We start from the raw sequence: 52,331 nt of genomic DNA, 5'->3' as shown, positions 1-52,331 counted from the left end.
CAGAAAAGCCTCATGCGCAAGCATGGGGCTTTTTTGTTTGTCTGAAATCACCCGGGGGAGTCGGAACGGGTCCGTGACCATGGTCTGCCGGAGCAGAGAGACAGGGAAGGTTCATGCGCAGGCACGGGACTTCTCTGTTGTCTGGCCGCGGTCCGGCAGAGGCTCCCTGCCGGCCGGACGGTGGATGAAAACACAGGGAGGAACTGTTCCCGGGACTCTCCCTGTCACCCCGGGTTATTCCCATCGCTGCTTTTTAACCACTCAATAATAAACCGGCAAATTTCTTCAGGGTTATTAAGATCGAACTGAGGAACCGGAAGAGCTAAATCGACATCGCTGGCTACAGCAATCACATATTCATCCAGCTCAGGATGGGGTGGCTGATGCCGGGTTGCGGAGCGGTAAAGTAAAATTTTCGGAACAGCTTCATGTTTAAAGCCTTCTACCAGGATGATATCAATCAGCGAACAGTCCATCTGGCTGGCAAGATAGTATAAATCTAAATTTTCCTGCTCCGGGGTTTCGGTCATTAGCGCCCAGCGTTGATTGCTGGCAAGTAATGTTTGTACAGCGCCAGCTTTGCGTAATTCGTAGCTGTCTTTCCCGGGAGAATCGATGTCCATATGGTGATGAGTATGTTTTATCAGTCCGGGTCTGATATCTGCGGCGGTAAGTAAAGGAATAAGCGCTTTTAACAACGTGGTCTTGCCCGTACCGCTTCGGGCTGCAATAGCCAGTAATGGCGTCATACATCCTCCCGGCGTCGTGTCAGCTCTTGAGGGGTATTCATATTAGTAAACTCATGGTGCAGTACGACCGGGTGGCCGCCAGCCTGACGCAGAAAAACCATCACACGCCTTTCTCCTGCGCTCAGGTAATCACGCAGGGGTATTGATAGGCTGCGGTGCAGCAAAGAAATCGTCGGGTGATCGCGTTCTGAATCATGAACCCAGACTGCAGGATATTCGTTTTTAGCCTGCCAGAGCGATTGGGCGAGATTTTGCGGAATGTAGGGAACGTCGCATGGACAGAATAAAAACCACTCGCTATTAAGCTGTTCCATGGCACTCAGCATCCCGGCCAGAGGGCCGGGATAATCCGGTAGGGTATCTTCGATCACCGGTTGTCCACTACGTTGGTAAACAGGAATGTTACGGTTTGCGCTGATAGCCACCGCGCCGACTTGTGGCGCCAGGCGCTGGAAAACGTGTTGCCACAAAGGAATACCATTCAGAGGGAGCAACCCTTTGTCCTGGCCACCCATCCTGGTCGCCCTTCCCCCAGCAAGAATAACACCGGTAATTTCGGTCAGCTTCATGACCAGTATCGCCTCTTTTAATGTGGGTTTGAGCCTGCTAACGTGTCCCTCTCAAGAGAAAGGAGTACAGATACCATGAAATGCAAACGCCTTAACGAAGTGATCGAGCTGCTTCAGCCGGCCTGGCAGAAAGAACCCGATCTGAATTTATTGCAATTTTTGCAGAAACTGGCGAAAGAGTCAGGCTTTAACGGCGATCTGACTGATTTAACAGATGATATTCTTATCTATCAGTTAAAAATGCGTGATTCGGCAAAAGACGCGGTAATTCCAGGTATTCAGAAAGATTATGAAGAAGATTTTAAAACCGCGCTGCTGCGGGCGCGGGGTGTTATTAAAGAGTAAAAGCTTGTAAGACACGTCACCGAAATGGCTGTGAAATGTTATCCTGAAGTATACATGTACTGCAGCGGATTGCGGGATGACAGACAACGCATTTAATTTCCGGACACTCCACCCGGATACCATCCTTGACGCCCTGTTTGAGCATGGCATCAGGGTGGATTCGGGGCTGACGCCCCTCAATAGTTATGAGAATCGCGTTTACCAGTTTATGGATGAGGACCGGCAGCGCTTCGTGGTGAAGTTTTATCGTCCGCAGCGTTGGTCAGCCGAGCAAATTAACGAAGAGCACCAGTTTGCGCTGGAACTGTTTGAACATGAGATCCCTGTTGCCACACCGATAGCTTACCAGGGCGCTACCGTTCTGGAATATCAGGGGTTTATGTTTGCCGTATTTCCCAGTCTCGGCGGGCGTCAGTTCGAGCCGGATAATATTGATCAAATGGAGTGGGTTGGCCGCTATCTGGGGCGCATCCATCAGGCAGGAAAGCGCCAACGCTTTGCATATCGGCCGGATATTGGGCTGAACGAATATTTGCTGGAGCCCCGTCGGGTGTATGAGTCCTCAGCGTTAGTTCCTGTGGCGTTAAAAGATGGTTTCCTGCGGGCGGCCGATGCCTTAATCCATGCGGTGACGGAACAGTGGCATAGCCGCTTCGCACAGATTAGGTTACACGGCGACTGCCATCCGGGAAATATTCTCTGGCGTGATGGTCCGCTGTTTGTCGATCTGGACGATGCCCGTAACGGTCCGGCGATTCAGGATCTCTGGATGTTGCTCAACGGCGATCGTCATGAGCAGCGTATTCAACTGGAAACCATTATTGAAGCTTACGAAGAATTCAACCCCTTTGATGTTAATGAAATTGCCCTCATTGAACCTTTACGGGCCATGCGTCAGGTGTATTATCTGGCATGGTTGATGAGACGCTGGGACGATCCCGCATTTCCTGTTAGTTTTCCCTGGTTACGGGAAGAAGACTTCTGGAGACAACAGACCGCCCTGTTTACTGAGCAGGTCAGGGTTCTGCGTGAACCTCCGCTACAATTAACGCCAATGTATTAATCTGACACATTCAGGAGAAGTTAGTATGAAAAAAATCTGGCTGGCAATGGCTGGAATGATCCTTGCGTTTAGTGCCTCTGCTGCTCAGTTTACGGACGGCAAGCAGTACACCACGCTTGAAAAACCCATTGCAGGGGAACCGCAGGTTCTGGAGTTCTTCTCTTTCTACTGCCCTCACTGCTACCAGTTCGAGCATGTTCTTCATGTGTCTGATAATGTGAAGAAAAAACTTCCTGAAGGCGTGAAAATGACCAAGTATCACGTTGAGTTTCTTGGTCCGTTGGGTAAAGATCTGACCCAGGCGTGGGCAGTGGCTATGGCGCTGGGCGTGGAAGATAAAATCACTGAGCCGATGTTCGATGCTGTGCAGAAAACCCAGACTTTGCAATCTGTTGCAGATATCCGCAAAGTCTTTGTCGACGCAGGCGTTAAACCAGAAGAATACGACGCGGCCTGGAATAGCTTCGTTGTGAAGTCACTGGTTGTACAGCAGGAAAAAGCGGCAGCAGATCTTCAGTTGCAGGGTGTTCCGGCGATGTTTGTTAACGGTAAATATATGTTGAATCCGCAGGGGATGGACACCAGCACCATGGATGCTTTTGTTCAGCAGTATGCGGATACCGTTAAATTTCTGGTCGAGAAAAAATAACGGTCAGCCCGTAATATGAAGAAAGCCGGTCAATGACCGGCTTTTTTATACTGCTGTTGTATGGCGTCAAGCTCACGGTCTTTCTCGTTCCAGAGCGTATTGAGCCATTGCTGAAAGTGGCGCTTGAAACCTTTATCGTTAACGTAATCACCATGTAATTCATCGTCTATTGGTAACAAATCCACGCGCACGACGATGCGGGTTAATTTGCCGCTGAGCATATCGTAAAACGGCGTCCGGTTATTTTCCGGGTAGCAAAGCGTAACGTTAAGCAACTTATCGAACTGTTTCCCCAATACGTTCAGTGCCATAGCGATGCCGGCTGCTTTTGGCGGCAATAAATGCCGGAATGGAGAGCGCGTTTGCTGGTGCTTTTCCTGAGTAAAACGTGAGCCTTCGACGAAATTCACAATTGTTGTCGGATGGCGGCGAAATTTTTCACAAGAGCGGCGAGTCGTCTCCACATCTTTTCCGCGGCGTTCCGGGTGACGAATCAGGTAACTGCGCGAGTAACGCTTCATAAAAGGCATATCCAGCGCCCAACAGGCAAGTCCCATAAAAGGAACCCAGGCCAACTGTTGCTTGAGAAAATATTTATTCATCGGGATGTGCTTGCGGAACAGTACGCACAGAATAACGATATCCGCCCAGCTATGGTGGTTACAGATAAGCAAGTACCAGTTTTTTTTGCTTAGCCCGCTCATTCCCTGAACATCCCATTTCAGATGGGGATTCAGATGCAGAAGAAGCGCCAGCCCTTCACACCAGCCGTACATCATTAAATTGCAAAATGCCGAAATTGACCGCCAGATCGGCGGGAATGGCAGCAATAGCTTAATGATTCCCGCGATAATTATCGGGATAGAAAAAAGCACTGTGACCAGGATAGCCAACAGGATGCTTAACAGTAAAGTTATTGCGGCGAGCAACTTCGACATAATTATATTTTTCAGAGAGTTATAAAATAACCAGTCACCGATAATGGGTAATAAGGCGCTGATTTTATCAGAAAACCCATCGGAATGAGGACTCTAAACGTAACCGGGGATAAAAACGGCGGTTGATATAGGGTGGTCTGGGTGAAGGAACCATCCACTATATTTTATATCCACATTCCAGGATTAGGCGAGATCACGAAAGTGATTAAAAAACTTATTTCTAACAAATTGAATTTAAATATTATTTTTTGTTTTTGTATAACAAAATCAGCCGCCAGATAAACAAGGATCACGTTTTGCTCACAAACTTATCCACAGGAAGATCCTGCGAGCGATCTCGCGGATCGTAATTTCTTGTTCTGTTTTCCGGTGTAAAAGTTCATGTTTTAAGCCTGCCTGTGGCATCCTTGGTGGCATGTATTGATTATCAGGCACGGAACATTATGGTTCAGATCGCAGAAAACCCGCTCATCCTGGTGGATGGCTCCTCTTATCTTTACCGCGCGTATCATGCATTTCCACCGTTAACCAACAGCGCCGGAGAACCTACCGGAGCAATGTATGGCGTATTGAATATGCTACGTAGTCTGATCATGCAGTATCAGCCGACGCATGCCGCCGTGGTGTTTGATGCAAAGGGAAAAACATTCCGCGATGAACTGTTCGAACACTATAAATCTCATCGTCCGCCGATGCCGGATGATTTACGCGCCCAGATTGAGCCGCTGCATGCCATGGTAAAAGCCATGGGGCTGCCGTTACTTTCGGTTAGCGGCGTGGAAGCTGACGATGTTATTGGCACGCTGGCCAGAGAGGCGGATAAAGCCGGTCGGCCGGTATTAATCAGTACCGGTGATAAAGATATGGCGCAGCTGGTGACGTCTGGCGTGACGTTGATTAATACCATGACAAACACCATCCTCGGGCCGGAGGAAGTGGTCACGAAATATGGCGTGCCGCCGGAGCTGATTATTGATTTTCTGGCGCTGATGGGCGACTCATCGGATAACATTCCCGGAGTGCCGGGAGTCGGTGAAAAGACTGCCCAGGCGTTGCTTCAGGGTCTGGGTGGGCTGGATACGTTGTATGCGGAGCCGGAAAAGATCGCCGATCTGAGCTTCCGTGGCGCAAAAACCATGGCGGCGAAGCTGGAGCAGAATAAGGATGTCGCTTATCTCTCTTATCAACTGGCCACCATCAAAACCGATGTCGAGCTGGAATTGTCCTGCGAGCAGCTTGAGGTTCAGCAACCGGTCGCTGATGAGCTACTGGCGCTGTTCAGGAAATATGAATTTAAGCGCTGGACAGCGGATGTGGAGTCCGGGAAGTGGCTGCAGGGCAAAGGGGCAAAACCCGCGCCAAAACCTCAGGAAACCACTGCCGTTGAAGAACCGTCGGTCAGTATCCTCTCCAGTGAAAACTATGTCACCATTCTGGAAGAGAGCGAACTTCAGACGTGGATTGAACGCCTGAAGAAAGCGCCGGTTGTCGCCTTTGATACGGAAACAGATAGTCTGGACAACCTGACGGCGAATCTGGTGGGGCTTTCTTTTGCCGTTGAGCCCGGTATTGCCGCCTATGTTCCGGTAGCCCATGATTACCTGGATGCGCCGGATCAAATTCCCCGGGATACGGTACTGGCGTTACTGAAACCGCTGCTTGAGGATGACAGCATGCTGAAGGTCGGCCAGAATCTCAAATACGATCGCGGTATATTGCAGAATTACGGGATTGAGCTGCGCGGTATTGCGTTCGATACCATGCTGGAGTCGTACATTCTCGACAGCGTGGCTGGCCGCCATGATATGGACAGCCTGGCGGACCGCTGGCTGAAGCATAAAACCATTACCTTTGAGCAGATTGCCGGCAAGGGTAAAAATCAACTGACTTTCAATCAAATAGCCCTTGAAGAGGCTGGTCGTTATGCGGCAGAAGATGCGGATGTAACGCTGCAGTTGCATCTCAAAATGTGGTCCAGTCTCCAGCAGTACGAAGGACCGCTGAATGTCTTTAAAAACATCGAAATGCCTTTAGTGCCGGTGCTATCCCGGGTCGAACGCAATGGCGTGAAGATCGATCCTGCCGTACTGCATAAACACTCTGAGGAGCTCACTAAGCGCCTGGCGGAGCTGGAACAGAAGGCTCACGATATCGCCGGGGAGCCGTTCAATCTCTCCTCAACCAAGCAGCTACAGACCATCCTTTTTGAAAAACAGGGTATTAAGCCGCTGAAAAAGACGCCTGGCGGCGCGCCGTCCACCTCTGAAGAGGTGCTGGAAGAACTGGCGCTGGACTATCCTCTGCCGAAAGTGATTCTGGAATACCGTGGGCTGGCAAAGCTGAAATCAACCTATACCGATAAGCTGCCGCTGATGATCAATCCACTGACCGGGCGGGTTCATACCTCCTATCATCAGGCTGTTACTGCGACGGGGCGTCTGTCATCGACCGATCCCAACCTGCAGAATATACCGGTTCGTAATGACGAAGGGCGGCGGATTCGCCAGGCGTTTATTGCGCCTGCGGAATACCGCATTATGTCCGCGGACTATTCGCAAATCGAGCTGCGCATTATGGCTCATCTTTCGCGGGATGCCGGGTTGTTAAAGGCGTTTGCGGAAGGGAAAGATATTCACCGGGCAACGGCGGCGGAAGTCTTTGGCCTGCCGCTGGAGAGCGTGACCGGAGAGCAGCGCCGCAGCGCCAAAGCGATCAACTTCGGACTGATCTATGGTATGAGCGCTTTTGGTCTTTCCCGGCAGCTCAATATCCCCCGTAAAGAAGCGCAGCGTTATATGGACCTCTATTTTGAACGCTACCCGGGCGTGCTGGAGTATATGGAGCGCACGCGCCAGCAGGCGAAAGACCAGGGGTATGTCGAGACGCTGGAAGGACGCCGTCTCTACCTGCCGGACATTAAGTCCAGTAATGCCGCGCGTCGCGCCGGGGCTGAAAGGGCGGCGATTAACGCGCCAATGCAGGGCACCGCAGCCGATATTATTAAGAAAGCAATGATCGCGGTAGACGACTGGCTGCAGCGGGAACGGCCGCGGGTCAAAATGATCATGCAGGTACACGATGAACTGGTATTTGAAGTTCATCAGGACGAGATTGAACAAGTCGCCAAGAAAGTCCATGAGTTGATGGAAAGCAGCATGAAGCTGGATGTTCCGCTGCTGGTGGAAGTGGGCGTCGGGGAAAACTGGGATCTGGCTCACTAACCACCCGGTGCAAAAGGTGATTTTATGTAAATAAGCAACATAACCAGGCATTTTTTGTGATGGTGTTTAAAGTTAATTGTGTAAATAATGAAAAAAAACTACAAAAAATGCTTTTTCCGACGTTAAAAAAAGAGTAGAGTTATCTGCGTAGGGTACAGAGGTAAGATGTTCTATCTTTCAGACCTTTTACTTCACGTAATCGGATTTGGCTGAATATTTTAGCCGCCCCGGTCAGAAATGGCCGGGGCGTTTTTTATTGCGTGAAATCCGGGAGTCAGCGTACGGAGCTGGCCGTACGCTATATCTTATTCCGGCTGTTGGCTGGGCTGCTCCGTTACCGGGGTGAGCTCGCTGAACCAGCTGTCCAGCTTCTGGCGCAGCTTGTCGACGCCGATTTTTTTCAGTGATGAGAAAGCCTCTACCTGAACATCGCCGTTAAAGGCGATGGCGGCCTCGCGCACCATATTCAATTGTGATTTGCGCGCGCCGCTGGCCAGTTTATCCGCTTTGGTAAGCAGTACCAGCACCGGGATGTGGCAATCAACGGCCCATTCAATCATCTGCTGATCGAGATCTTTAAGCGGGTGGCGAATGTCCATCAACACCACCAGCCCCTGCAGGCATTCACGCTTCTGAAGATATTCTCCCAGCGCTCGCTGCCATTTCCGCTTCATCTCTTCAGGTACCTCGGCGTATCCATAACCAGGCAGATCCACCAGGCGCTTTCCTTCCGCGACTTCAAACAAATTGATTAATTGTGTCCGGCCTGGCGTTTTACTGGTTCTCGCCAGGCTTTTCTGGTTGGTCAGGGTATTAAGCGCACTTGATTTACCTGCGTTGGAGCGGCCCGCAAATGCCACTTCGATGCCGGTATCAGAAGGCAGGTGGCGAATATCCGGCGCGCTGGTTACAAAGCGCGTCAGTTGATAGTTCCAGTTAGTCAAAATGGTCGTCTCCATAGAGGATGTGCCTTGGCGAGGGATTATACCTTAACGTGCAGAAAAGGCGCGGTTATCCATAAGGAAACCAGACTGGCGGAAATGCCTGGCAGCGGTGTGAGACATTTGCCATTAGTCGTTTAAGACTTTACATAAATGATTATTGTGCTACCCATAAAAAATCATTTAAAAATAATGGGGTAACATAAATTAAACAATATAGGATATTTCCAGTAACCGGATAATACCTTGTGAGAATCAGGGATAAAGGTAAAGTAGTTATCAAAGGCAGGGTAGCCTGAAAGGAATAACCACTCAGGATGAGTGTTCAGGGGTATCAGGAAGATACAGAAAGGAAGTAGCCAGGATGGCGAGCGTCTGGAAGACGTATCTGAAGGGAAATGGAACACAACGCGGAACGTTGGTTGCTAAAGGAAAGACAGGGGTTGTCGGCAGCAAACAGGGAAAGTGTGGCCCGTAAATGGGTAAAGAAGGCGACAGGTTATCCTGCCGCCTTTTTTCTTTGCTTGCTTTCTGATAGATTCCGCCGCAATTCTATACTGAAAGAAATAACCTGAGACGACATATCATGAAGCAACAAACCTCCGCACCGCGTGGCAAAGGGCCGGGTAAACAGCGTCGCAAAACGCGTGAAGAGCTGAACCAGGAAGCGCGTGACCGCAAACGTCAGAAAAAACACAGCGGTCATCCTGCGGGGAGCCGGGCAAACGGCGGGCCTAAATCGTCTCACGTAAAAGGCGGCGCATCACAAAAAGATCCGCGCGTTGGCAGTAAAAAACCGATTCCACTGGGCGTTAGCGAGCCCGTTACGAAACCGCAGCATCAACCGAAGAGTGAAAAACCTATGTTAACACCTCAGGCTGAACTGGAACTGCTGGAAAACGACGAGCGTCTGGATGCACTGCTGGAGCGTCTGGAAGAGGGGGAAAACCTGAGTGCGGAAGAGCGTGCCTGGGTTGATGAAAAGTTGGATCGTATTGATGCGTTAATGCAGCAGCTTGGTCTCTCTTATGACGATGAAGAAGACGAAGAAAGTGAAGAAGATATGATGCGCCTTCTCAAAGGTGGCAGCTAATTATCGCGTCGTGGGCTTACCGGTTCTGCTGCTGATCCTGCCGATTGTATGTTATCTGGTGTGGTTATTCGTTAAACTACAGCGGCTGTCGCGGCGCCAGAGGTGGTTGCGCAGCCGGCTCATCTCCCGGGAGATGGGCAGGCCGGAGCGCCGTTCGCGCGCACGACATCGTCGGAAGGAGTGAGTATGTCTGAGCAGTTAATCGACTGGGATCTGGCCCTAATCCAGAAATATAACTATTCCGGGCCACGCTATACCTCTTATCCCACGGCCCTTGAGTTTTCAGAAAATTTCGCCGCCGCTGATTTTCAACAGGCAGTGGCGCGCTATCCTGAGCGGCCTTTGTCGCTGTACGTGCATATCCCGTTTTGCCATAAACTTTGCTATTTCTGCGGCTGCAATAAAATCGTTACCCGCCAGCAGCATAAAGCCGATCAGTATCTGGATGCGCTGGAGCAGGAGATTGCACACCGCGCGCCGCTGTTCGATGGCCGACGGGTCAGCCAGCTTCACTGGGGCGGCGGTACCCCAACGTACCTGAGCAAGGCGCAAATCAGCCGTCTGATGGGTTTACTCAGAAGCCATTTCCACTTTAACGACGATGCGGAGATCTCCATCGAGGTGGATCCGCGGGAAATCGAACTGGATGTGCTGGATCACCTGCGTCAGGAAGGCTTTAATCGCCTGAGTATGGGCGTTCAGGATTTCAATAAAGAGGTTCAGCGCCTGGTGAACCGCGAGCAGGATGAGGCATTCATCTTTGCGCTGATTAACCGCGCCCGGGAAATTGGCTTTACCTCAACCAACATCGATCTGATCTACGGCCTGCCGAAGCAGACGCCGGAAAGCTTTGCCTTTACGCTGGCGCGGGTTGCGGAGCTGAAACCCGATCGGCTCAGCGTGTTTAATTACGCCCATCTGCCGACCCTGTTTGCCGCGCAGCGCAAGATCAAGGACGCTGATTTACCGACGCCCCAGCAAAAGCTGGATATCCTGCAGGAGACGATTATGTCTCTGACGCAGTCAGGCTATCAGTTTATCGGTATGGATCACTTTGCCCGCCCGGATGATGAACTGGCAGTAGCGCAGCGTAATGGCCTTTTGCATCGCAACTTCCAGGGGTACACCACCCAGGGCGACACCGATCTGCTGGGGATGGGAGTTTCCGCGATCAGTATGATCGGCGATTGTTATGCCCAGAACCAGAAAGAGCTCAAGCGTTATTATCAGCAGATTGATGAGCGGGGCGACGCCCTGTGGCGTGGTCTGGCGCTGACCCGTGATGACTGCATTCGTCGCGATGTGATCAAATCGCTGATTTGTAACTTCCGGCTCGATTTTGCCGATATTGAACGGCAGTGGGATGTGGTGTTTGCCGATTATTTCGCAGAAGACCTGGCGCTGTTGGCGCCGCTGGCTAAGGACGGGCTGGTGGATGTCGATGAACGCCATATTCGCGTGACAGGTAAGGGACGGCTGCTGATACGTAACATTTGCATGTGCTTTGACAGCTATCTGCGCCAGAAAGCGCGGATGCAGCAGTTCTCACGAGTGATATAAAAAAAAGCGGGAGAAACCTCCCGCTTTTTTCATCAACTGAAGAAGTTGAACAGCGCCGCGCACAGTAGCGCCGCAACCGCCGTTTGCGGCGTCTGGGCCGCAGCGGCGCTGATTTCCGCGCTCTGCGACACCATATGTATTAATGATTCCAGCATGTTACCCCTCCCGCGTGAACGCGCTCGATCATACTGAACTTGCCGCCACAGTAAAGCGCAAAATAACAGCAGTTTGGGCTCGCTAAGCAATTTTTACAAAGTGGCATTGCTATTCCATTCCCAGCTCTTTCAGTTTACGCGTCAGGGTATTACGGCCCCATCCTAACAGACGCGCCGCTTCCTGCTTATGGCCCTGGGTGTGGCGCAAAGCCGTGGTAAGCAACGTACGCTCCATTTCCGGCTGTGCTTCGGACAGCAGATTTTGATGACCGGAGCGCAGCGCCCGATCGGCCCACTGGGCCAGCAATGTCGCCCAGTGATCGGCGGCCGGCTGGGAAGGGCTATCCGGTACCGTCGATTCAAACAGCTCGGTGGGCAGATCCTGAATCAGAACCTCCTGACCGGCGGCCATCACGGTCAGCCAGCGGCAGGTATTTTCCAGCTGGCGAACGTTGCCAGGCCAGGCCATACGGGTCAGGGCGGCTTCCGTTTCCGGGTGCAGCTGTTTGGCTTCCACGCCCAGCTCCCTGGCGGCTACCTGCAGAAAATGGCGCGCCAGGCGCGGAATATCTTCCCGGCGTTCGCGTAGCGGCGGCAGATGGACGCGAATGACATTCAGGCGATGGAATAAATCTTCTCGAAATTTACCTTCCAGTACCCGCTGTTCCAGATTCTGGTGCGTGGCGGCAATAATACGAACATCGACTTTTACCGGCGCATAGCCGCCGACCCGGTAAAATTGCCCATCGGCCAGTACGCGCAGCAGGCGGGTCTGGACATCCAGCGGCATATCGCCAATCTCGTCGAGGAATAGTGTACCGCCATCGGCCTGTTCAAAACGTCCCTGGCGGATCTGGTTGGCGCCGGTAAAGGCGCCTTTCTCATGGCCGAACAGTTCTGACTCGATTAAGTCTTTGGGAATCGCCGCCATATTCAGGGCGATAAAAGGCGCTTTTACCCGCGGGCTGTGGCGGTGCAGGGCGTGTGCCACCAGCTCTTTACCGGAACCGGACTCGCCGTTGATCAGCACGCTGATGGAAGAACGCGACAGGCGGCCTATGATGCGAAAGACGTCCTGCATCGCGGGAGCTTCGCCGATAATATCGGTGGTGGGCCCGCTGTCGGGCGTATTGCGCGGCTGTTGTTGCTCCTGGTAGTGGCTGATAGCGCGCTCTACCAGCGCAACGGCTTCATCGATATCAAAGGGTTTCGGTAAATAGTCGAAAGCTCCCTGCTGATAGGCGCTGACGGCGGCGTCGAGATCGGAATGGGCGGTCATTATGATGACCGGAAGCATCGGGTGACGCTGCTTAATCTGCTTCAGCAGCGCCAGGCCATCCATACCGGGCATGCGGATATCAGAGAGTAAAACGTCAGGGGTTTTGCTTGCCAGCGCATCCAGCACCTGATTACTGCTCTCAAACGCCGTACAGTGCAGTCCCGCTCCGGTGAGCGCCCGCTCCAGCACCCAACGAATGGAGCTATCGTCATCAACGATCCAGACTATCCCTCGTTGCATAAACACCTCTATTTCCGAATAGGCAGGTAAACCGAAAACTCGGTATGGCCTGGCCAACTGGTAAATTCAATTTTTCCCGAATGCTGGTCGATCAGGCTACGGGCGATGGATAGTCCCAGTCCGGTGCCGCCTTCGCGTCCACTGACCATGGGGTAAAACAGCGTGTCCTGCAGGTGCGCCGGAATGCCCGGGCCGTTATCTTCAATATCGATTCTCGCCGCCAGGCGATAACGCACGCCGTGCAGGGTCAACTGAAAAGCGGTGCGGGTACGCAGAATAATCTCGCCGCCCTGACCGCCGAGCGCCTGTAGCGCATTGCGGACGATATTTAAAAGAACCTGTTCAATCTGGTCAGGATCGTGAGCGAACTCCGGCAAACTTGGATCATAATCGCGTATCAGTACCACGCCGGGTGGAAGTTCCATCGACACCAGCTTCACCACCCGTTCCGCCACCTTATGGATGCTGTCCGTGACATGCATACCCGGCTGTTGCGGCCCCAGCAGACGATCCACCAGATTACGCAGGCGGTCGGCTTGTTCGATGATCACCTTCGTGTATTCCGTCAGCGCCGGGTCAGGCAGCGCCTTACTGAGCAACTGCGCCGCGCCGCGCAGGCCGCCGAGAGGATTTTTGATCTCATGCGCCAGACCGCGCACCAGATCCCGGGCGGCGATTTGCTGGGCGTGTTGAAGCTGCTCCTGGCTAAGACGGCGCTGGTTATCCATGGGCGCCATTTCCAGCAGCGTATACCCTTCCGCCAGCCGTTGGGCGGTCAGAGAGAGAATGTGCGATCGGTTATCGATAACCAGCGTGACTTCGTTATCGGTAAAACCCTGACCGGCGCTGAGGCTTTCGCGCATCAGCGCGACATTCAGCGAAAAATAGCTCAGCAGATCGGGTAACGGAGTACCGTAGAGTTTACGCGAGCTCTGCGCCAGCAATTGCTGAGCGGCAGGATTAGCATAGTGAACGGCCAAATCATCATCGACCAACAAGATGCTGGTAATTAAAGAATTCAGGATCTGCCCAGCATCGGGCAGCTCGCCTGTTGCCATTTGCAGCCTCCGGGACGTTGCACTATTTTAGTGCATTATAGGCGCTCACTTGATTAAGGCTATGTCTTTGCCGGTAAATGCCGGATATTGCTCACGCTTTTGGCCGCCAGCTCGGGCTCTAATCAAATGTTGCCTGGCAGCGATACGCTGCAGGTGGAGAAAAAAGCCCATCCGGAGATGGGCTAAAAGTTTCCACGGCAACAAAAAAACTTAAACGCTGTAGTACAGCTCGAACTCTACCGGGTGCGGCGTCATGCGCACACGGTCATCTTCTTCACGGCGCAGCGCAATATAGGCATCGATAGCTTCGTTGGTGAAAACGCCGCCCGCGGTCAGGAACTCACGGTCTGCGTCCAGCGCGCTGAGCGCTTCTTCCAGAGAGCCGGCAACCTGCGGGATCTCTTTAGCCTCTTCCGGCGGCAGGTCGTAGAGGTTTTTGTCCATCGCTTCGCCCGGGTGGATTTTGTTCTTGATACCGTCAAGACCGGCCATCAGCAGCGCCGCGAAACACAGGTACGGGTTCGCCGCCGGATCCGGGAAGCGCACTTCAATACGGCGCGCTTTCGGCGAAGAGACCACCGGAATGCGGATAGAAGCAGAACGGTTACGGGCAGAGTAAGCCAGCATTACCGGCGCTTCATAACCCGGCACCAGACGTTTGTAGGAGTTAGTGGTCGGGTTCGCCAGAGCGTTGATGGCTTTGGCGTGCTTGATAACGCCGCCGATGTAGTACAGCGCCTGCTCGGACAGACCAGCATATTTGTCGCCGGAGAACAGGTTCACGCCGTTTTTCGACAGCGACATGTGGCAGTGCATACCGGAACCGTTATCGCCGAACATCGGTTTCGGCATAAAGGTCGCGGTTTTGCCGAAGCGGTGAGCGACGTTGTGTACGACGTATTTGTAGATCTGAATTTCGTCCGCTTTTTTGGTCATGGTGTTGAAGCGGGTTGCCACTTCGTTCTGGCCGGCAGTCGCTACTTCGTGGTGATGCGCTTCAACCACCAGGCCCATTTCTTCCATGGTCAGACACATGACAGAACGGATGTCCTGCGCGGAATCAACCGGCGGAACCGGGAAATAACCGCCCTTCACGCCCGGACGGTGGCCTTTGTTACCGCCTTCGTATTTGGTGGAAGAGTTCCAGGCGCCTTCGATATCGTCGATAGCGACGTGAGAGCCGGAGATGGAGCTGCCGAAGCGGATGTCGTCAAACAGGAAGAATTCCGGCTCCGGCCCGAACAGCACGGTGTCCGCGATGCCGGTGGAACGCAGGTAGTCTTCGGCGCGTTTGGCGATAGAGCGCGGGTCGCGATCGTAGCCCTGCAGTGTGCCGGGTTCCAGGATGTCGCAGCGGATGATCAGCGTGGATTCTTCATAAAACGGGTCAATGACAGCGGTAGACGCGTCCGGCATCAGCACCATGTCTGATTCGTTGATGCCTTTCCAGCCGCCGATCGAAGAACCATCGAACATTTTGCCTTCTTCGAAAAATTCGGCGTTCACCTGGTGAGCGGGGATAGTGACATGCTGTTCTTTACCTTTGGTGTCAGTGAAGCGCAGGTCAACAAATTTCACTTCATGCTCATTCAGCATCGTCAAAACGTGTTCAGCGGACATACTTACAATCTCCCGGATTTGTCATTGTCGTCGTGGTAACGAGTTCTTTAAAGTGGCGTGGCGCCCTGTTTTTGTTAAAGCGAAAAGCGTGCCAACTTTAAAAACACCCTAAAAAGGCGTTATCATGCGCGCCATAGTGCAAAAGGGCTGCACCATAATGGCAGTATTGCACCAATATAGTGCTTTTATGTAAAAAAAGAGCACTCTGTTGGTGCAATTTGCGTTAGGGAGCCCTCTTTCCGCTCCGTGAAAGCGATCACAAAGCCACCCTGCAATACTTGTTTACGGGGGATGTTTGTGATCCTGTTCAGTCCTTCGATTAATACGTGTACAATAACGCGCTATTTCTAATGCCTGAGGCAAAGTTGTGATCGAAAATCTGCGTAACATCGCCATCATTGCGCACGTTGACCACGGTAAAACCACCCTGGTTGACAAGCTGCTGCAACAATCTGGCACCTTTGGTGAGCGTTCTGAGCTTACCGAACGTGTCATGGACTCCAATGACCTGGAGAAAGAACGCGGGATCACCATCCTCGCGAAGAACACCGCCATTAAATGGCGCGACTACCGTATCAATATCGTGGACACCCCCGGGCACGCCGACTTCGGCGGCGAGGTGGAGCGTGTAATGTCAATGGTTGACTGCGTACTGCTGTTGGTTGACGCAATGGATGGCCCGATGCCGCAGACTCGCTTTGTGACCCAGAAGGCATTCGCCAACGGTCTGAAGCCGATTGTCGTTATCAACAAAGTCGACCGCCCCGGCGCGCGCCCGGACTGGGTTGTCGATCAGGTCTTCGACCTGTTCGTTAACCTTGGCGCTACCGACGAACAGCTGGATTTCCCGATCGTTTACGCCTCCGCGCTGAACGGGATTGCCGGTCTGGACCATGAAGATATGGCCGACGATATGACCCCGCTGTTTGAAACTATTGTCAAATACGTCGAATCGCCGAAAGTGGATGTCAACGGCCCGTTCCAGATGCAGATCTCGCAGCTGGACTACAACAACTACGTTGGCGTTATCGGCATTGGCCGTATCAAGCGCGGCGTGGTTAAGCCGAACCAGCAGGTCACAATCATCGATGCTGAAGGCAAACGCCGTAACGGTAAAATCGGCCAGGTTCTTGGCCATCTCGGCCTGCAGCGTATTGAGTCCGAATCCGCTGAAGCAGGGGATATCGTGGCGATCACTGGTCTTGGCGAGCTGAATATCTCCGATACTCTGTGCGATCCCGCGAATGTGGAAGCGCTGCCGCCGCTGTCAGTGGATGAGCCGACCGTAACCATGTTCTTCTGCGTTAATACCTCGCCGTTCTGCGGCAAAGAGGGTAAATACGTCACTTCCCGGCAGATCCTCGATCGCCTGAATAAAGAGCTGGTGCATAACGTCGCGCTGCGCGTCGACGAGACCGAAGACCCGGACGCCTTCCGCGTTTCTGGCCGTGGCGAACTGCATCTGTCTGTTCTGATCGAGAACATGCGTCGTGAAGGTTTCGAAATGGCGGTATCGCGCCCGAAAGTTATCTTCCGCGAAATCGATGGCCGCCGTCAGGAGCCGTTCGAGCAGGTTACGCTGGATATCGAAGAGCAGCATCAGGGTTCCGTCATGGAAGCGCTGGGTCTGCGTAAAGGTGAACTGCGCGATATGATGCCGGACGGCAAAGGCCGCGTGCGTCTTGATTACATCATCCCGAGCCGTGGTTTAATCGGTTTCCGTACCGAGTTTATGACCATGACCTCCGGTACCGGTCTGCTGTATTCCACCTTCAGCCACTACGACGATGTGCGTCCGGGTGAAATCGGCCAGCGCCAGAACGGTGTGTTGATCTCCAATGGCCAGGGTAAAGCCGTCGCTTACGCCCTGTACAGTCTGCAGGATCGCGGTAAGCTGTTCCTCGGCCACGGCGCGGAAGTGTATGAAGGCCAGATTATCGGTATTCACAGCCGCTCTAACGACCTGACTGTAAACTGCCTGACCGGTAAGAAGCTCACTAACATGCGCGCCTCCGGTACTGATGAAGCCACCACCCTGTCTCCGCCAGTGAAAATGTCCCTGGAGCAGGCGCTGGAGTTTATCGACGATGACGAGCTGGTGGAAGTCACCCCAACCTCGATTCGCCTGCGTAAGCGCCATCTGACCGAGAACGATCGCCGTCGCGCGAACCGTACTAAAGAGGCGTAAGTCGCCTTCAGAAAAAGCCGCGGAGATAAATTCATCCGCGGCTTTTTTATGTCCGGCGATCTGCCTGTCATGGGGATGTAACACGGGTGCTGAATAATTGATATCGTCAATAAAAGAGAAGCGCATCTCATATTTTACAGTAAAATCTACGCGCGTAGATTTCTGTGAACTATAGTAGCGCCGTTGTTCTACATGCGTAGATGATGTCAATAAGCGAACAGGGAAACATAACACTTTTACTGACGTATGATTAATTAACCGCACCGATGCTAGGCAGCAGACCGGGCCGCTGGTGCCGAATCTCAATTCAGGGTAACCGCATGACTTCTACATCTTCACAGACTGAGACTATACAGGTAGCGACTTCGGCAGCGGACGAACGGTTGTCGACTCAGGAAGGACGTAATGACTTCTGGCGCGCCACTTTCTCCTGCTGGCTGGGAACGGCGATGGAGTACGCCGATTTTGCGCTGTATGGCCTTGCCGCCGGGATTATCTTTGGCGATGTCTTTTTTCCGGAAATGACGCCCGCAGTGGCGTTGCTGTCCAGTTTCGCCACCTGGTCGGTGGGATTTATCGCCCGGCCAATCGGCGCGCTATTCTTTGGCTGGCTGGGGGATCGCAAGGGCCGTAAAGTGGTTCTGGTGTCGACTATCGTATTGATGGGGCTCTCTACCACATTGATTGGGCTGATACCCAGCTATGCATCGATCGGTTTCTGGGCGCCGGCCTGCCTGGTGGTACTGCGTTTTACCCAGGGATTCGGCGCCGGAGCGGAGCTTTCCGGCGGCACCGTGACGCTGGGGGAATATGCGCCCGCTGAACGGCGCGGCCTGGTCTCCTCGGTGATTGCGCTGGGCTCGAACAGCGGCACCCTGCTGGCATCGCTGGTCTGGCTGGCGGTGGTGCAGATGGATCAGGAGACTCTGCTGGCATGGGGCTGGCGGGTACCCTTTTTATGCAGCTTCCTGATTGCGATCGTCGCGCTGTGGATACGCCGCAATCTGCGGGAAACCCCGGTATTTGAACGTAAAAAAGCGCAGTTGCAGGCTCAGCGCGAGGATATTCTGTCCAGCCAGTCAGCCCGGGTCGATACCCGCTCTTTCTGGCAGCGCAGTAAATCCTTCTGGGTCATGGTGGGGCTGCGTATCGGCGAAAACGGCCCGTCTTATCTGGCGCAGGGGTTTATCGTCGGCTATGTGGCGAAAGTTTTAATGATGGATAAATCTGTGCCGACCACAGCGGTCTTTATCGCTTCGCTACTGGGATTTTTGGTGATTCCTCTGGCCGGCTGGCTTTCCGATCGTTTTGGCCGACGCATTGTCTATCGCTGGTTTTGCGTGCTGTTGATGCTCTACGCATGGCCGGCGTTCACTCTGCTTGACAGCCACGAACCGATGATTGTTATTCCAACCATCGTCGTCGGCATGGCGCTGGCGTCGCTGGGGATTTTTGGCGTCCAGGCGGCGTGGGGCGTGGAGTTATTCGGCGTTACCCACCGCTATACCAAAATGGCCACCGCCAAAGAGCTGGGGTCTATTTTGTCCGGCGGCACAGCTCCGCTGGTGGCCGCTGCGCTGCTGTCCTTTACCGGTCACTGGTGGCCGATTGCGGTCTATTTTTCCGCTATGGCGACCATCGGCTTTTTGACCACCTTTGTGGCGCCGGAAACCCGCGGGCGTGATTTAAATATTCCGGAAGACGCCATTTAAGCCAATATGTTAAAAGAGGGCAGGCATTTTTTTATCAGGAGTTGATGTGGCAAAACAGCACCCGAATCGCGTAACGCGCAATGATGTGGCCAGACATGCCGGGACGTCGGTCGCGGTGGTGAGTTATGTTATCAACAACGGTCCGCGGCCAGTGGCGCAGGCTACCCGCCAGCGGGTGCTGGACGCCATCAAAGCCACCGGTTATCGCCCGAACGCCGTCGCCCGCGCGCTGGCGTCGGGCAGTACCAAAACATTCGGTCTGATTGTCCCGAACATCAGCAACCCGTTTGTCGCCGCAATGGCCCACGCTTTGTTGCAGGAGTCTTTTAACTGTGGTCACGTTATGCTGCTGGGTGATTCCGGTGACGATCAGCAGCGCGAACGCGAACTGGTACAGAGTTTACTCAGTCGCCAGGTTGACGGGCTGTTTTATACCAGCGTCAACCGCCAGCCGTTTATTGACCAGATCAAATCCAGCGGTACACCGTTTATTTTGCTGGATAGCGTCGATGAGGGGCAGCAGGTCAGCATGTTGCGCATTGATGAACGTGATGCGGCGTATCGGGTGACGCGCCATCTGCTCAGCCACGGTTACCGCAAGGTTGGGATCATTAGCGGGCCGCCGGAGATGAACAACGCCAGGGATCGTTATCGCGGCTGGCAGGACGCGCTGGTGGAGCAATCGGTTGTGGTGCATGACGCATGGGTGTTTCCGGCGGAATATACCCGCGAAGGCGGCTACCAGGCCGCTCTGCGTATGCTCAGCCTGGGTGACTTACCGGAGGCGCTGTTTGCCAGCAACGAGGCGCAGGCGATTGGGTTTATCCGTGCGCTCTCTGAGCGGCAAATGCGCGTGCCGGATGATATTGCGCTGGTCTGTTTTAATGGCACCGTGCAAAGCGCGTATCATGTGCCGGCGTTGACCACCACGCGCCAGCCGGTGCGGGAGATGGCCCGCGGCGCTATTGAAATGATCAAGGCCTGGAATGGCGATGTGATGCTGCGCGAGTTCTCTCACTATCTGGAAATCGGCGAATCCTGCGGCTGCCAGCGGAATACGCTCCACGTCTGAAGAAATGAATAACCAACAATGAAAAGAGTAATTATTGACTGCGATCCCGGTAATGGGATCGTCGGCGCTAATGTTGATGACGGACTGGCGCTGGCGCTGGCGCTGGCGTCTGCGCAGATCTCTCTGGAGATGATAACCACGGTTGCCGGCAATACGCCCAGCGAAACCGGGTGGCGGGTGGCCCAGGATCTTATCAACCAGTTGGGGCTGACGATACCGGTGCTGCGCGGTGAAACCCAGGCGCTGCGGGAGCCGCCAGAGCCCTGGCGCGCCGCTCTCGATAAGCGGGTATATGATGTGCGCCTCGCCGCGCTGTGGGACGGCGTACGCCAGCCTGAGCCGCTGGCGATTCCGCCATCGGACGCCGTTGAGGCGATGGGGCAGTTGATTTGCGCCCATCCCGGAGAGATTACTCTGGTGGCTATCGGCCCGCTGACCAATGTCGCGCGGGCGATCGAACAGTTTCCGGCGCTGGCGTCGTCGGTCGCGGAAATTGCCGTGATGGGCGGGGTGTTTGCGCTGGATGACTATATCAAGGATACCAACTTCGGGCTGGATCCTGAGGCGGCGCACATTGTGATAAACAGTGGCGCGCCGGTGACCCTGGTGCCGATGGACGTGACCACGCAGACCATGATGACCCACGCCGATCTCGACAGGCTGGCGGCTATTGATAAGCCGCTGGCGCGTTTTGTGGTGGAAACCCTGCGCCCGTGGATGAATTACTCAATGCAGACCCGGCGTCTGCCCGGTAGCTGGATTCATGATGTGCTGGTGGTGGCCTGGCTGCTGGATAAGCGAGTCGCCAGCGCCGCGGACTATTTTGCCGATGTCGAAATTCGCCCCGGCGCGACGCGCGGCAAATCCTGGCGCTACCGGCCGCCGCTGCGGGTGGATGTCGGGATCCCTGATGCCGTGGGCGGTAAGGTACAGATATTACAGTCTGTGGACAACGGGCGCCTGCTGGCGCTACTGGAATCGGCGCTGCGGGACTCGCCTTACTGAATAACAACTGGCGTTTCAGCGCGCTGTAACCTCACCCCTTAATACCTGTCACGCCTGACTCAGTGTCAGAGGCCGTCTACCGGCGGCCTGCAGCGCCAATACATAATAACTTTGCCTGACTTATGGAGACGTCGATAGTCAAATCATATCTTTCCCGCTACAGTTATTTTTCCACGTCGCAAAAGGAGAGAGACATGCTGTATATCTTTGACTTAGGGAATGTCATTGTCGATATCGACTTTAACCGGGTGCTGGGGGTATGGAGTGATTACAGTCGCGTACCGCTGGCGCGGTTACAGAAAGATTTCACAATGGGGGAGGCGTTTCATCAGCATGAGCGTGGAGAGATAACCGACGAGGCGTTCGCCGAAGCCGTTTGCCACGAGTTGAATATGGCGCTCAGTTTCGAGCAGTTCGCCGCCGGATGGCAGGCGGTATTTGTGGCGCTGCGCCCGGAGGTGGTGGAAATTATGCAGCGGCTGCGCGACGAAGGTCATCGCGTGGTGGTGCTGTCCAACACCAATAATCTGCATACCACCCACTGGCCGGGTATCTACCCGGAAATTATCGCGGCGGCGGACAAGATTTATCTTTCTCAGGAACTGGGAGCCCGCAAGCCGGAGGCGGCCATCTATCAGAAGGTGCTGGCCAGCGAAGGGGTGAGCGCGGCGGATGCGGTCTTCTTCGACGATAATGTTGAAAATATTCGCGGCGCGCAGCATCTGGGCATGACCAGTATTCTGGTGGTTGATAATCAGACCGTCCCTGAATATTTTGCGAAATAATTATGTTCAGAACCGTTCATCAAAAAGCCAGGCATGGCACCCGACCGATTATTGCCTGGCTGAAACTGCTGTGGCGGCGTATTGATGAAGATAATATGACCACTCTGGCGGGGAACCTGGCTTATGTGTCCCTGCTCTCTCTGGTGCCGCTGGTTACCGTGGTGTTTGCGCTGTTCGCCGCGTTCCCGATGTTTTCTGACATCAGTGTCCAGTTGCGCCATTTTATCTTCGCTAATTTTATTCCCGCCACCGGGGATGTTATTCAGCGCTATATCGAACAGTTTGTCGCTAATTCCAGCAAGATGACGGCGGTGGGGGCCTGTGGGCTGATTGTCACCTCGCTGCTGTTGATGTACTCCATTGATAGCGCCCTGAATACCATTTGGCGCAGTACCCGCAAACGCTCTCCGGTTTACTCCTTTGCCGTTTACTGGATGATTCTGACGCTTGGGCCGCTACTGGCGGGGGCGAGTCTGGCGATCAGCTCTTATTTGCTGTCGCTACGCTGGGCCAGCGATTTTAACAGTGTCATTGACTACGTCCTGCGTATCTTCCCGCTATTGCTTTCCTGGGTGGCGTTCTGGCTACTCTACAGTGTGGTGCCAACCACGCAGGTCGCCAACCGCGATGCGATTGTTGGCGCGCTGGTGGCGGCGCTGCTCTTTGAACTGGGCAAGAAAGGTTTTGCCATCTATATCACCATGTTTCCCTCTTACCAGTTGATTTACGGCGTGCTGGCGGTGATCCCGATACTCTTTGTCTGGGTGTACTGGACATGGTGTATTGTATTGCTCGGCGCGGAAATTACTGTCACTCTCGGGGAATACCGCAAACTCAGACAACTCGCCAGGCAGGCGGAAAAAGAACCATCATGATTGCATTAATTCAACGCGTATCCCGGGCCAGCGTGGCCGTGGGAGGGGACGTCACCGGAGAAATCGGCCCGGGGCTGCTGGTGCTGCTGGGGGTTGAGAAAGACGACGACGAGCAAAAGGCCAATCGCCTGTGCGAACGGGTGCTCGGTTATCGCATTTTCAGCGATGCCGACGGCAAGATGAACCTCAACGTGCAACAGGCCGGGGGAAGTGTGCTGGTGGTATCGCAGTTTACCCTGGCGGCGGATACCGAACGGGGTATGCGGCCTGGCTTTTCGAAAGGCGCCGCGCCGCAGCAGGCTCAGGCGCTATATGACTATTTTGTTGGCCGCTGTCGCGCGCAGGGAGCGACAACCGCAACGGGCCGTTTTGCTGCAGACATGCAGGTGTCGCTGGTCAACGATGGACCGGTCACCTTTTGGCTGCAGGTGTGAGCAAAAGAGAGCGTAAAGATGTATCACTTACGAGTACCGCAAAGCGAAGAAGAGCTTGAATGTTACTACCAGTTCCGCTGGGAAATGTTGCGTAAACCCCTGCATCAGCCGCGGGGATCGGAACGTGATGCATGGGACGCCATGGCGCACCACCAGATGGTGGTGGATGAACAGGGGAATCCGGTAGCGGTGGGGCGGCTGTACATTAACGCTGATAACGAAGCCTCGATTCGTTTCCTTGCCGTGCATCCCGGCGTACAGCAAAAAGGGCTGGGAACCCTGGTGGCGATGACGCTGGAATCAGTGGCCCGTCAGGAAGGGGTGAAGCGGGTTACCTGTAGCGCTCGCGAGGACGCGGTGGGGTTTTTCGCCCGGCTGGGGTTTTTAAACCAGGGGGAGATTACGACGCCGCAGACCACGCCAGTGCGCCATTTTCTGATGATTAAACCCATCGCTTCGCTGGATGATATTCTGCATCGCGGCGACTGGTGCGCCCAGCTACAGCAGGCCTGGTACCAGCACATCCCGCTGAGTGAAAAGATGGGGGTGCGCATTCAGCAGTATACCGGGCAGAAATTTATCACCACGATGCCGGAAACCGGTAACCAGAATCCTCACCATACGCTGTTCGCCGGCAGCCTGTTTTCGCTGGCGACCCTGACCGGCTGGGGGCTGATCTGGCTGATGCTGCGCGAGCGCCATCTTGGCGGCACCATCATTCTGGCCGATGCCCATATTCGCTACAGTAAGCCGATCAGCGGTCGCCCGGGGGCTATTGCCGATCTGGGCTCCCTGAGCGGCGATCTGGATCGTCTGGCCAGAGGGCGCAAAGCCCGGGTGCAACTCCAGGTTGAACTGTGTGGAAATGATGTGCCCGGCGCAGTGTTTGAAGGCATTTACATCGTGCTGCCGGCAAATCCTTTTGGCCCTCTGGAAGAGGGCGGTAACGAAGAAGAATAGTTTCAGGATTGCGGCACGACGCCCTGTTGCAGGGTCTGGTGGAGCTGTTGCCCGCTTGCATCACTGGCCTGCAGAGTGGCGTTCACCGATGGCCGTAGCGGCGCGCCGGCGGCCAGACTGGCGCTGGCCTGGAGTTGCAGATTGCCGTCTCCGGTCAGCGATAGCGCCGGCCATCCCCAGGCCTGCAGAGTATCGAGCGGTACCGAGCGGCCCTGTAAATTGACGGTGACCGGGCGGGCAGGGCTCTGGCCAATTGTGGCGCTGGCTTCCAGCAGTCCCTGTCCGGCAAAGGCGCTCAGCTCGCTGACGGTAATAGCCTCAGGTGTCGCGCTCAGGGCGATAGAGGGACGCCGGACATCCTGACGATTGAAGGTTCCCTGGGCGGCATTCAGGTTCAGAGTACCCGACCATATGCCCCACTGCCCGGCTTTCGCCAGCTCCAGTCGGGCGCCATAACCGTCCAGCGAGGTGAGCTGGAAGGGAAATGCCGGATCAACGTCGATAATCAGATTGCGGCTGGCGGTCAGTTTCTCTACCGTGACCGATTGTAGCCAGTTTGGTAGCGGCGCCATCCAGTATTGGCGCCATCTGGCCGGCAGGGTGTATTCCAGCCCGGCCAGGGCGATCTCATTCAACGCCAGCTGTTTTGTCTGGCGCTGCCATACTCCGGAAGTACGTACCATCCCCCCTTCCCAGCGCGAGGTGAACTGGCGTAACGCGATGTTCTGCGGCGTAAAATCGGCGTTAACAATCGGATCGAACAGGTGCAGGTCGCCATAAATCACTTCGCTGGCGTTCATCGACAGCTTACCGTCGTCGCTACTCCAGTCCCTATTGGCCAGCGTCAGGTCGCGCAGGCTCAGATTGAGATTGGTGAACGCCCAGCCGGGCCCCTGAAGCTGGGCATCGGTCACCTCCAGTCGATCGATTTTCAGCGATGGCACAGAGGCAATTGGGCGCAGAAAATCGCGCAGTGCCTGGTCGCTCTGCAGGCGAATATCGCTCAGCCGCAGGCTTTCCAGTTCCCAGCCGCCATCCGGATTACGGTGGGCGCTGCCAGTGAGAGAGCCGCGGGCAATATCGGCGCCGATGGTGGTCAGCGTGATCGCCTCGCCGTCAATGCCGCCCTGCAACAGGACATTATTGGCCGGTATACCGTTGAGGCTGAGTGAGCCGGCGCTGATTTGAATACTGGCGCGGCTACCCAGCGCTTTTCCCGCCTCCGGCAACCACGGGTAAATTCCGCCATTGACCCGCTGCGCGTTCAAATCCCAGCGGCTGTTGGGGCTGTTAAGCGCCATATTGCGCAACCGCAGCGTATCGGCCTGCAGCGGCACTGGCGCCGTATCCGGCGACAGATTCAGAGTGCCGTTTTCCAGCAGGATAGTATCGGCGTGTAGCGGTGAACTGAGCTGGCGGGCGCTGAGCCCGATATCCACCGTTTGCGCTTGCAGAGTGGCGGGCTGGCCAGCGCGGCCAAAGGAGACATTTTTCAGCAGCAAATGGGACGGGGAGGACCAGTCGTGCTCCATACGCTCAAAGGTTAAATGCCAGGCGCTGTTTTTACTCACCTGACCGGAAACCCAGCTGGCGCCCCAGCGGGTCTGCAACAGGAGATAACAAACCAGTATCGCACCCATCAGAACGATAAGCAGTGTCACGATGAGTTTTGCCGGTTTTTTCATGATCTTCCATCCCCTGAGCATACCTGTAGGCAGTTATGCCCGATTTACCGCGCCATCTCAAGGGGGAGATTGTCCTGAAATGTGACATCAGCGGCGGCGGATCTTACACCGCCGCCGGGAGAATCACTCTTTTTCGGGAGGGAAAATCAGGTTCAGCGCGATGGCGGTAATGCCGCCGGCGGCGATACCCGATGACAGCAGGTTTTTCATCCACTCAGGGGCGAACTGCAGAATCAGCGGTTGCTGAGAGACGCCCATTCCTACCGCCAGCGACAGCGCGATGATCATAATCGCCCGGCGATTCAGCGGTTCGCGCGATACAATACGCACCCCGGAAGCGGCAATCGTGCCAAACATCACGATGGTCGCTCCGCCGAGCACCGGCTCAGGAATATGCTGAACAAATCCGCTTACTGCCGGGAACAACCCAAGGACAATCAGCATCAGCGCTACTACAAAGCCTACGTAGCGGCTGGCGACGCCGGTCAACTGAATCACGCCGTTATTCTGGCCGAAACAGGAGTTTGGGAAAGTATTGAACACGGCGGAAACAAAGGAATTCAGGCCGTTCGCCAGTACCCCGCCTTTCAGGCGTTTCATGTACAGCGGGCCGGAAACCGGCTGTTCAGAGACATCCGATGTGGCGGTGATATCGCCGATGGTTTCCAGCGAGGTCACCATAAAGATCAGCATCAGAGGGATCAGCAGGTTCCAGTCTATACTTAATCCGTAATAGAGCGGGGTGGGAACCATCAGCAGGTCGCTGTTCGCCGGCGTGGTGTTTTCCGGCAGCATATCCAGCGCCCAGGCCAGCAGATACCCGACTGCCATGGCAATCACCAGCGATGCGACGCGCAGATACGGATTGCGCTGGCGGTTAAGCAAAATGATAACCACCAGGACCGCGCCGGCCAACAGCAGGTTTTTCGGCGCCCCGAAAGTATGGTCATTCATTGCCGCAAAGCCGCCGCCAATGGAGGTGAGGCCCACCTGAATCAGCGACAGGCCAATAATCATCACCACGACGCCGGACACCAGTGGGGTAATGATACGCCGCGCCAGATGCAGAAAACGCGACAGGATCATCTCAGTACAGCTGGCGAGCATGAGCGTACCAAACAGTGCCGCCATCATGGTGGGCACATCCGCACCGCCGTTTTTCAGCGCCAGGCCGCCCATGATCAGCGGTGAAACAAAGTTAAAACTGGTGCCCTGGATGGACAGCAGCCCGGAACCCACCGGACCCCAGGTTTTAATCTGGATAATGGACGCCACACCGGAGGCGAACAGCGACATACTGATAATGTGCTGGGTATCCTGCGCCGGCAAACCCAGCGCCTGGCAAATCAACAGAGCCGGCGTAATCACCGCCACGAACATGGCCAGCAGGTGCTGGCAGGCGGCGAACAGAGTTTGGGGAAGTGGGGGGCGGTCTTCGAGACGATAAATAAGCTCGCTGGGGTGACCAGGCGTAACCGGTTGCTCATTTCCCGCTTCGACGGTGTTGGCTGACATCAGAGGTAATCCCATGGTGGAAAAGCGGAGATTTTATCGGACTGACGGTTAAAAGCAATCGATTGCTTACGCTGAAAGGTAATATTTAAAGTGGATGTTTTAAGCTTTTTATATAACTTTTCACTGTTTTTTGATTAAAATTCAGCTCCTGATTCCTTATATCAGAGTGATAACAGCAGGAATAATTACGTGCGTGAATAGGTCATGCGTTAAGTAAGGAGCTTTTTTATGTTTCATCTTGATACGTTGGCTACCCTGGTCGCTGCGACGCTGGTGCTGTTGCTGGGGCGCAAACTAGTCCATAGCGTTCCCTTACTGAAAAAATACACCATCCCGGAACCCGTTGCCGGGGGGCTGCTGGTGGCTATTGCCCTGCTGATCCTGAAGAAAACCCTGGACTGGGAAATTGACTTCGATATGTCGCTGAAAGATCCGCTGATGCTGGCTTTTTTTGCCACTATCGGCCTGAATGCGAACCTGGCCAGCCTGCGATCCGGCGGTAAAGTGGTGGGGACCTTCCTGATTGTGGTGGTCGGTCTGCTAATGATGCAAAACGCCATCGGTATTGGCATGGCCAGTTTACTGGGGCTGGATCCGTTGATGGGGCTGCTGGCGGGATCGATAACCCTTTCCGGCGGTCACGGGACCGGCGCGGCCTGGAGTAAGCTTTTTATTGAGCGTTACGGGTTTCAGAATGCGACAGAAGTGGCGATGGCCTGCGCCACGTTCGGGCTGGTACTCGGCGGGCTGATTGGCGGCCCGGTAGCCCGCTACCTGGTGAAACACTCTTCCACGCCGGACGGTACGCCGGATGACAGTGAAGCCCCCACCGCGTTTGAAAAACCGGACGTAGGGCGGATGATTACCTCGCTGGTGTTGATTGAGACTATTGCGCTGATCGCCATCTGCCTGACGCTGGGCCGCGTGGTGGCGCAGTGGCTACAGGGGACGGTATTCGAGCTGCCGACCTTTGTCTGCGTGTTGTTTGTCGGTGTGATTCTCAGCAATACCCTGGCGACGATCGGTTTTTATCGGGTGTTTGAGCGGGCGGTATCGGTACTGGGTAACGTCAGCCTGTCGCTATTCCTGGCGATGGCTTTGATGAGCCTGAAACTGTGGGAACTGGCCTCGCTGGCGCTGCCGATGGTGGCAATCCTCGCCGTTCAGACGCTGGCGATGGCGATGTACGCGGTGTTTGTCACCTACCGGATGATGGGTAAAAACTATGACGCCGCCGTACTGGCGGCGGGGCACTGTGGTTTCGGACTCGGGGCAACGCCGACCGCTATCGCCAATATGCAGGCGATTACCGACCGGTTTGGCCCTTCGCATATGGCGTTTCTGGTGGTACCGATGGTGGGGGCGTTTTTCATTGATATCGTTAACGCGCTGGTGATTAAGCTGTATATGCTGTTGCCGATCTTTAACGTCTGAACCGTTGGTGGTTGCCAGTTAGTATGGCCGGGGCGTGAATCCCGGCCTTTTTACATCAGGGCTGAGCTGCAAAGCATGTTGCTGTCGTCCCTGTGCCGCGTCAGGCGTTGGAGTAACGTTCGGTTTCCGGCATCCAGCGTTCAATCAGCGCCTTGGCCTGCTGCGGATAGTGCTCATGAATATGGCGGGCAATGCGCTGCACTTCGGGAATAATGGCCTGATCGCGCAGCAGGTCGGCCACTTTGAATTCGGCATTGCCGGTCTGGCGGGTGCCGAGCAGTTCGCCGGGCCCGCGGATTTCCAGATCTTTTTGGGCAATCACAAAACCATCATTGCTGTCCCTTAATACCTGCAAACGCAATTGCGCGGTGCGCGATAGCGGCGATTTATACAGCAGGACGCAATGGGAGGCCACAGCGCCGCGTCCGACGCGGCCGCGCAACTGATGAAGCTGCGCAAGGCCGAGTCGCTCCGGGTTTTCGATAATCATCAGACTGGCGTTAGGTACGTCCACCCCGACCTCAATCACCGTGGTGGCGACCAGCAGATGAATGTCGCCTTGTTTAAAGGCCTGCATAACATTCTGCTTTTCCTGGGGTTTCATGCGCCCGTGCACCAGCCCGACGGTGAGCTGCGGCAGCGCTGTTTTCAACTCTTCCCAGGTGGCTTCCGCCGCCTGAGCTTCCAGTAGTTCGGACTCTTCAATCAGGGTACAAACCCAGTAGGCCTGGCGGCCTTCGCTGGTGCAGGCATTGCGCACGCGTTCGATAATGTCGCTGCGTCGGGTATCCGGGATCGCCACGGTAGTGACCGGGGTACGCCCGGGGGGCAGTTCATCGATCACCGAAGTGTCGAGATCGGCGTAGGCGGTCATTGCCAGGGTACGGGGGATCGGGGTGGCGGTCATGATCAACTGATGCGGATGGAAGCCCTGTTGCTGACCTTTTTCCCACAGCGCCAGACGCTGGTGGACCCCGAAGCGGTGTTGTTCGTCGATAATCACCAGCGCGAGGGCGCTGAACTGCACCTGTTCCTGGAAAATCGCATGGGTACCGACCACCATTTGCACGGCGCCGCTGGCGATGGCTTCCTGCTGAGCCTGCCGCGCCTTGCCTTTTTGTTTACCGGCCAGCCAGCCGACTTCAATCCCCAGCGGGGCAAACCAGTTGCGGAAGTTGTTGGCGTGCTGCTCAGCCAGCAGTTCGGTTGGCGCCATCATGCCTACCTGTTTACCGTGGGCAATGGCCCGCAGCGCCGCCAGCGCCGCCACCAGCGTTTTCCCTGAGCCGACATCGCCCTGCACCAGGCGCATCATCGGCACATCCTGCGCCATGTCCTGTTCGATGTCCGCCACTACCCGCTGTTGCGCGCCGGTTGGCGTAAACGGTAGAGAGGCCAGAAACCGGGTTTTCAGGGCCTCGTCGCTGGCAAGAGGTAGTGCGTGATAGCGCTGTGCGCCGGCGCGCAGCGCCAGCATGCTCAGGTTGTGGGCCAGCAGCTCTTCGAGGATTAAGCGCCGCTGTGCCGGATGCTTACCGCTTTCCAGCTCGGCGAGCTGCAGAGAAGGGGGTGGACGGTGCAGGGTACGAATGGCGTCAGGCAGGCTCATCATTCCGACGGCCAGCTCCGGGGGCAACAACTCGGCAATGGCGCAGGTGGTCAGCAAATCCAGCGCCTGGTCCGTCAATTTACGCAGCGTCGCCTGGCGCACGCCTTCGGTGGTTGGATAGACCGGCGTCAGGGTTTCCTGAAGCTCCGGCGTGCTGTGATCTCCCTGTACGCGGTATTCCGGATGGATCATTTCTGCGCCGTGTTTACCGCGTTTCGCCTCGCCGTAGGCGATAACGCGGCGACCGGTCGCCAGGCTGTTTTTCATCGCCGCATTGAAGTTAAAAAAGCGCATGGTCAGAATGCCGGAGCCGTCGCTAATCTGGCAGGTCATCATGCGCCGCCGGCCAAAGACGATGTTGCAGTTCAGCACTTCGCCTTCCACGGTGGCGTACACGCCGGGCAACAGTTCGACAATCGGATACAGTTGGGTTCTGTCCTCATAGCGCAGAGGGAAGTGCAATAGCAGATCCTGAACAGTGTGCAGGCCGATTTTCGCCAGTTTGTCGCTCTGGCTGGCGCCTACGCCGGTCAGCGCGCTGAGCGGTATGGCATCCAGCAGGCGGCCTTTCATTTACGCTTTATCCTGCAGGCCGACGGTGTCGAGGCTCTGCGCTGTTAAACCCGGCTGACTTGACTGCATGATGGCCCACCAGTCGGCTGTGGCTTCGATTTCACCGGACTGGTTAACGCGCGGGTAAGGCAGGTTTTTTCGTCTGGCGACTTTGGCCAGCACCGGATAACCACCTTCAAATAGCAGACGCTGTTGTTCTTCCTCCGGCAGCGTGCTGTTTTCACGCTGGTACATGCCGGCGTTCTCACGCTGGCGCTGCGCCTCGTAAAGAATCAGCGCCGAAGCCACCGAGACATTCAGCGACTGCACCATTCCGATCATCGGAATGATAATGTCCTGGTCGGCCAGCGCCAGGGCTTCAGGGGTAATACCGGTTTTCTCCTGACCCATCAGAATGCAGGTCGGGCGGGTGTAGTCGATCGTGCGGAAGTCGACAGCGTGGTCGGAAAGGTGTGTGGCGAGAACCTGCATCCCTTTCTGTTTCAGATGCGTCACTGCTTCGTGAATCGACGTGTGGGTTTTCACCTCTACCCAGCTATTACTGCCGGCGGCTGAAGAGGCCATGGTGCGCATCCGGTTGCCAGGCCAGACGGCGTGGACTTCATGAACGCCCACCGCATCCGCGGTGCGGATGATGGCGGAGACATTATGAGGTTTATGAACCTGTTCCATACAGACCGTCAGGTCCGGCTGACGGCGGGCCAGCATCTCGCGGATTCGCGCATAACGCTGTGGATTCATGGCATTAGTTTCTGTTGCGGTTAACTTTTATCACATCCGGCATAACGCGAATTTTACGCATAATATTGGCCAGATGGATGCGATCCCGGGCCGTAAGACGGATAAACGCACTGTAAACCCGACCGTCTTTCTCTTCGGTATTCAGGCTCTGGATATTGGAGCCGGCGGTATTAATGGCCGCGGTAAGGTTAGCCAGCGCGCCCTGATGGTTGAACATATCCACCTTAATTTCGGTGATAAATTCCTGCTCGGTCTCTTTATCCCACTCCACCGCCATGAATTTCTCCGGCTCTTTCTGGTAGCCACGAATGTTCCGACAGGATTCATGGTGGATAACCAGCCCTTTGCCCGGACTGACGTGGGCAATGATCGGGTCGCCGGGGATAGGCCGACAACATTTGGCAAAGGTGATTAGCACGCCATCAGCGCCTTTAATCGGCAGATTGCTGTGGCTGGAGGGGGCGTTCGACGGCGCCTGAGCGGTTTCCCCTTGCTGCAGGTTTTTGGCTACCACCACGCTCATGGCATTGCCCAGCCCGATTTCCGCCAGCAGATCGTCAAGGGTGGCCAGCTTCATACGGTCCAGTTCGCGCTGGATGTTTTCCTGCGGCACTTCAGCCAGTTTTTTGCTGCCGCCCAGCGCATGATTGAGCAGGCGGCGCCCGAGGCTAACCGAATCATCGCGCTTAAGGTTTTTCAGCATCTGGCGAATTTTGGCGCGCGCTTTAGAGCTGACGACAAAGTTCAGCCAGGCGGCATTCGGCCGAGCGCCCGGCGCGGTAATGATTTCGATGGTCTGACCGCTGCTCAGGGACTGGGACAACGGGTATGGCTGCCTGTCAACCCGGGCGCCCACGCAGGCATGGCCGATGTCGGTATGCACCGCGTAAGCGAAATCGACCGGCGTAGCACCCGCCGGCAGCTCGACAATACGGCCTTCCGGGGTGAAAACGTAAATCTCATCCGGGAACAGATCGGATTTAACGCTCTCGATAAATTCAAATGAGCTGCCTGCGCTCTGCTGGAGTTCCAGCAGGCTTTGCATCCAGCGCTGGGCGCGGATTTGCGCGGTCGTGCTGGTTTCGCCGTGCTCTTTATACGCCCAGTGTGCCGCGACCCCCATTTCCGCCATTTGATCCATATCTTCGGTACGAATCTGAACTTCGACCGGTACCCCGTGAGGGCCGATCATCGAGGTATGCAGCGACTGATAACCGTTGGCTTTGGGAATGGCGATATAGTCTTTCACCCGGCCCGGGCGCGGTTTATACAAGCTGTGCATCTGGCCGAGCACCCGATAGCAGGTATCCAGATCGTGGACAATCACGCGGAATGCGTAGATATCCATAATCGAGTGAAAGCGTTGCTCTTTGAGCACCATCTTGCAGTAGATGGAGTAAAGATGTTTTTCGCGACCGCTGACCCGGCAGGGAATGCCCGCTTCCTGCAAACGCCCTTCGATTTCGGAGAGGATTTTCTGGATCATCTCCTTACGGTTGCCGCGCGCGGCTTTAACCACCTCTTTGATGACCCGGTAGCGATTGGGGTACAGCGCTTCAAACCCCAGCTCTTCAAGCTCGGTCTTCAGGTGGTGAATACCCAGGCGGTGCGCCAGCGGACTGTATATTTCGAGGGTTTCCCGGGCAATACGGCGCCGCTTATCGGGGCGCAGAGAGCCGAGAGTACGCATATTGTGGGTGCGGTCGGCGAGTTTGATCAGAATGACGCGGATATCCTGTACCATCGCCATGATCATTTTGCGAAAGTTTTCGGCCTGGGCCTCTTTCTTGTCGCGAAACTTTAGTTTGTCCAGCTTGGACACGCCTTCTACCAGTTCGGCAACCGTTTTACCAAACAGCTGCTCCATGTCCTGGTAGGTGGCGGGAGTGTCTTCAATCACATCATGCAGTAGCGCGGCCATTAACGTTTCATGGTCGAGTTTCATCTCGGCCAGAATACAGGCCACGGCTACCGGATGCGTGATATAGGGTTCGCCGCTTGAGCGCGTTTGCCCCTCGTGGGCATCACGTGCGACAAGGTAAGCCTGCTGCAGACGCTTGATCTGATCTTCAGGCAGATATTGTTGAATCAGCTGATTCAGGCTTTCGAACAGATACAAGGGCGACCCGCTGCGTGATTAACGACGACCTTCAGCAATAGCGGTAACGGCCTGCAGTTCTGCGGCTTCCTGCTCCTGCTGCTCCTGGCGCTCGCGCACGTCGAGAATCTGGCTGTTGATGAGCCCTTCTTCGATTTCGCGCAGTGCGATAACGGTAGATTTATCGTTTTCTTCCGGTACCAGCGGATCCTTACCGCCGACCTGCATCTGACGAGCGCGACGCGCGGCGACCAGCACCAGGTCAAAACGGTTACCAATTTTCTCTACAGCGTCCTGAACAGTTACGCGTGCCATAATAAAAATGCTCCACAGGTGAAGAAATGACTGGGCATGATACTGAAACCAGGCTCAGTCTGCCAATAGTTTGCTGATTAAAGCGTCATGTCGCTGTTTCTGGCGCCCCATTCTCAGGCGTTCCGCCCGGATAATAATCTTCAAATCGTTAAGGGCGGTGTCAAAATCGTCGTTAACGATCAGATAGTCGTACTCGGCATAGTGGCTCATTTCCGCTACCGCCAGGGCCATGCGCCTGGCGATAACCTCTTCGCTGTCCTGTCCGCGGCCGCGCAAACGGCGGTCCAGCTCTTCTTTCGACGGCGGCAGAATGAAAATGCTGCGCGCCTGCGGCATACGCTGGCGGATCTGCGCGGCGCCCTGCCAGTCGATATCAAGAAAAATATCTACGCCGGTAGCCAGAACCTGTTCGATAGTCTCGCGGGAGGTACCGTAATAATTGCCAAAAACCTCGGCATGCTCCAGAAAGGCATCCCGGGCGATCATTTCCTGAAACTCAGCTTTGTCGATAAAGAAGTAGTGCTCGCCGTGTACTTCCCCCGGGCGCGCCGCGCGGGTGGTGTGCGAAACAGAGACCTGCGTGTCGTACAGCGGTTGTGTCTTCAGCAAAGCCTGAATCAGGCTTGATTTACCCGCGCCGCTGGGGGCGGAAACAATATAAAGTGTGCCTTGAGCCATGTGTGTCTTAATCAGATTGATATGCAAATAGAACTGCGTATCCCGCATATTATACACACTGGAACCTGCTGACGTAGTCCCCTCGCCACTTTTCCTTATTGATTTGCGTTTTTTGCTGCCTGTTTTCCACAGTTCATGTCTGTTTATGCAATGACGCACGATTTCCCGGAATACCTCGCGAGGTTATCAACAGCGCCGCTGGCGGCGTTTCACGGGCGGATATACCGTGGCTGGTAATGACAGGGAGGGGGAAAATGAAACGGATTGCGGTCTGCCTGGTTTGTCTGCTGTTAGTGTCCGGTTTTGTATCGGCATCCTGTCCACAGTGGGCGCCGGAAAGGGCGAAAAAAGAGATATTACGGCTTAGATTACAGCTTAAAGAGTGGGATCAGGCTTATTACCTGGAAGGTAAAAGTCCGGTCAGCGATCAGCTTTATGATGCGCTGTGGGCGCGTTATCAGCTCTGGCTACGCTGTTTCCCCCAGGAACGGCAAACGGAAAGCCCACTTCCTGCCGCCCCGGGGAGCGGAAAGACACAACACCCTGTGGCGCATACCGGTGTGAGTAAAGTAAAAGATGCCGCGGCCCTGGCGGTGTGGATGAATGGCAGGTCAGCGCTGTGGGCGCAGCCGAAGGTGGATGGCGTTGCTGTTACTCTGGTGTATCGGGATGGTCGTCTGGCACAGGTCATCAGTCGCGGCGACGGGCGCAAAGGGGAAGACTGGAGCGCACAGGCCCGACATATCCCCGCCTTACCGCAAACCCAGATTGGCGCGCTGGCGAACAGCGTTTTGCAGGGGGAACTATTCTGGCGGCGCGACGGCCATATTCAAAAACAGCGTGGGAGTATCAATGCCCGGGCCGTGGTTTCCGGAGCGATGATGCGCCACGATACTCCGGAGATATTGCGCCAGTTTGGCGTATTTATCTGGGCATGGCCGGATGGTCCGGCGTCACTGGCAGAACAACTGTCTGTTCTGGCGGCAGGCGGTTTTCCTTTAGCGCAGGCGTGGAGCGTTCCGGTAAGTGATATTGCCGGGGTACTGGCGCTGCGTGAACGCTGGTATGCGTCGCCGCTGCCGTTCGTTACGGATGGTATTGTGCTGCGGGAAACGGCGGTCCCGGGCGGTAAATTCTGGAGTCCAGGTCAGGCGTCGTGGATGGTCGCCTGGAAATATCCGCCGCCGGAGGGGATTGCGGAAGTTAAAGATATTGTCGCCACCACCGGACGTACCGGGAAAGTATCCGTTGTATTGATATTGCATTCGGTTCAGATTGACGACAAGCGGATCAGCCGCGTGAACGTGGGGTCAGTGAAACGCTGGCAGCGGATAGACATTGCCAGAGGGGATCTGGTGAAAGTCAGTCTTGCCGGGCAGGGGATCCCTCGCCTGGACAGCGTGTTGTGGCGCACCGCGGAGCGTGAGCGAAGCGGTGTGGATCATCGTCAGCACAGGGTGCTGGACTGCTTTTTTGCCGCCCCCGGGTGTGAGGAGCAACTGCTGGCGCGTCTGGTATGGCTGAGCGGCGAACCACGGCTGAATATCCCCGATGTGGGAAAAGTGTTGTGGCGGCAGATTTATCAGGTCCACGGGCTGGAACACCTGTTTTCCTGGCTGGCGTTGACGCCGGACAAACTGCGTCAGACGCCGGGGATTTCACCGCAGCGGGCGCAGCAGCTCTGGCACCATTTTTCTCTGGCGCGTCGTCAGCCGTTTCAGCGCTGGCTGGCGGCGATGGGGTTTCCGTTGCCGGTACCGTCAATGGCTGCGCTTTCCGCCAGCCACTGGTGGCAGATACACAGCCGTACCGCGCAGGAGTGGAGACGGATACCGGGGGTGGGCAGCGCCAGGGTTGAGGCGATTCGTGAGTTCATATCACATCCACGGATTGTTCAACTGGCGGCATGGCTATCTGAAAATAATATCCCCGGCTTTAGCGCCGCTCAGTAACCCGGTTTATTGCCGATCCACACAGATATCGCCTGCTCCGCCTGCGGTTGGATTGCCCATCCCTCTGGCGAAGAAGAGCACGGTTAATGAGGCGATTGGGTATAGTGGAAAACCGGCAGACCAAGACGAAAACGCAGGGCCAGCAAGCGGCTGATAAAGCCAAATAACAGGGTAACGATCACTACAGTGTCGTGGGGAATAGGGTAATGGCCGAGCGCCAGATAGAGTACCGCTGAGGCAAAAGAGATCCCGGCATACAGCTCTTTCTGGAACACCAGTGGGATACGTTTACAGAACATATCACGCAGTACGCCGCCAAAAACGCCGGTCACCACGGCAGCGATGACCGCAATAACCGGACCTTCGCCCATATCTAATGCGATTTGCGCGCCGATAATGGAAAACACCACCAGGCCGAGGGCGTCCAGCACCAGAAACAGTTTACGCAGGTGGGACATCAGCGGGGCAAGCAGGGTCGTCAGTACGGCGGCAGTTGCCACAATAATCACGTATTCGGGATGCTTTACCCATCCCAGCGGATAGTGTCCCAGCAGAATGTCTCTGACGGAACCGCCGCCGAGTGCGGTTGCGGTGGCGATAATAATCACCCCGAAGGTATCCATTCGGCGCCGACCGGCAGCCAGAGCGCCGGTCATCGCTTCAGCGGTAATACCGATCAGATAGAGAGTATGAAGTAGCATTTACTGGCCCCGGCGCCTGATTAAACCGGCGGCGAGGATAGCGTTTCACGCGCGCGATCGCGATTGAGTTTTTTTAGGGCTAAGGGTTTCGGATTAGTTTTTTTATGGGTGAATCAGCCGATTTATATGATTGATGATTTAAATATACAAGGCGGACTATGGGCAAGTTGATTATTGATAGCGGTACTTGTGATATCACCGTGCGTGAGACGATTTTTGAATCGTGCTGATATTTTACGCTGTCTAATTATTTTATCCCGAAGCGCTGTGGCGCTGCACAATGTGACCTTAACCGCAGATTTACACCTTTCTTATCTCCGCTAAATTCCACTACGCAGTTGTTGCTAAAATAAGCGATAAAAAATGATCTATACCGTGAATATTCGAGTTATAGAACAAAACGTCTCTGGCGACCGCCCTTCAGGGGAAGGCTCCTGAGTACCGGGCAATAGCAGCGCTGCTGCAATTTGAAGCATGACGAGTATATAACCATCCAGGGAGACGTTGAATGGAGGCGATATGACTACCATCGGCAGCAATACCCTACGTATCATCGATAAAATGGTCGATTTCATGGCGTCAACACAGGCTTTTATGGAATACCTTGATAAAGCGCCGCAAATCGAAGATGTTCTGGAAAAAGTTCCCGAGGATAAAGTGACGTTTTTTATGGAACGCCTGGCGCATTACCGACAGGTTTATGTACCAGAGAATCAAAACCGGGAAGAATCGCCAGAGAACGAGGAATAAATCGCGACATTGGGTATTGATGTTCTGGCCGTGGGTCGCCATCGATATTTATTTCAACATAGTTTGGTCTGGTTTTTTGACGCCGCACCTCTCAGGAGGGCGGCGTCTTTTTGATGGTTGTTAATCAAACAGGTGGGTGGCGCAGTGGGTGACGACGTCCTCCAGCGATTGCTCAATATCGATAGCTATAACATCAGTTTCACTGGCCCCGGGGCGTTCCAGCGCGGCGAACTGGGAATCGAGCATTTCCGGCCGGAAATAGTGTCCTTTGCGCGCTTTCAGACGCTGTTCAATCACCTCATAGCGGCCATCAAGGAACAGGAATCTCAGACCGGGATTACCTGCCCGCAGGATATCCCGGTAGCGCTTTTTCAGCGCTGAGCAGACCACCAGGGAGCAGGGATTGGTTCTTTGCATCGCCCATGCGGCATCGCTGAGCGCCTTCAGCCAGGGGGCTCGATCGGCGTCATCAAGGGCGGCGCCGCTGGCCATTTTGGCGATGTTTTCCCGGGAGTGCAGGTAGTCGCCGTCCAGGCAGGCGATTCCATAGCGCTGGCTTAATTGTTGAGACAGCGCCGATTTACCGCTGCCGGAAACGCCCATGATAACAAACAGCCGGTGCTCTCCCTCAGGCGCCCTGGGGAAGCGTCGCTTAAGGCGCGCAGTCATGGTTTCGCTAAAGTTTTCTGGTAGCGGATGGCGCACCGCGTCCTGTAGCGGAGGGACCCAGATCGGTTCCGGGAAATGGCTGTCATCCGTATAGCGCGGAATAAGATGCCAGTGCAGATGCGGCAGCGCGGTACCGAGACTGGCGAGGTTCATTTTCACCGGATGCATTTGCTCGCGGATCACCCTCTCCACTTCGCGGGTAACTGCCATAATATGGTTGCCGTCATCCTCGCTCAGCTCACTTAACTCAGCGTGGTGCTGGTTCCACACCACCCGGCACCAGCCGGTAAAGTTGCTCCCTTCCACCAGCAGAACGCGGCAGCGATCGTCCTGCCACAGCACGGTTTCCTGTTGCGGGTGGCAATAAACACATTGGGTCTCAGTCATGGTACTGATCCTCTGATTCAGGGTAATGGGCTCCCCGAACCGGCTGGCGCAGGGCCCGGCGCCGGAGAGCATTATTGTGTTGATCTAAAAGTGAATATCAGGTTTTTACTGATTGCCGTCGTATCAGCGTGGGATGGAACAGAAACTCCTGCGGCGCAATCGCCGGGTCCTCAATACGTGCCAGAAGCCGCTCTACCATGATGTCCGCCATATCAGCGAGGGGCGGCATTACTGAGCTCAGGCCTGGAGGGATCAGCCCCGCCAGGGGAATATTGTCGATACCGACCACGGAAATTTGCGCCGGGATAGCGATACCCGCTTCGCGCAGGCCAGCCATCAGACCAATGCCGAGCGCATCATTAATGGCCACCAGACCGTCCGGCAGCGGCGACTGTTGCACCACCTGCGCGGCAAGCGCCCGCCCCAGATCGGTCATTTCGGTATCCCCATAGGCAGCGAGCGCTTTACCTTCGATGACCATCTGCTCCCTCAGAATCCCTGCCTGCCGGGCGGCGTCGAGGAATCCTTCGATTTTATGGCCGCGGCTCATGGTTCGTCCCGCCTCGGTAACAAAAGCGATACGCTGACATCCTCCGGCAATCAGGTGTTCCGCGGCAAGGCGGCCAGCGGCCACATTATCCATCGAGACGCTGTCGAACGGCATGGCGCCGGACGCCACGTCTGCTGGCATGCGGCTGTCGTAATTTACCAGTACCATGCCCCGGGCCGCAGCCCGCGAAAAATGCGGCTTTTCCATGGCGCTGGCGGCAACGATAACCCCGCGTACGCCGTGGGCGAGCATATCCTCCAGAAAGGCCTGTTCTTCATCTTCCTGACGATAGGTATTCCCCAGCAACACCCGGTACTGGCGGGCTTTCGCGGCCAGATCCACCTCCCGGGCCAGGGCGGCGAAACTGGGATTAACGATGGAAGGAACCAGCAGGCCAATCATCTTTGCCTGGCCGGTTTTGAGCTGTTGCGCGACCCGGTTAGGATGGTAGTTCAGTTCACGCATGGCTTGTTCAATGCGTGCCAGCGTTTCCTGACGCATTTGATCGACGCGGCCGTTCAGTACGTTGGAGACAGTACTGACGGAAACGCCGGCGTGGCGCGCAACATCGCGAATATTGGCCATACAGCTCCTCACCATTGAATATCTGTTGCTGATTTTAAAGGTTTTTCCCCGGCGGATACGACTTTTTTGCCATCTGATTACGCTCTCAGGGGGCCATTTGCCCACCGTTAACGTCGACAATCTGTCCGGTGATGTAGCCGCTAAAGGCATGTGTCGCCAGAAAGAGATAGGTTGGTGCGACCTCTTCGCTGGCGCCAAAACGCCCCATCGGAATCGAATCACGCATTTTTTGCAGTACTTCCTCGCTTTTACCGTGATGAAAGGCCGTATCAATGCTGCCCGGTGAGACGATATTGAAACGAATATTGTCTTTACTGAACTCTTTCACCCAGTTGCGGTGTATATCGTGAACCCAGGCTTTCGCGCTACCGTAGACGCCGGCCCCGATACCGCCGCCGTCGCGCCCGGCGATCGATCCGGTACTCAGTACCGCGGTGGTGATCCCGGTCTGGCGGGCGGCTTCGCGCAGATAGGGGATCGCGAACTTCGTCATCATTAACACTGAACGGACATTGAGATCCATGACATGGTCGTAAAAGGCGTCATCGATTTTTTCCAGCGGGCTGCGCCCGCCCAGGCCGCCTGCATTGTTGATCAGCACGTCAATGCCGCCAAAACGCCCGACGAACGCCTCCACCAACTGGCGGCAGTTTTCACTGCGGGTCAAATCGGCGCTGAATGTGGAGAATTCGCCCGGCAGGCGCCCGAACTCCTCCACAACCTGCGGATCATCGATCCCCCGGCGGCCATTGATGCCGACGCAGGCACCGTACTGGAGAAATAACCGCGCCGTTGCCAGACCGATTCCGGTGGTAGAGCCGGTGATCAGTACGCGTTTACCTTGTAATTCCTTCAACATAGTGAACCTCTTCTTGTCGCTCTTTGCAGATAAATGGGTTGAATCAGTAGCCGGCAAGCCCCGGCAGCCAGGTGGTCAGGGAGGGAATCAGCGCCACGACGATAATGCCGAGCATCACCACCGCCAGGTATTTCGCCATCGGGCGGATGACGTTTTTCATCTCCACGCCGCAGATGGCGCAGGTGGTGTACAGACCCAGCCCGATAGGCGGTGAAAACAGGCCGAATCCCATGGCGAGAATCATGACGATCGCGAAGTGCAGCGGATTGAAACCGAGCTGGATAGCGATGGGCACCAGTATGGGGGCGAAAATAATCAGCGCTGGCGCGCCTTCCAGTACGGCGCCGAAAATGATCAGAATAACAATGGTCAGTAGCAGGAATAGCCATGCCCCCTCTTGCATCCCGATGCCGACCAGCAACTCAGCGATTTGCTGAGGGATCATCTGGATAGTCAGGGCATAAGAGAGGCTGGTGGCGCAGGCGACGATGAACAGTAAAACCCCGGACATCGCGGCGATATCAATGAACATTTTCACCGTGGCGCGCAGCGTCAGTTCGCCAAAGGCGAGACGCCCGACCACAATGGCGTAAACGACGGCAAACGCCGAAATTTCTGTCGAGGTGGCAATCCCCATCATCACGCCGCGGCCAATCATAAAGATCATGACCAGCCCCACGGCCGCGCCAAGCCACAGTTGTATGCGGGAACGCTGTACCGGATAGGCTTCGTTGACATTAATGCGCCCGCCAAAACGGTTCGCGGCGATCAGCAGTAGTACCAGCAGGCAGGCGGCAGGAACCAGGCCGGCGATAAACAGTGCGCCGATAGAGATATTGGCGACGAAGCCCATCACGATCAGATTAACGCAGGGCGGAATGGTTTCCGCCATGACCGCAGAGGCTGCGAATATCCCGGCGGCTTCTTTATCATCCTGTTTCGCGCGTCGTACCGCCGGCATCAGTACGCCGCCGACCGCCGCCACGTCGGCCAGCTTGGAGCCGGAAATACCGGAGAAGAACGCCATCGACAGCACCGTGGTCATATTCAGGCCGCCGCGAAAACGCCCCATACCGCGTACGATTAACTCGACCAGGCGCGTCGACATACCGTTAATTTCCATTGCCGCGCCGGCCAGCAGGAAAAACGGTATCGCCAGCAGCACAAAATGATCCACGCCAGCGGCCACCTGCTGGGAGAAGAAGACGAAGGGCAGGGAGGGATCGCAAATAAAAAACACCATAGCGGACATACCGAGGGTAAATGCTATCGGTACGCCGGCCAGAATACCCAGCACAAAACAGACAAGCATCAAGCCGGCAGCAGCGCTGGCGGGATCGGCCATCAGCGACAGTTTCAGATAGCCGAGGAGAGCCAGCCCCAGGATGCCGGCGCCGCTGAGCACCACTACCCTGACGCTGGCGCGCAGAGCATGTTCCAGGGCGGCGACCATCATCACCACAGACCCCACCAGCACCGGGATAACATAGATCACTTGCGGCAAGCCGGTTTCGGTGGTCTGGACCCGGGCGGCTTGTACCAGGTCATAACTTGAGACTACCAGACCGGCGGAAACCAGCAGCAGAACCCAGCGGCTGGCATGGATAACGTAAGGACGCACGTTTTCAGGAAGAAAGCGCAGGAACAGATCGACGCCGATATGGCCGCCGCGTCCGGTAGAGGTGGCGACGCCAAAAAAGACCAGCGCAATCATCATGGCGCGCGCCACTTCTTCCGCCCAGTGGAGCGGGGATTGCAGGGCATAGCGCCAGATAACGGAGGTGAAAACCACCAATACATTAATAAACAGCACCAGTGCGCCAGCCCAGGAAGTCAGGGTGGTCAGGAGTCGGCTGAGCCGCCCCAGATAAACGAGGTGTTTTGCTTCCTCTTTTATCGTCATTGATGTTTCTGCCATAGTGAACCTCGTTAACGGTTCTTGTCAGGAAGCGGCCCGTCAGGCTGAGGCCGTGTGGTTTTACTGTGCCTGCTGCGGCGCTGAAGCGTTAATCTCGGCCACCAGCGGCGCCATTTGTGGATACTGCTTCAGGAACGCCTGCCAGACGGGCTGTACCCCGGTACGAAAAGCGCGGCGATCGATGTCGCGGAAGACCACGCCTTTGGCCTGGAGATCTTTAATCGCCTGTTCTTCCAGGCGGTGAGACTGTTGACGCTGGTAATCGGTGGCTTCCCGGGCGGCAGCCAGAACCTCGTCCCGCAAAGGTTGAGGAATTTGCCGGAAACTGTTGCTGTTCATGGCAATCATGATCGGATTGTAAATATGGCGGGTGAGCGTCGCGTTTTTAGCGATTTCATAATATTTGCTGGAATATACCGTGGCCGCGTCATGCTCCAGGCCGTCAATAACCCCCATTTGCAGACCGGAATAGACTTCGCCGCCGGGCATGGGAATGGCGACTGCGCCCATGTGGTTCAGGGTGGCGATGAAGTTTGGCACCGGCAGCACACGGATCTTGAGATTTTTGAGATCCTCCGGTTTTTCAATCACTTTTTTGGTGTAGATATTGCGTGCGCCCAGGCTGTAGCCGTAGCCCAGAACCACCACACCGGCTTTTTTTAACATCAGATCGGAAAGGGTTTGCCCGGCTTTGCCGTCCAGCGATTTTCCTACCTGTTGGTAGTCCTGAAACAGATAGCCCAGATCCAGCACGCCGATTTCCGGTACCAGCGTGGCCCAGATAGAGGTACCAGAGATCATCATGCCGATAGCGCCGATTCGTACCTGCTGGGTGGCGTCCGCCTCTTTGCCCAGCATCCCGTTCGGGAAGTAATTGAGTTTAATTTCATCCTTTAGTTTATTGTTTTTAATAATGTTTTCCTGAAAGCGTTTAAACCAGACATAGTGGGCGGAGGTTTCGTCTGCGGGTAATGACGAGTAGACGCGCAGGTTTACTACCGCTTGCGCGGCATTCAGTATGCTGGTTCCTGCCAGTAACAGGGCGCCCACACAGGCGCAGGCCAGCAACCGGCGGGGTTGGTAAATTTTCATCATGGTTGACCTTCCGCTTCACGTTTTATCGGGGTAATCGGTACTCTTTTTTGCGCTCAGGAAAAATAAGGCGCTCAAAAGAGAGGGTAATTGCATCGAATTCTTTTTCTGTATCGTTTTAGTGTAACGTTACAGAAAACATATCGCGTAAAAATCACCCAATCAATAGTCGTTTCCAGGAAAGCGCCAGGGAAATGGTGAATTTGTGAGAGAGATCGATATGCAGGGGAGAGAGTAAAAAATAACGATTTATTCTGGAACGATATAGTCGTAGAGCGACGTTAACATCCGCAGCTAAAAAAGAGTTGTTTCGTAATAACGAGTTATGCGGGTTTCCCTGAGATGAGCAATACCGGCTGATGGGATCCAGCCGGTAGGTACGAATGCCAGTATTTCAGTTAGTTGGGGTCAGGGTGGGATCGTCCACCACGCCGACGGTCAGGCCAAACCGGGAAAAGTCCAGCTCTACGCCGGGCCAGTTGATGGCGCTGGCATAATAGAGCGGATGGGTGGCGCAGTTATTGGCGAAGAATTTGTTACCCGCGCAATAGCCGACGCCGTAGAGTTTACCTTCGGCATTGTTGTAAAACAGGTGTTCTTTACCGACGCTGAATGATGAGACGTTTGAAGCTCGTAGTTTCGGTGTCGGCCCATACACGAAGTATTTATCGTCGCCGCCAAAGGTATACAATTTATTATCACTGGTCAGATAGGCGCCGCCAGGGTAGCGAACCTGAAGTTCGGCGACGCCGGTGGCGACGATAATCGGTTCGGTAACATCCAGATTGGTGTGCGGCGCCGTGGTGTAGGCACTCCAGCCTCTTCCCAGGTGGTAGTTGGTGCCCCAGCCGATTACCCTGCCATCATCCAGCAGAGCGGCGCCAAACCCCTGTCCTCCCCCCAGGTAAACGATGTGGCTGGCATAATCTTTCAGCCCTTTGATGCGGTAAGGGGAGGCGGTGAGTCCCGTGTAATCCTGAATTCCATGTTTACACCGAGAGCTTGAACCGTCGGCGGCGGTCCATGCTGAAACATTGGTTTGGGTGGCGCCGAGGCCGCAGCCTTCGTTATCACCCCAACCCCATACCGAGTAAACTCCGCTGCCGTTAACGGTGATCGCCAGTGTGCCTTCGTAGGCTCCGCCAATCTTCACCGCTTTTTCACCCGCCAGGGAGACTTTTGTCGGTGAAGAGACGACAGCGGTCTGGCTGCCGCTGCCGCACTGGCTGTAGGCACAGTGCCCCATAAAATAAACATCACCGCTTTCGGTCAGCATGACGGAGGTATATTCCCCGGCGGCAATATCGACTACGCCGCTTAGCACGTTACAGGGCGATGTGCTGTAAACACCGTTGCAACGGCCTGCTTCTCCATAGCCGCTCTGCCCCCATGCCCAGACATTACCCTTTTCATCCAGTGCCAGCAGATGGTAGATCCCGCCAGTTACTTTAGTCACTTTGTTGGGAATTGGCACCATCGATGGCGATGATGCGCTGTCTATGGCGAGTGTGCCGCTGGCGGACTGCCCTGAACCACGAAAGCCCCACACCCATACTTTACCATCGGCATCAATACCCACGCCGGTATCCACCAGGGTGTTTGAATCCTGGACCAGCAGGAGTGGTGCGGTTTTTGTACTCTGATTCAGTGTTGGTGACTGATAACCCGTTGAGATTGAACTGCCAAAGCCGCCATCGACGACAGGTGAAACCATATTTGGCGAGCTGATTGCCGCTGAAGCGGTGTGCTGGTAGTTCATCTGGTTGCCATTTTGGTTGACGGTGAGCGTGAGTTTTTTATTCACTATGGTGTCATCCGGGAAATGGAGGGTGAGATTTTTCTCCAGCATCGTCTGGCCGCCGCGCTGGTCGTCGTAGCGGTGGGTACTGGCGGCGACAAGGCTTTCCGTCACAATATCCGCCAGGCGAGCTTTCTTTTGCAGCGCCATGCTTCCGTCAATAGCCAGCGAGAGCAGTAGAGCAAAGACGGGCAGCAGCATGGCGTACATAATGGCAAGTGCGCCACGTTCATCCGCGAGTTTTCGTATGATGTTATTTATCATAATCTCACCTGCAAGACAGATATGTCCTTTTGATAAATATTTCCTGATAACAAAATATTCTTTGATAATACAGGCGTTGCTTTTTTAAAGCACAGAGAAATAAATTAAATGAGCTGTTGTTGTGTTCTTTTATTTTTATATTCTGTGCTTAAAATATATCTGGCGCTGTGCCTGGTTATCACAATATAATTTAGCTTTATTATCGTATCATTTATTTTGGTGTGGCGGGAAAATAAACGATTAAAAATTATAATGATATTGGCGTAATGGTGTTAAATGGCAAATTTTTATATGATTGGGAAATGAAAAATTAATTTTTATCCATTTACTGATCTTTTGTTCTGGTGTTTGTGATTTGGTAGATAATTATGTGGTTCATATGTTGATAAAATTCCTGGATAGCCTCGTTATGGCATCAGTGGCTTAAACTACTCTGAACAATCATCAGTATTTTTATATTATCCAACGGTATTTTCAGTATTCGGAAAGGACGATGGCCGTCTGATGAGGCGCTGGATTAAAAAACGCCACCGGGTTTTACCCTGGCGGCGTTACCGGTTATCTGACTGAAGGTTTATGCGCCGTTAATCAGCGCGCTGGCCAGCGCCAGGTGCGTTTTTATCCCAACCTTCAGCGCCTCTTCATCAATGATAAAGTGCGGGTTATGCACATTCCATATCGCTCCCTTCTCCGGATTTCCGCAACCGATGAAAATAAAGCAGCCGGGCACTTTTTCCTGATACGACGAAAAGTCTTCACTACTGAAAAGAGGGCGCTGGCTTTCCTGCAGCGTACCCGCCGGGAAAAACGCGTTGATTTGCTCCCGGGCGAACTGGCTGGCCTGTGGGTGGTTAAATCCGGGCGCATAGCCGGACTGCCATTCAATTTCACAATCAGCGCCGTGGGCATGGGTAATACCTTCAACAATCCGATTGACCAGGCCGGGAACCCTCTGCCGGACATCATTATTGTGGGTACGCAGCGTGCCGGCCAGACGAGCCGAATCCGGAATCACGTTATAGCTGTCCCCGGCCTGAAAGGTGGCGACGGTCAGCACTGGCGTCAGCAGCGGATCGGTATTTCGGGCGACAATGTGTTGCAGAGCGCACACCACTTCAGCGCCAATTACCACCGGATCGACACAAGTGTGCGGCATTGATCCGTGGCCGCCTTTCCCCTTAATCAGGATGTTGAAATTGTCGCTGGAGGCGACATAGGGCCCCTCTTTCATCACAATTGTGCCTACGGGGAGATCGGGCTGTACGTGCAAACCAAAAATTTGCGCCACATCGTCGACGATGCCCATTTCCACCAGTTGTTTTGCGCCGCCAGGGGGAATTTCTTCCGCGGGCTGAAAAATAAATTTCAGCGTGCCGTGTAGCCGGTCCTGATATCCGCTAAGAATTTTAATTGCCCCCATCAGCATAGCCGTATGGGCATCGTGACCGCAGGCGTGCATGATGCCGGGCTTTGTGGAAGCAAAATCAACGCCGCTCTTTTCGTCCAGCGGTAGGGCATCAATATCGGCGCGCAGCGCCTGGACCGGACCGACGTATTTTCCTTTCAGGGTAGCGATAACGCTGTTTTCCAGCGGCCGGGTGATTTCGAGGTGCGGGATCGCGTTTAACTCACGGTGGATGTAGTCCGCCGTCGGCTTTTCATGAAACGAGAGGTCCGGGTTGGCGTGGATATGGCGGCGCCATCTGATGACATCGTCAAAAACGTGGTTTACCAGGGCGTCTGCATTGTTATTCATTATGTTCTCCGTTGACTGACACAGGCGAGTGCCGGAGCAAAGTGCCGCATTCAGACCTGAACATAGCATATTAGTATAAAGAAAAGAGTGAATGATGCGGATTGTGCCCCGGTAGCTCAATACGTGGACTTAAAGCGGATTACCCCCGTCAGGCGATGGCCAGAAAGGTCAATATCGTAACCTCGCCATTGTACCTGTGGTGTGACAGTCCGATAGATAAGGGCAGCAAATTCGGCCCGGTATTTCTGAGATGCTGGCTCGGGCCTGGCGTGCCCGAGCGGAAAGAGTTCAGCGAACGAGTAGCGTTACCAGGCCGAATATCCCACCGGTAAGGAAACCATACTCAAGATCTTCCTGGTCTTTACGGATATCATGAAATCTTTTCAGCGCGTTTTCAGCACTGGAGGCGGTAACTTCTTCAAACTGTTTTTCATATCCCTGGGAGATCAGTTGAGTCGCAGCCTCCTGGTCCTTCCTGTCGGCAACAACAATCTGACGGCCTTTTTTGAAAAAGAGAAAGTCGGGCATGATGATCTCCTGAGTGATATTTGTACGAATACTCAAGATACACGGAGCTTCCTTGTATGCACAGTATGAGAGAATCCTAAAGGGCAAAAACAGGCTGAAAATTAAATAGTTATTTGCCTTTTGAGGTAGACATTTTACTGTGTCGCCATGTTGCTCGCGGCAACAAAAGAGGCCGTTAAACGACGAGCTGGATCTGAATATTGAGTAATGGCCTATTTATATTGATTTTATTGGTTTTTTATTAATCTATCTTTGGGCTAAGTACACACTTAAGTACACGGAATGAAAGGGTGCTCAACGAGTTGGGGTGAAATTGTCCATCGAATCTCGTAAATAAGTTACTGCTCAATATACTCTATTAGCTGTTGTAGAACCCATCTATCTTTTGGCTTAATAAACCCCTCAGTATCCAGCCTACTCAAAAGAGAGGTTATCTCTGGATGGTAAGATAATAGATCCATAATTAGAGATACCACATCGTCTCTATCTCGTGCTACAGCTAAATTAATAGCTCCAAAAATTCTGTTTAACTCAGAAAGTGATAGTAGCTGTAAACGTTCTTTAAATTGGATCTTTTGTTCATCAGAAACGGTAGGGAAGTACCAAGATAGCGAGTAACCAGTTTGCCCAATAACTTCTGCATCACTCTCAGATGAGAAGAAGATTGATATAAGTCTTTTCCAAGATTCTTCTTTAGTTAATTCCATTTCATTATTAGGTTGTTGTTGGATAGCACTAAGTTTCTCTACGTCAGCTCTTTCGACAGGACGTTTGTAATACTGATGTATCTTTGAAACTAATTGAGTTAATCCTATGTCAATATCAATTATATTCTCATTATTAAGAGTCTGCTTAATAATCGGAGAATCTTCATGTTTTAAGATTCTTTTTGCCTGCTCAGTTAGATCGAACCAAGATGCTGTGCGTAAAGCTGGAGAATAGACTATGCCAATTGATGGAATACATAAATTTTGCCAGTAATGAAAATGATCTTTACTAGCTTTAAAAGAAAAAATATGAGTATCCTTGTTTACGAAAGAATCTCCACTTTTAATTTGAACGCCAACCAACATGCCTGTAGCCACGCCTTCAGGTGTAACTAATTCTAGTTGCCCATCGACACCTACATCAGTAGAAGACGTCTCTCTAAAGATTAAGCCGCCTAAAGAAAAAATGTAGCCAGCATAGTGAACTCCTGCTCTACTAATTAACTCACTTTTTGGTGCTTTCATCTCAATCCTCTTGAGGGCATATGCTGTGTTAAGATAGTGCTAATAAATTATCTTTAACAGTTTTGTTAATAAATATTATTTCTTCCGCAATTTATATGAGTTTAAAGCACTTGCTAACCATTGTTCTTGTTCGCTTATGTTCTTTACTACCCATTCCACAAATTTGTCAGAGTAACGGTGTACATCCGTGTAATCATGATACTCTGATTGATTGTTTTTCTTAATTTTGTGTTTATAGCAGATAGCTTGAAATGAGTGCCTATTAATCAGGCATTTGCCTAGAGATTGATTGATTTTTGCTATAGCTTCGTTTGTTGTATGCGGATGTGATTTTTTAAGATCCTTTGCTTGTGTAATAATAATTGCTTGTTGTCCATGATCTCCTACACTTAAGGTGAGATCTGAATTGCTAGGTTTTTTAGTCAGCGCTAATTTATAATCGATTGATATCGAATATTTGTCGGAGTCAATTTCTTTTGAGGCATCTTTAAACTGCTTTAAAAAATTGGAGACTTCGAGTGCGGTTATGTCTCCGTAAGATTCTTTTATTATTCCAATTTCAGGTTCTGGACCATCTATGACTAAACTAAGCATCCCCACACTCTGGCCTGCTAAGGGAGAGTTCCCCATTTGATTACGATATCTTTCTTGGTAGTTCAAGACTGTAGCTTGAAAGAGTCTTGAAAGTTGCGGCTGTAGTTCAGGAATTAATAAATGAGTTGCTTGGTCTCTTAGTTGTATCAGTGTTTCAATATTTAGTTTGACAGGGTCATTATTCTGGAGACGTAGCAGAAGAGAGTCGGTAATTGATATGCTTTTACCATTTTTATAAAATACTTTATCCTCACCTAGTGCATCTAAAATCTCAGCTTTTAGAAAGAGCTCCCAAGCATTAACCATCATAATGGTAAAAGCCTCTACTCTATTATTAAGACTAGGGCGGTTATATATCTCAAGAGCAAGTGTAAAGGCATCCAAACTTCTTTTTATTAATTTCTGGTACATTTTTTGATTTGGATTCAACTTACGAGCTGATGTGCTTTGTGACATTAAACGAATGAAATCATCATTAGATATTTTAGACAGTCCCTCAGAAAGCCAACTATTATTATCTGACTTAAAGATGTAGGTACCCTTTAACTTTTCACTAATATATTTAGCTACGCTTTTAGGGCTGTAACCTGTAGCATCAGCGGCCTCCTGAAATGTAAATCTTTCAGCTTTGTTTTCTTGTTCTCGAAAAAAGTTTAGCAACAGTATTCTTTTATCTTTTCTATTCATAACTCGTGCCCTCGATGCTTGTTAATACCCTTTATACACCTAAAAGCTACTGCTCTTTTATGCTTTTGCTGTCTATGATCTTCTTTTGGCTGCTATTTGTACAGGTAGCAGCCAGATAAATTCTAAACTAATACAATCTATTAGTGTTTTCTAGAAGAGGTAAAAGACTATTATTCTTTCACCTCCAACCGAATAAACTCATGCTCAGGCTGAATAATCTCACCAATCGCAGCAAATCCATCATGGTCTAGCATGCAAATTTTATTTAGATTCAATATGATAACCTCGCGTATGTAAGCTTGCTCAACGCCCGTAACCATGTGTGTTAGTAATCCTTTATTTTGTGCGAATTTACTGTAAGTTATGCTTCCACTGTTGTTTCTTCGCTTTCGCTCATACTTTTCTTGCTTCAAATTCAGCACCAACCCAATATCATTGGGGTATAGGTGATACTGGCGTGGTGATGCGCAATTTATACGGTGCTGTCGTTTAATGCGGCGAACCANAGTTAGTAATGTCGGTTGGTTTTTCTTCATATTTCCTGTTTCGCCAGTCCGTTGCGAATTCAGCTGGTGTCTGGTAATCCAGCGATGAATGGGGACGGCACTCGTTATAATCCTGCCGCCAGTCATTAATCGTTTTCCGGGCATGAAGAATATCGCTGAACCAGTGTTCATTCAGACACTCATCGCGAAAGCGTCCGTTAAAACTCTCAATAAATCCGTTCTGCGTTGGCTTACCTGGCTGGATAAGCCGTAGTTCCACACCATGCTCAAAGGCCCATTGATCGAGTGCGCGGCAGGTAAATTCCGGGCCCTGATCGGTTCTTATTGTCCTGGGATAGCCCCGA

General features: G+C 53.8%; 45 protein-coding genes and 1 pseudogene. 18 read left to right on the top strand and 28 right to left on the bottom strand.

Going from position 1 to position 52,331, the window contains the following annotated elements; translation table 11 throughout:
• Positions 1-224: 224 nt before the first annotated feature.
• The gene (mobB, locus tag AQ981_RS11795) at positions 225-749 is read right to left on the bottom strand and encodes a molybdopterin-guanine dinucleotide biosynthesis protein MobB (RefSeq protein WP_058911949.1); all 525 of its coding nucleotides are present in this window, start codon (positions 747-749) and stop codon (positions 225-227) included.
• The gene (mobA, locus tag AQ981_RS11790) at positions 746-1,318 is read right to left on the bottom strand and encodes a molybdenum cofactor guanylyltransferase MobA (protein ID WP_058911948.1); all 573 of its coding nucleotides are present in this window, start codon (positions 1,316-1,318) and stop codon (positions 746-748) included. The genes mobB and mobA overlap by 4 nt, the downstream gene beginning before the upstream one ends.
• 75 nt (positions 1,319-1,393) lie before the next feature.
• On the opposite strand from mobA, the gene AQ981_RS11785 reads away from it, so the two are divergent.
• The 3 genes from AQ981_RS11785 to dsbA all read left to right on the top strand — a co-directional run bounded on the left by AQ981_RS11785 (position 1,394) and on the right by dsbA (position 3,375).
• Positions 1,394-1,663, top strand: a complete 270-nt coding sequence (locus AQ981_RS11785) for a YihD family protein (RefSeq protein ID WP_058911947.1) — start codon at positions 1,394-1,396, stop codon at positions 1,661-1,663.
• Between the two features lie 76 nt (positions 1,664-1,739).
• Positions 1,740-2,726, top strand: a complete 987-nt coding sequence (locus tag AQ981_RS11780) for a serine/threonine protein kinase (RefSeq protein WP_058911946.1) — start codon at positions 1,740-1,742, stop codon at positions 2,724-2,726.
• 25 nt (positions 2,727-2,751) lie between these two features.
• Positions 2,752-3,375: a thiol:disulfide interchange protein DsbA gene (dsbA, locus tag AQ981_RS11775; RefSeq protein WP_058911945.1), complete on the top strand. Its 624-nt coding sequence runs from the start codon at positions 2,752-2,754 to the stop codon at positions 3,373-3,375.
• 29 nt (positions 3,376-3,404) lie between these two features.
• Here dsbA and AQ981_RS11770 read toward each other — a convergent pair whose 3' ends face one another.
• Complete coding sequence (locus tag AQ981_RS11770) at positions 3,405-4,313, bottom strand: acyltransferase (protein WP_058911944.1); 909 nt, start codon at positions 4,311-4,313, stop codon at positions 3,405-3,407.
• A 443-nt stretch (positions 4,314-4,756) separates the two neighbouring features.
• Here AQ981_RS11770 and polA point away from each other — a divergent pair, with 443 nt between their 5' ends.
• Both polA and spfP read left to right on the top strand, forming a co-directional pair.
• Positions 4,757-7,534, top strand: a complete 2,778-nt coding sequence (polA, locus tag AQ981_RS11765) for a DNA polymerase I (protein ID WP_058911943.1) — start codon at positions 4,757-4,759, stop codon at positions 7,532-7,534.
• Positions 7,535-7,699: 165 nt separating this feature from the next.
• Entirely contained in the window at positions 7,700-7,747 is a 48-nt protein-coding gene (gene spfP, locus AQ981_RS28670) for a small protein SpfP (protein ID WP_071892919.1), read from the top strand.
• A gap of 92 nt (positions 7,748-7,839) precedes the next feature.
• Here the strand turns inward: spfP and yihA are convergent, their stop codons facing one another.
• Positions 7,840-8,478, bottom strand: a complete 639-nt coding sequence (gene yihA, locus AQ981_RS11760; protein ID WP_249226308.1) for a ribosome biogenesis GTP-binding protein YihA/YsxC — start codon at positions 8,476-8,478, stop codon at positions 7,840-7,842.
• Between the two features lie 583 nt (positions 8,479-9,061).
• On the opposite strand from yihA, the gene yihI reads away from it, so the two are divergent.
• Positions 9,062-9,568: a Der GTPase-activating protein YihI gene (gene yihI, locus AQ981_RS11755; protein WP_058911941.1), complete on the top strand. Its 507-nt coding sequence runs from the start codon at positions 9,062-9,064 to the stop codon at positions 9,566-9,568.
• Between the two features lie 186 nt (positions 9,569-9,754).
• Positions 9,755-11,128: an oxygen-independent coproporphyrinogen III oxidase gene (gene hemN, locus AQ981_RS11750; protein ID WP_058911940.1), complete on the top strand. Its 1,374-nt coding sequence runs from the start codon at positions 9,755-9,757 to the stop codon at positions 11,126-11,128.
• 32 nt (positions 11,129-11,160) lie between these two features.
• Here the strand turns inward: hemN and AQ981_RS27645 are convergent, their stop codons facing one another.
• From AQ981_RS27645 to glnA, 4 genes are all read right to left on the bottom strand, one after another.
• Positions 11,161-11,283, bottom strand: coding sequence for a YshB family small membrane protein (locus AQ981_RS27645; RefSeq protein ID WP_154675935.1), 123 nt, complete (start codon positions 11,281-11,283; stop codon positions 11,161-11,163).
• 109 nt (positions 11,284-11,392) lie between these two features.
• A complete protein-coding gene (gene glnG / locus AQ981_RS11745) occupies positions 11,393-12,802 on the bottom strand; it encodes a nitrogen regulation protein NR(I) (RefSeq protein ID WP_058911939.1) in 1,410 nt (469 codons plus the stop codon).
• An 8-nt stretch (positions 12,803-12,810) separates the two neighbouring features.
• Positions 12,811-13,860 (bottom strand): nitrogen regulation protein NR(II), encoded by a 1,050-nt coding sequence (glnL, locus tag AQ981_RS11740; RefSeq protein WP_058911938.1) that lies wholly within the window; start codon positions 13,858-13,860, stop codon positions 12,811-12,813.
• A gap of 210 nt (positions 13,861-14,070) precedes the next feature.
• Positions 14,071-15,480 (bottom strand): glutamate--ammonia ligase, encoded by a 1,410-nt coding sequence (glnA, locus tag AQ981_RS11735; RefSeq protein ID WP_058911937.1) that lies wholly within the window; start codon positions 15,478-15,480, stop codon positions 14,071-14,073.
• A 367-nt stretch (positions 15,481-15,847) separates the two neighbouring features.
• Here glnA and typA point away from each other — a divergent pair, with 367 nt between their 5' ends.
• The 8 genes from typA (at position 15,848) to fabY (ending at position 24,511) form a co-directional block, all read left to right on the top strand.
• Positions 15,848-17,668: a ribosome-dependent GTPase TypA gene (gene typA, locus AQ981_RS11730; RefSeq protein WP_058911936.1), complete on the top strand. Its 1,821-nt coding sequence runs from the start codon at positions 15,848-15,850 to the stop codon at positions 17,666-17,668.
• 320 nt (positions 17,669-17,988) lie between these two features.
• A complete protein-coding gene (locus tag AQ981_RS11725) occupies positions 17,989-19,380 on the top strand; it encodes an MFS transporter (RefSeq protein ID WP_058911935.1) in 1,392 nt (463 codons plus the stop codon).
• Positions 19,381-19,426: 46 nt separating this feature from the next.
• On the top strand, positions 19,427-20,452 hold the full coding sequence (locus AQ981_RS11720; RefSeq protein WP_058911934.1) for a LacI family DNA-binding transcriptional regulator: 1,026 nt from the start codon (positions 19,427-19,429) through the stop codon (positions 20,450-20,452).
• A gap of 18 nt (positions 20,453-20,470) precedes the next feature.
• Positions 20,471-21,457 (top strand): nucleoside hydrolase, encoded by a 987-nt coding sequence (locus AQ981_RS11715; RefSeq protein WP_058911933.1) that lies wholly within the window; start codon positions 20,471-20,473, stop codon positions 21,455-21,457.
• 194 nt (positions 21,458-21,651) lie between these two features.
• Complete coding sequence (gene yihX, locus AQ981_RS11710) at positions 21,652-22,242, top strand: glucose-1-phosphatase (RefSeq protein ID WP_058911932.1); 591 nt, start codon at positions 21,652-21,654, stop codon at positions 22,240-22,242.
• A gap of 2 nt (positions 22,243-22,244) precedes the next feature.
• Positions 22,245-23,117, top strand: a complete 873-nt coding sequence (locus AQ981_RS11705; protein ID WP_058911931.1) for a virulence factor BrkB family protein — start codon at positions 22,245-22,247, stop codon at positions 23,115-23,117.
• Entirely contained in the window at positions 23,114-23,551 is a 438-nt protein-coding gene (gene dtd / locus AQ981_RS11700; RefSeq protein WP_058911930.1) for a D-aminoacyl-tRNA deacylase, read from the top strand. The genes AQ981_RS11705 and dtd overlap by 4 nt, the downstream gene beginning before the upstream one ends.
• A gap of 18 nt (positions 23,552-23,569) precedes the next feature.
• Positions 23,570-24,511 carry a fatty acid biosynthesis protein FabY gene (gene fabY / locus AQ981_RS11695; RefSeq protein ID WP_058911929.1) on the top strand — a complete coding sequence of 314 codons (942 nt, stop codon included), beginning with the start codon at positions 23,570-23,572 and terminating at the stop codon, positions 24,509-24,511.
• Positions 24,512-24,513: 2 nt separating this feature from the next.
• Here the strand turns inward: fabY and AQ981_RS11690 are convergent, their stop codons facing one another.
• Both AQ981_RS11690 and AQ981_RS11685 read right to left on the bottom strand, forming a co-directional pair.
• The gene (locus AQ981_RS11690) at positions 24,514-26,196 is read right to left on the bottom strand and encodes an AsmA family protein (protein ID WP_058911928.1); all 1,683 of its coding nucleotides are present in this window, start codon (positions 26,194-26,196) and stop codon (positions 24,514-24,516) included.
• 123 nt (positions 26,197-26,319) lie between these two features.
• Positions 26,320-27,711, bottom strand: a complete 1,392-nt coding sequence (locus tag AQ981_RS11685) for a nucleobase:cation symporter-2 family protein (RefSeq protein WP_058911927.1) — start codon at positions 27,709-27,711, stop codon at positions 26,320-26,322.
• 228 nt (positions 27,712-27,939) lie between these two features.
• Here AQ981_RS11685 and gltS point away from each other — a divergent pair, with 228 nt between their 5' ends.
• Positions 27,940-29,145, top strand: coding sequence for a sodium/glutamate symporter (gene gltS / locus AQ981_RS11680; protein WP_058911926.1), 1,206 nt, complete (start codon positions 27,940-27,942; stop codon positions 29,143-29,145).
• A 100-nt stretch (positions 29,146-29,245) separates the two neighbouring features.
• On the opposite strand, the gene recG is transcribed toward gltS, so the two are convergent.
• The 5 genes from recG to gmk are packed head-to-tail and all read right to left on the bottom strand — an operon-like array spanning position 29,246 to position 35,159.
• Positions 29,246-31,327: an ATP-dependent DNA helicase RecG gene (gene recG, locus AQ981_RS11675; protein ID WP_058911925.1), complete on the bottom strand. Its 2,082-nt coding sequence runs from the start codon at positions 31,325-31,327 to the stop codon at positions 29,246-29,248.
• The gene (gene trmH, locus AQ981_RS11670) at positions 31,328-32,068 is read right to left on the bottom strand and encodes a tRNA (guanosine(18)-2'-O)-methyltransferase TrmH (protein WP_058911924.1); all 741 of its coding nucleotides are present in this window, start codon (positions 32,066-32,068) and stop codon (positions 31,328-31,330) included.
• Positions 32,069-32,072: 4 nt separating this feature from the next.
• Positions 32,073-34,187 (bottom strand): bifunctional GTP diphosphokinase/guanosine-3',5'-bis pyrophosphate 3'-pyrophosphohydrolase, encoded by a 2,115-nt coding sequence (gene spoT, locus AQ981_RS11665; protein WP_058911923.1) that lies wholly within the window; start codon positions 34,185-34,187, stop codon positions 32,073-32,075.
• Positions 34,188-34,205: 18 nt separating this feature from the next.
• Complete coding sequence (rpoZ, locus tag AQ981_RS11660; RefSeq protein WP_058911922.1) at positions 34,206-34,481, bottom strand: DNA-directed RNA polymerase subunit omega; 276 nt, start codon at positions 34,479-34,481, stop codon at positions 34,206-34,208.
• A gap of 54 nt (positions 34,482-34,535) precedes the next feature.
• Entirely contained in the window at positions 34,536-35,159 is a 624-nt protein-coding gene (gene gmk, locus AQ981_RS11655) for a guanylate kinase (protein ID WP_058911951.1), read from the bottom strand.
• Positions 35,160-35,413: 254 nt separating this feature from the next.
• Here gmk and ligB point away from each other — a divergent pair, with 254 nt between their 5' ends.
• The gene (ligB, locus tag AQ981_RS11650) at positions 35,414-37,111 is read left to right on the top strand and encodes an NAD-dependent DNA ligase LigB (protein ID WP_058911921.1); all 1,698 of its coding nucleotides are present in this window, start codon (positions 35,414-35,416) and stop codon (positions 37,109-37,111) included.
• 83 nt (positions 37,112-37,194) lie between these two features.
• On the opposite strand, the gene AQ981_RS11645 is transcribed toward ligB, so the two are convergent.
• Positions 37,195-37,812 (bottom strand): trimeric intracellular cation channel family protein, encoded by a 618-nt coding sequence (locus AQ981_RS11645; protein ID WP_058911920.1) that lies wholly within the window; start codon positions 37,810-37,812, stop codon positions 37,195-37,197.
• A 519-nt stretch (positions 37,813-38,331) separates the two neighbouring features.
• Between AQ981_RS11645 and AQ981_RS11640 the strand changes: the two genes are divergently transcribed.
• The gene (locus AQ981_RS11640; protein WP_058911919.1) at positions 38,332-38,562 is read left to right on the top strand and encodes a hypothetical protein; all 231 of its coding nucleotides are present in this window, start codon (positions 38,332-38,334) and stop codon (positions 38,560-38,562) included.
• Positions 38,563-38,682: 120 nt separating this feature from the next.
• Here AQ981_RS11640 and AQ981_RS28100 read toward each other — a convergent pair whose 3' ends face one another.
• The 12 genes and pseudogenes from AQ981_RS28100 to AQ981_RS11585 all read right to left on the bottom strand — a co-directional run.
• Complete coding sequence (locus AQ981_RS28100; protein ID WP_058911950.1) at positions 38,683-39,231, bottom strand: gluconokinase, GntK/IdnK-type; 549 nt, start codon at positions 39,229-39,231, stop codon at positions 38,683-38,685.
• 99 nt (positions 39,232-39,330) lie between these two features.
• Positions 39,331-39,618 (bottom strand): annotated as a pseudogene (locus AQ981_RS28095) (HIT family protein); the annotation flags it as partial.
• 97 nt (positions 39,619-39,715) lie between these two features.
• Positions 39,716-40,753 (bottom strand): LacI family DNA-binding transcriptional regulator, encoded by a 1,038-nt coding sequence (locus AQ981_RS11630; protein ID WP_058911918.1) that lies wholly within the window; start codon positions 40,751-40,753, stop codon positions 39,716-39,718.
• An 85-nt stretch (positions 40,754-40,838) separates the two neighbouring features.
• Entirely contained in the window at positions 40,839-41,612 is a 774-nt protein-coding gene (locus AQ981_RS11625) for an SDR family NAD(P)-dependent oxidoreductase (protein ID WP_058911917.1), read from the bottom strand.
• 43 nt (positions 41,613-41,655) lie between these two features.
• Positions 41,656-43,530 carry a TRAP transporter large permease gene (locus tag AQ981_RS11620; protein WP_058911916.1) on the bottom strand — a complete coding sequence of 625 codons (1,875 nt, stop codon included), beginning with the start codon at positions 43,528-43,530 and terminating at the stop codon, positions 41,656-41,658.
• Between the two features lie 60 nt (positions 43,531-43,590).
• Positions 43,591-44,625 carry a TRAP transporter substrate-binding protein gene (locus tag AQ981_RS11615; RefSeq protein ID WP_058911915.1) on the bottom strand — a complete coding sequence of 345 codons (1,035 nt, stop codon included), beginning with the start codon at positions 44,623-44,625 and terminating at the stop codon, positions 43,591-43,593.
• Positions 44,626-45,016: 391 nt separating this feature from the next.
• Positions 45,017-46,684, bottom strand: coding sequence for a hypothetical protein (locus AQ981_RS11610; protein ID WP_058911914.1), 1,668 nt, complete (start codon positions 46,682-46,684; stop codon positions 45,017-45,019).
• 574 nt (positions 46,685-47,258) lie between these two features.
• A complete protein-coding gene (locus AQ981_RS11605) occupies positions 47,259-48,440 on the bottom strand; it encodes an amidohydrolase (RefSeq protein ID WP_058911913.1) in 1,182 nt (393 codons plus the stop codon).
• 288 nt (positions 48,441-48,728) lie between these two features.
• Positions 48,729-49,004, bottom strand: a complete 276-nt coding sequence (locus AQ981_RS11600) for a hypothetical protein (protein WP_154675934.1) — start codon at positions 49,002-49,004, stop codon at positions 48,729-48,731.
• A gap of 302 nt (positions 49,005-49,306) precedes the next feature.
• Positions 49,307-50,200, bottom strand: a complete 894-nt coding sequence (locus AQ981_RS11595) for a DUF4365 domain-containing protein (RefSeq protein ID WP_058911911.1) — start codon at positions 50,198-50,200, stop codon at positions 49,307-49,309.
• Between the two features lie 75 nt (positions 50,201-50,275).
• Entirely contained in the window at positions 50,276-51,481 is a 1,206-nt protein-coding gene (locus AQ981_RS11590; RefSeq protein WP_058911910.1) for a DUF3644 domain-containing protein, read from the bottom strand.
• Positions 51,482-51,987: 506 nt separating this feature from the next.
• A partial coding sequence (locus tag AQ981_RS11585; protein WP_154675936.1) for an integrase core domain-containing protein occupies positions 51,988-52,331 on the bottom strand: 344 nt, incomplete at both ends.

The sequence above is a fragment of the Entomohabitans teleogrylli genome, assembly GCF_001484765.1.
Taxonomy (GTDB): domain Bacteria; phylum Pseudomonadota; class Gammaproteobacteria; order Enterobacterales; family Enterobacteriaceae; genus Entomohabitans; species Entomohabitans teleogrylli.
The sequence above is the reverse complement of the archived record's forward strand: the minus strand, read 5'-3'. Positions and strand labels throughout refer to the sequence as shown.

Coding starts and splice junctions, on each gene's coding strand:
- mobB (WP_058911949.1), bottom strand. CDS start 749: ATGACGCCATTACTGGCTATTGCAGCCCGAAGCGGTACGGGCAAGACC.
- mobA (WP_058911948.1), bottom strand. CDS start 1,318: ATGAAGCTGACCGAAATTACCGGTGTTATTCTTGCTGGGGGAAGGGCG.
- AQ981_RS11785 (WP_058911947.1), top strand. CDS start 1,394: ATGAAATGCAAACGCCTTAACGAAGTGATCGAGCTGCTTCAGCCGGCC.
- AQ981_RS11780 (WP_058911946.1), top strand. CDS start 1,740: ATGACAGACAACGCATTTAATTTCCGGACACTCCACCCGGATACCATC.
- dsbA (WP_058911945.1), top strand. CDS start 2,752: ATGAAAAAAATCTGGCTGGCAATGGCTGGAATGATCCTTGCGTTTAGT.
- AQ981_RS11770 (WP_058911944.1), bottom strand. CDS start 4,313: ATGTCGAAGTTGCTCGCCGCAATAACTTTACTGTTAAGCATCCTGTTG.
- polA (WP_058911943.1), top strand. CDS start 4,757: ATGGTTCAGATCGCAGAAAACCCGCTCATCCTGGTGGATGGCTCCTCT.
- yihI (WP_058911941.1), top strand. CDS start 9,062: ATGAAGCAACAAACCTCCGCACCGCGTGGCAAAGGGCCGGGTAAACAG.
- hemN (WP_058911940.1), top strand. CDS start 9,755: ATGTCTGAGCAGTTAATCGACTGGGATCTGGCCCTAATCCAGAAATAT.
- AQ981_RS27645 (WP_154675935.1), bottom strand. CDS start 11,283: ATGCTGGAATCATTAATACATATGGTGTCGCAGAGCGCGGAAATCAGC.
- glnG (WP_058911939.1), bottom strand. CDS start 12,802: ATGCAACGAGGGATAGTCTGGATCGTTGATGACGATAGCTCCATTCGT.
- glnL (WP_058911938.1), bottom strand. CDS start 13,860: ATGGCAACAGGCGAGCTGCCCGATGCTGGGCAGATCCTGAATTCTTTA.
- glnA (WP_058911937.1), bottom strand. CDS start 15,480: ATGTCCGCTGAACACGTTTTGACGATGCTGAATGAGCATGAAGTGAAA.
- AQ981_RS11725 (WP_058911935.1), top strand. CDS start 17,989: ATGACTTCTACATCTTCACAGACTGAGACTATACAGGTAGCGACTTCG.
- AQ981_RS11715 (WP_058911933.1), top strand. CDS start 20,471: ATGAAAAGAGTAATTATTGACTGCGATCCCGGTAATGGGATCGTCGGC.
- yihX (WP_058911932.1), top strand. CDS start 21,652: ATGCTGTATATCTTTGACTTAGGGAATGTCATTGTCGATATCGACTTT.
- AQ981_RS11705 (WP_058911931.1), top strand. CDS start 22,245: ATGTTCAGAACCGTTCATCAAAAAGCCAGGCATGGCACCCGACCGATT.
- dtd (WP_058911930.1), top strand. CDS start 23,114: ATGATTGCATTAATTCAACGCGTATCCCGGGCCAGCGTGGCCGTGGGA.
- fabY (WP_058911929.1), top strand. CDS start 23,570: ATGTATCACTTACGAGTACCGCAAAGCGAAGAAGAGCTTGAATGTTAC.
- AQ981_RS11690 (WP_058911928.1), bottom strand. CDS start 26,196: ATGAAAAAACCGGCAAAACTCATCGTGACACTGCTTATCGTTCTGATG.
- AQ981_RS11685 (WP_058911927.1), bottom strand. CDS start 27,711: ATGTCAGCCAACACCGTCGAAGCGGGAAATGAGCAACCGGTTACGCCT.
- gltS (WP_058911926.1), top strand. CDS start 27,940: ATGTTTCATCTTGATACGTTGGCTACCCTGGTCGCTGCGACGCTGGTG.
- recG (WP_058911925.1), bottom strand. CDS start 31,327: ATGAAAGGCCGCCTGCTGGATGCCATACCGCTCAGCGCGCTGACCGGC.
- trmH (WP_058911924.1), bottom strand. CDS start 32,068: ATGAATCCACAGCGTTATGCGCGAATCCGCGAGATGCTGGCCCGCCGT.
- rpoZ (WP_058911922.1), bottom strand. CDS start 34,481: ATGGCACGCGTAACTGTTCAGGACGCTGTAGAGAAAATTGGTAACCGT.
- gmk (WP_058911951.1), bottom strand. CDS start 35,159: ATGGCTCAAGGCACACTTTATATTGTTTCCGCCCCCAGCGGCGCGGGT.
- ligB (WP_058911921.1), top strand. CDS start 35,414: ATGAAACGGATTGCGGTCTGCCTGGTTTGTCTGCTGTTAGTGTCCGGT.
- AQ981_RS11645 (WP_058911920.1), bottom strand. CDS start 37,812: ATGCTACTTCATACTCTCTATCTGATCGGTATTACCGCTGAAGCGATG.
- AQ981_RS11640 (WP_058911919.1), top strand. CDS start 38,332: ATGACTACCATCGGCAGCAATACCCTACGTATCATCGATAAAATGGTC.
- AQ981_RS28100 (WP_058911950.1), bottom strand. CDS start 39,231: ATGACTGCGCGCCTTAAGCGACGCTTCCCCAGGGCGCCTGAGGGAGAG.
- AQ981_RS11630 (WP_058911918.1), bottom strand. CDS start 40,753: ATGGCCAATATTCGCGATGTTGCGCGCCACGCCGGCGTTTCCGTCAGT.
- AQ981_RS11625 (WP_058911917.1), bottom strand. CDS start 41,612: ATGTTGAAGGAATTACAAGGTAAACGCGTACTGATCACCGGCTCTACC.
- AQ981_RS11620 (WP_058911916.1), bottom strand. CDS start 43,530: ATGGCAGAAACATCAATGACGATAAAAGAGGAAGCAAAACACCTCGTT.
- AQ981_RS11615 (WP_058911915.1), bottom strand. CDS start 44,625: ATGATGAAAATTTACCAACCCCGCCGGTTGCTGGCCTGCGCCTGTGTG.
- AQ981_RS11610 (WP_058911914.1), bottom strand. CDS start 46,684: ATGATAAATAACATCATACGAAAACTCGCGGATGAACGTGGCGCACTT.
- AQ981_RS11605 (WP_058911913.1), bottom strand. CDS start 48,440: ATGAATAACAATGCAGACGCCCTGGTAAACCACGTTTTTGACGATGTC.
- AQ981_RS11595 (WP_058911911.1), bottom strand. CDS start 50,200: ATGAAAGCACCAAAAAGTGAGTTAATTAGTAGAGCAGGAGTTCACTAT.
- AQ981_RS11590 (WP_058911910.1), bottom strand. CDS start 51,481: ATGAATAGAAAAGATAAAAGAATACTGTTGCTAAACTTTTTTCGAGAA.